Consider the following 57,671-nt stretch of genomic DNA (forward strand, 5'->3'; position numbering starts at 1 on the left):
CGTCCTTTCCGGCTGCGAGCGTATCGCGACGACGCCAGTGCCGTTTGCCTATACGCTGATTTTGCACCGCACGGTATATCTGTTCTGCATCATGCTGCCGTTCGCGCTGGTTGTGGACCTGCATTACATGACACCGTTTGTCTCCGCGCTGATCTCTTACACCTTTATCTCGCTGGATACCCTGGCAGAAGAGCTGGAAGATCCGTTTGGTACGGAAGATAACGATCTGCCGCTGGACGCCATCTGCAACAATATGGAACGCGATCTGCTGCAGATGAACGATGAAGAGAACATTCCTGAAAGGCTGATGCCAGATAAGCATTATCAGCTGACCTGACGGGCGTTCCACTCGTCGCGGGTGATCTCCCACAGTTCGGAGTCAAGCATACCGCTGACGTAGGCTTTCTTTTCCGTTCTGACAAGCCGCATGCCGCTGCTGTCTGAAATACGACGTGAGCGGCTGTTGGCGGCGGCCTTCGGCGCACGCAACACCGCTTTGTTCAGCGTATTGAACCAGTAATCCGTCGCCGCAATGCTAGCCTCCCGCATATAGCCTTTACCCTGAAACTCCGGTGCAAGCCAGAATCCGCGGTTGTTATCTTCAATATCGTACAGGCAGATAATACCCATGAGTTCATCCGGTACTTCGCGACGCCGGATGCTCCAGAACCAGGCAATCCCTTTTGCCATATCGGGCAGCGCCACGTTGTTAACATAATTTTCCGCACCGTTATCCGGGTAAGGCCAGGGCACCGAAGAGACCATATAACGCACGATCTCCCAGCGCGGATATAGCTTCTGTATCTGGACTGCATCTTCGGCAACCAGCGGTTTTAACAGTAAGCGTTCAGTCGTGAGCGTAGGTATTGTCATCCGCGGATCTCCGTATATAAGCGTTATGTTTTTGTTTGGGTTCTGGTATTTTCAGTTCTATCAGATTCTGGTTAGTTGCGCTGTAACTTATTTTCTACCAATATTTTGCACTACAGATCGTTTGATTTCCGTCAGATTAGCTGAAAGCAGCTTGCCCACACACATAAGGAGAAATGTATGGTTTTGCCTGGAATGAATCCTGAGACAAATTTACCCAGCTATGATTATGCGCGCGTGGCAGGGTTGGGGGCCGCAGATTTTGATTTCAAAGCGCTTGGCTCCGCTATGGACTGTAATCGCGAATTCGCGCAAGCGGGGATCATTTATTCTGATGGTGCTCAACGCTACCTGGTTCGCTCTGGCAAGCGTCATGCTAATGGGCAAAGTGGAATTGTTACCCACATTATTGTGTCCAAAGCAACATCACAACCATCCACATCTAGTGTGGGTAAATCCCTGACTGATGCTGTAACTTCCACATCTATGGGCACTGAGCTTGCATCGACGGTACTTTCATGCGGTGCAATGATCATTACTGGTGGCGTCATGCTTGCAGGTACGGCGGCAGCCCCTCTTACAGCAGGAGGGAGTGGTGTTTTAGTCGCTATTGGCTATGCAGGCACCATGGCGACCGGGTTGCAATGCGTTAACGGCCTATATCGTATCTATGATTTGGTTGAAAACGGTGGCGGAAATGTTGCCTGGCTCGATTCACAAGAATGGTACGTTGCTACCTCGACTTCCCTGGATCTCATTTCGTTGGCAAGTGCTGGCGGCGCTTTAAAAGAAGCCGTTACTACATGGCGAGCAATGAAATCTGTCTCCTCCTTAAAAGCCACTGAGTGGTTAAAAAGCTATCCCCGGCAGGATCGTGCGCGATTGACAGAGCTGATAATTCGAGCGCAGAACCCAGGAATAAGTAACAAAGAAATTAAGGCTCTCATTCGCGCGGGTCTTTACCCGAAACGCTTTCCAACCGGACCAGTACAGGTAGAACTTACACGTCAACTTGGACAAGTGGTTACAAGCGCCGCGGCGCTGGCAGGAAGTGCTGTAAGCGGTGTTGTTGCCGCGCCCGGTAACATACCACGTACGGGTAAATACATTATCGGTACCATTCAGTCGTTGGCGGTATTCTGATGAGATTTCTTACTTTTTTAACAGGGAAAGTTTTCCAGGATCTTCTGCAGCATGGAAGGGAGTTAGAAGAGGCTATTTCTCATCATGATATCCATCTATTGAACCATTTCACTCCCGAGCTTGAACGTTATTTTTCCCGGCCGCTCAATGAGCTTCCACGTCAAAACCCTTATCCGGTCGCGGTGCTGCTTCCTCTGTTTTTAGTGGCTTTTGCATTTAATCTTCTGCCTTTTCTCCATGCGTTTCCGGGCTTATCACCCTTACACCATGCACTGAGCTTTTTCTTACCGTCATTGGTCATGATTGGCGCGCTCATCATCACAAGCGTACTTCTGGCTCGGGGATTAACGTCAGGGTTAGCGGGATTTCTGGCGCTGTTCTTTATTTTGCTGATAATAACCGTCGTTCAGGCGGTATATCTCTTGCTTGCACATCACGGAAGTAGTTGGCCATTGGTCATTGCCTTCTTCGCGTTGGTACTTTGCAGATTGGTGATGAATGGAAAAGGGTTCGTGCTCTTTACGCTCTACTGCCGTACGCAGCGTCTTGCCCGTCTGGCCCGCAAAATGCGATTAAAAAGGTGATACGACCCTACGCTGTTTCACTATGGCAATTAACAGGTATTTCGAGGAACACATGGCAGTTACGGTAAGACCGCTACGCGAAGATGATTATTCTCAATGGCGACCGCTGTGGGATGGCTATACCCATTTCTATGAGTGCTATCTTGAGGAATCCGTTACCGCATCAACCTGGGAGAGGGCGCTCTCAGCGCAATCGTCGATGTTCTGTCGCGTGGTAGAGAAGGACGAAAAAGTGATCGGTTTCGCAATGTGTATTCTGCACGAAGGCACCTGGTCAACAGCGCCCATTTGCTACCTGGAAGATCTGTTTGTTGATGCTGCTGAACGCGGCGCGGGGGCGGGCAAAGCGCTTATAGATGCCCTGATTGCAGAAGGTAAGCGTGAAGGGTGGTCAAAACTGTACTGGGTCACCCGGGAGAATAACCCGGCGCGTAAACTCTACGATCAATACGGTGAGGCCGACGATTACGTTCGCTATCGCCTCTCCCTGTAAAGCTAAAACGCCTGTGTTTGTATCACACAGTATCTGATTTCCTGATACATACACAGGCTTGCAATAAACCCGCTTTCGCACATATCCGCTATACATAGAGGTGTTGTTATATCCCCGTGAATTGTACTCAATCGGAGATACCAATATGTTCAGCAAACTCGCTTACTCAACCCTTGCTCTGACCGTTTCTCTTGGCACCGTGATGTCCTGTCAGGCCGAAGTCACCGGCACCAGCTTCACGGCAGCCTTTGACCACCCGCAGCAAATTAACGCCGGCGACCTTAACGTCGGGTATGTCGACATCGGCCCGAAAGACGGTCAACCGGTCATTTTATTACACGGCTGGCCCTACGATATTCACAGCTATGCTGAAGTCGCTCCCGCACTCGCGGCAAAAGGTTACCGTGTCATTGTGCCTTCTCTGCGCGGCTACGGCACCACTCGCTTCCTGTCAGCTAAAACCCCGCGCAACGGCCAGCCGTCTGCGATGGCGAAAGATATTGTTAATCTGATGGACGCCCTGAATATTAAACAGGCCGTATTTGCAGGCTACGACTGGGGTGCCCGCACCGCGGATATCGTTGCGGCGCTGTGGCCAGAACGCGTTAAGTCGCTCGTTTCGGTGAGCGGGTATCTCATCAGCAGCCAGCAGATTGGCAAACAACCGTTGCCGCCAAAAGCAGAGCAGCAGTGGTGGTATCAGTTTTACTTCGCCACCGAGCGCGGTGCGGAAGGCTACGCTAAAAACACGCATGACTTCGCCCGTTTGATCTGGTCGCAGGCCTCACCGGACTGGAAATTTAGCGATGCAACCTTCAACGCCAGCGCCAAATCGCTCGATAATCCGGATCACGTCGCGGTGACGCTCAGCAATTACCGCTGGCGCTTAGGGCTAGAAAAAGGTGAGCGCAAATACGACAGCTACGAGCAAAAACTGGCCACGTTGCCGAATATCACCGTACCAACGATCACCATCGAAGGCGGAAACAACGGGGCACCGCATCCGGCACCACAGGCCTACGCGGGTAAATTTACCGGTAAGTATGAACACCGCACCTTTGGGGCGACTGTGGGTCACAATCCACCTCAGGAAGATCCGCAAGATTTCGTTAACGCTGTGGTCGACGCAGATAAACTCTGAAATGTGCTATTTTCAATACGTTACCCTTCAGTCTGGAGATTTCGGTGGAGCATATTGACCATATCCTTGTCGTCGATGACGACAGGGATATTCGTGAACTGATTGTCGACTATCTCGTTAAGTCCGGTTATCGCGCCTCCGGCGCGGCCAACGGCAAGGAGATGCGCGCCGTGCTGGATAAACAGCATATCGACCTGGTGGTGCTGGACGTCATGATGCCCGGCGATGACGGTCTTACGCTGTGTCGGCAACTGCGTGTCGGTAAACATAAAGATCTGCCTATCCTGATGCTGACGGCGCGTAATGAGGAGACGGACAGGATCCTGGGGCTGGAGATGGGGGCGGATGATTACGTTGTGAAGCCTTTTGTTGCGCGCGAATTGCTGGCGCGAATCAAAGCGATTTTACGCCGTTTTCGTACAATGCCGCCCAATTTACAGGTAACAGAAGCAGGGCGACTGGTGACGTTTGGTGAATGGGAGCTCGATACCGTTGCCCGCCACCTGATAGACCCGGAAGGGGTGATTGTGGCGCTCAGCGGGGCGGAGTATCGCCTGCTGCGCGTTTTCCTCGATCATCCTCAGCGCGTGTTGACTCGCGATCAGCTGCTCAACCTGACGCAGGGGCGCGACGCCGAACTGTTTGAACGTTCTATCGATCTGCTGGTCAGCCGGGTACGTCAGCGCCTGAATGAAGATGCGCGTACACCCGCCTATATTAAAACCGTGCGCAGCGAGGGCTATGTGTTTACCATGCCGGTCACGATCAAAGAGGCGAACGAATGAGGTTCTGGCCACGCTCACTGTTGGCCCGTTTGCTGATCATTGTGCTTCCCGGCCTGTTGCTGGCCAACGCCCTGAGCCTGACGCTGGTCATGATAGAACGAATGCACAGCGCCCGCACGGTGATGCTCGGTAACCTGGAATACGATGTCGCGACCAGCGTGGCCATTTTAGACCGCTTGCCGGCCACTGAACGGGCGGCCTGGCTGCCGCGCCTTGAGCGGGGTAACTATCGTTATATCCTCGGTCCGGGTGAGCCGGGCAACGCACCGACGGATAAGCGTTCCCAGGATGCCATCCGGACGTTAAAAGCGACACTGGCAGCACAATACCCGCTCAGCTTTACGGCTGTTCCTGGCACCATTTCACATATCCAGGCGCATCTTACGTTACACGACGGTGCGCCGTTGACCATTGATCTGATCCCGCGCATGCCACCGGTCGCTAGCTGGCTGCCCGTTGTTCTTATCCTGCAACTGTTGCTGCTCGCGGCCTGCTCCTGGTTTGCCGTGCGGCAGGTTGTGCGGCCTTTTTCACAGTTTACCCGCGCGGTTGACGCCCTGGATCCGGCGGCCAATACGCCAATGACCGAGAAAGGGCCGCTTGAGGTACAACGGGCTGCCCATGCCTTCAACGCCATGCAGGCACGTATTCAGTCTTATCTCCGGGAACGTGCGCAGATTCTGGCCTCCATTTCGCACGATCTCCAGACGCCGATTACCCGCATGAAGCTGCGGGTCGAAATGGCGGAACAACCTGAACTGCGCGACAAGCTAATGGATGACCTTGATAATATGTCGCGTCTGGTGCGCGAGGGGATTGCCTATGCCCGGTCATCAGAATCACTGGAAGAGACATCGCTGAAGCTGGAACTTAATGCCTGGATAAACAGCATCGCCTGTGATTATCAGGACATCGGTAAAAACGTGCAATTTCAGGCGGGCGAATCCCGTTTGCCGATTGCGACGCGTCCGCAGGCGCTTCGCCGGGTGATGACCAACCTGCTGGATAACGCCCTGAAATTTGGCGAGCGCGCCAACATTGTCATTGATGATTCATCCGCCAGTGAGGTGGTGATCCACATTATTGATGTCGGCCCGGGAATACCCGATGCCGAACTGGAGGCCGTATTGCAGCCGTTTTATCGGGTTGAAACATCGCGCAACCGTGATACCGGTGGAACCGGACTGGGTCTGGCAATTGCTGCGCAACTGACCGCACAGCTGGACGGCAAGCTGAAGCTGGCGAACCGCGCCGAGGGCGGGCTGGATGTCTCCGTTACGCTCCCACGACGTTAATTGTATGGCTTTGTATCTGCCTTCCGGGAAGATACAGAGCCAGACAAAACCCGCGCTTTTACACATATCCTGAACACATCCGCACGATGAAATAGCCTCACTGCAGCGTCGCAGGACTTGTATCGTGAGGTCTCTATGTTTTTGATAATTGCTTTTCTGGGCGGGATGATAAGCCTGCTCAGTCCATGTACGCTCCCGGTTATTCCCCTCCTGTTTGCCGGTTTTCAGGGGCAAAGACGACATATTATGGCACTGCTCGCGGGGATGATCGTGATGTTCACCCTGGTTGCGATGGTTGTCACCGTCGCCAGCGAGTGGATAGCTGAAGCCACCGTCGTTGGACGCTGGATCGCGCTTATCATTCTGGCTACGGCCGCGCTGGCGTTAATTTTTCCCTCCTTTGCCCAGCGAATTGCCGGGCCAGCAGTCAGCGCGGGAAACGTCCTGAACACCCGAAGCGGACAAACACGCGGTATGGCATCTGCTTTTCTGGCCGGGCTGGCGGTCGGGTTGCTCTGGTCCCCCTGCGCAGGTCCCATTCTGGGGGCGATATTCAGCCTTAATATTGCGGGACATTCAGCCATCGCGGCAGGGGCGTTACTTGCCGCCTACGGCAGTGGATGCGCGTTAATGCTGGGTTTACTCGTTCTCGGAGGCCGCACGCTGATGGCACCACTGAGAGCAAAATCGGCGCTGATGGCGAAGCTTCGCCAGGGGGCTGGCGTGGTGATGTTAGCGGCTGTCGTCTTTAACGCGACCGGAATGACGTCTGTTCTGAAAGGCGCAAATGGGGTGGCGGACCGTCTTGAAACCACGCTGCTGAATCTGGCAAAACCCGCTACACAAGCGGTGAAGCTCCAGCCGGTGGTGATGACCGAGCCGAGTAGCCAGCTGCCGTCGTTGAGCGGTGGAACAGGGTGGATAAACGGTGACACTGTCACGTCTGAATCACTGCGCGGGAAGGTGGTCCTGATTGATTTCTGGACCTGGGACTGCATTAATTGCCAGCATACGCTTCCCCATGTGCGCGACTGGGCCACAAAGTATCAGTCGCAAGGTCTGGTCGTGATTGGGGTTCATACCCCGGAATATCCGTGGGAGAAACCGATCTCGTCGGTAAAAAATGCGGTGAATAAATGGCAACTGCCGTATCGGGTTGTGACGGATAATAATTACCAAATCTGGAATGCTTTCGGCAACCAGTACTGGCCAGCGCATTATTACTTTGATGCTAAAGGGCAGCTGCGCTACACCTCCTTTGGGGAGGGAAATTACGATAAACAGGAACAGGTGATTCAACAGCTGCTGAAAGAAGCCCGTTCCTGATTACCGCCTCAGGGTTGACGCTGAGCAACCATAAACAATCGAGGAAAAGCCAGCAGTATCTGCCCGTTTTCCTGGAGCGGATACTGCTCTTCCAGTAGTTCATGGTAGCGTTTCAGGAAACGTTTCTGTTCGTGCTCGTTCAGTTCCTGGAGCCATGGGCGTAACCCGGTGGCGCTGACCCAGTCAATGATGGCCTGATGCGAGCGCATTTTATGGAAATAGGTCGTCCGCCAGATATCCACCTCACACCCGGCTTCGGACAAAATATCATAGTAGGCATGGACCCCAGGCAGCGGTTCTCTACCGCGGTCAGGATAGTCCTGCTCCAGGGCCACTTCGCGCATGGCTACGTGAGTAGGCTCAAGCCAGTTGTCCGGCATCTGGATCGCCAGGACGCCATTAAGCGCGAGGAGAGAAACAAGGTGAGGCAGAAGATCGTAATGGTCTGGAACCCATTGCAATGACGCATTGGCATAAATCAAATTCAGCGCCTGGTCCGGCTTATACTGGCGGATATCGGACTCAACAAATCGGCAGCCCGGCAGCGCACTGCGCGCCTCTTCCAGCATGGCGGGCGAGTTATCGACCCCGGTAATCTGTGCGTTCGGCCAGCGATGGCGCAACAGCGCCGTGCTGTTTCCCGGACCACAGCCCAAATCGGCGAGGGTGGCGACGTCATCCAGTGGGATTCTGGCGAGTAGCTCAGCGGCAGGACGCGTGCGTTCAGCACCGTATTGCAGATAAAGAGAAGGGTTCCAGTCGGCCATCTTTAGATCTCCTTTTTGCGTGTACCAGCAAGGATAGCACAGGCCGGCACCTGCACCGGGACAGGTGCCGCAACAAGGTCAGATTACAGAATGCCTTTCAGTGCAACATGATAGAGCAGCATGATGGTTTTCCCGTCAACAATCATGCCCGTTTCAATGCCCCGCAAAGCGTCCTCAAAGGGGAGCTCCAGCACGTCGATATCCTCACCCTCCGCTTTGATACCGCCGCCTGCGCTGGTTTTATCCTTTGGCTGATATTCGGCAAGGTAGAAGTAGAGTTTCTCCGTAACGGAACCCGGGCTCATATAGGCTTCAAAGATTTTCTGCACGCTCGACACCTTAAACCCGGTCTCTTCTTCCGCTTCTGCCTTTATTCGGCTCTCTGGATCCATATTGTCGAGCAGGCCCGCAGCAGCCTCGATCAGATCACCCTGATGACCATTGATAAAGACCGGGAAACGGAACTGGCGAGTCAGAATCACCGTTTTTTTATCACGGTTGTAGAGCAGAATAGTCGCGCCATTCCCCCGGTCATAGACTTCACGTGTTTGTCGCTGCCATTCGCCATCGCGTCGTTGATGGTCAAAGGTATATTTTTTGAGTAAGTACCAGTTATCTGACAATATTTCATCGTTAATGATGCGCACATCTGCACGTTTCGATTGCACGTTTTGTCCTCCTTACGTAGAGTAACGATCAATAACAGCATTAACGTGCAGTTTCAAGATTTATCATGCAATATCAGGAATCCAGAATGCTCACCAGTCAGCGAAAACAATTGATACTTGAGAAGCTCGGCGCCGAAGGCCAGGTCCAGTCTAAAGCGCTCAGCATTCTCTTTGATGTCTCTGAGGACACCATCCGGCGTGATTTACGCGAGCTGGCGGCAGAAGGGCGTTTACAGCGTGTTCACGGCGGTGCGCTGCCGTCGTCTTCCGCTATTGTGCCTTTTGCAGAGCGTCAGTCCGTTAAAATGGATGCCAAAAGAAAGGTAGCGCAGAAGGGCGCGCAGCTGATTTCTTCGGGCCAGGTAGTGATCATTGACGGTGGAACGACCACCTCTGAACTGATTACTTTCTTACCGCCTGATTTGCGTATTACCGTGGTGACGCACAGTCCGAGCATTGCTCTGGGGCTGGTTAATCATCCCGCTATTGAAGTGATTCTGATTGGCGGCCGTTTGTATAAACACTCGATTGTTGCAGTCGGCGCGGCGGCCATCGAAGGTATCGAAAACATTCATGCCGATCTGTTCTTTATGGGCGTGACCGGGATCCATCCGGAAGCAGGGCTGACCACGGGCGATTTCGAAGAGGCGTGCATCAAACGTGCATTTTCCGGCAGAGCGGCCGAGACGGTTGTTCTGGCTTCACCGGAAAAAATCAATACGGCGTCATCGTTTGTGATTGGGGACGTATCCTTAGCGAATACCCTTGTCGTCGAAGACGATACCGATCGTGGCTGGGTGCATACGCTATCCGAAAAAGGGGTATCGGTCGTACTGGCTTCCTCATGAGCCAGTCAGATGACTGACTGGCACGGTCATCGTTAAGCCTGAGGAATGCTCTCCAGCGTAGTATAAATCGTGAGGCCAAGTTCCCTGGCCACTTCAATGTCCATATCCGCCCCCTTAGACGCACCGGCAATCCGATAAATCGCATCGCATTTTGCGATGAGCCGGTGAGCTACGGGGTAAAGCATTGATTCTGCGATGTCATCTCCCAACGATGTCGAGCCCGCGGCCTTCGCCAGCGGCAGAGCCAGCCATTCGCCAATGACCGGAACGTGACCACGCTGGTATACGGCTAATGCGGCGTTTTCGAGACGCGCAAGATTCTCATCAATGCGCGCCTGAAGGCCATCGGTGCCGCTTCGATAGGGGCCGGCAATTAAAATAAGCTGTTGTGTCATAGATACCTCTGTCAGTGTAGTTGCATGAAGTTGCACGTTTGCAGACGATATCTTACGAGATTACCGCCGCGTTATGAAATGTTTTCGTGCATTTTCGTGTAAAAGCATGCATGACAGAGCATTTAATCACTTAGACAGAAGGGCTAATGCTATGAAGCCGAACGCCTCCGTCCAACGAACATCCAACGCAGGTAATCGTATAGCCAGTTAAACAGCATTGTGTATGGCAGGAAAAACAGCACCAGTCCAATCTCAACGAAAAATGCCTCAGTGATGGGTAAATCCAGCATAACCATCGCAACGGGGATTAAGGTGATGATCAGTCCTGTTTCAAAACCCACCGCATGGATAGCACGAACAAGGAAGGTTCGTTGAAAGCGGTATTTTTTCTGCAGCGAGTCAAAGAGTTTATTAAAAACAAAATTCCATGCCGTCGCGGTCAATGCAGATATCACGGACAGCGAGCCAGACTGGAGTATCGAAACGTTCATCAACCAGGCAAGCGACAGCGCGATGATAACGTTAGCTATGACTTCAAAAATGACAGCATGGAAGATTCGTTCTTTAACGCTTTTATTTAATTCAATTTCCATTTGCTCAGGGCTGCGTTTTCCAAAAGCCGAAGTATATCAGGCATCGTTCAACTTTTTCTAAACACGCAGGATTGAAACTCTGAGCAAAAGCGGAAGGCACTGTGAGATGGTCAACGGAGACGCTTTCAGAGACTATCAGCATTCAGGACAAATGACAGCCACGAAACGCCAGATTTCGCCTTACCTAATGCAAGTGCGCATAATGTATATTATGTTAAATAACCTCCATGGGTCTATTACTTCATGATTCACTGGTTCAGCTACAAAAATCAACATGTTGGGAATTTTGACATACCTCCCTTTTATTGCGTTAGGTCTATCGTACATTTACTTCACCTCATTCTGCATGTTGGGTGTATCTATGTACTCACTTTCCCAAATTGTAAGTTCAAATGGCCGACGGCGCTGGATTCTGATGGATGTAACCCTCTGTTTACCCGCACTTTATCCGTTAAGGTATGTAGTTGACCATCTGGAGTATCGCTCGCCCTCAACTCAATCAGCCTCCCTCCAGGCAATTAAGTTTTTTTATGATTTTTGGTTCATGAAGCATAGAACTACATTCTGCTATAGCTTTTATTTCTCCGGACATGACCCTGCAATCGCTATACATGAGATGGCTGACTTTTTTCAATATTTAGAAAATGGTCGGATAGTAAACTCCACACCACGATCACTGCCATTTAAACATTCTAGCAGCGTGACAAATGCCGCCAGAGTACGTGCAGTGATTAGATTCATAGGCTACCTAATCGCTACCTATATATCTCCTTACTATCGAAATGAAACACCTAAAGAATTGTCTCGTCATGCATCCCGCCTGAATACTCGTTTGCTGATATGTAAAGAGGAATTTAAAACTCTTGAAAGAAGTAATCATCGGTATTATCGCGTCATTCCGGGATTTCGCAGTATGACTGGTGATATGGTTGAAAACGTTTATCGTATAGTAGTACCAAATTCAAAACATAAAAATAACTTTCTAAACCCCTTCCCTTCTGGGTTTATCCAGTTTCGTAATTATTTGATTTTGCGGTTAATGCTCAACTATGGGCTGCGTGTCGCTGAGCTGTTATTATTAGAGTGCACATCGGTTAAAGCTAGTATAAAAGGTGATAAATTTAGCTTAATCATTAGCATGCCTAGCAACATAACTGATCCAAGAATACATGCCCCGTCATTAAAAAATGATTACTCACATCGAGTTTTGGAGCTTGACAAGCTTGATTATGAATTTCTTATGATTTATATGGGAAAAATTAGAAAATCCTCGCTGACTCACAACTTTATATTTGCATCGAGCCAAAACCCTGATAAACCGTTGTCCTATAATGCAGTGCATTTAATTTTTTCTGAGATAGATAAGGTTTTTTCACATTACTATCCTGAATGTAAGTCTATAGAACACTTTGATACTATAATAAAATTCACACCACATGTCACACGGCATACTTGGGCTTACTTAACTTTAAAAAAAATTTATCATTTGCAGAATAAAAAAATCAATAACTCTGATATTGCTTTCGTAAAAAACTCATTTTCTATGGGAGTGATGGACGAAGCGAAAGAGGCGCTTCGTTTACTTGGCGGTTGGAGTATAAAAAGTAAAATGCCTGACCTTTACGCAAAAAGGTTTATGTCTGAGCAAGCCAATGCAGTAAATATTAAGAGATTACTGCAACAAGATTCTGAACTCGATTACTTAATGAAGGGGTTGTTTGATGGGTATTAAATCTAAAATATTGTTCCATCAAAGTTCTGGGATGTATGAGCGGGATCTCTCTTCAAAAATAAAATCATTAGTTATTCCTAAAAGGATTTTTTTGAAATCCAGCAACGATTTTGATGATACGCATATTCATAATGAGGGAGATAGATGGGTTTTTTATTTTTCTGGAAGTCGGCGATATGTTAAGTTTAATCTTGATGAAATGTCAAATGCAATATTAAAATATTTTTGCTTCAAATATGCATCAACTATGTTCCCAACTTTCTTGCCAGTATTGTCACATCAGTGGGCTAAAGCGTTAAGTTACTGCCGGGAAAAAGGCGGCTTTACATTAATTATTTTGCGCAAGTATATAGAGGGCGATATTCTCGATGCCAGAGCTTTCTATTCTATATTATTTGGGTTGAAGATCCTTTGTTGTGAAGAGTTCCCTGGATTTACTTTGGAAGACTATGAGGATCTTGAGTTTATACCTAGACCAAATGCGTTTAACTGGGAGATTTATCAGGACATTGACAATATTCTCGAACCTTTGGAAAAAAGCATGATAACTAAAGGTTTATTTGAGATAGCAACTGGATTGGCCAGAGGTAAAACTTATGATATTAAAGAGTTAAAACATACCGCAGTACTGGCGTTAAGTTATGCCACTGGAGCGCGTCCCGTGCAGTTGGCAAAGTTATCTGTTCGAGACTTGAGAATTGATACATGTGATACACATACTGGGCTAATTAGATATAGCATTCTACTACCTTACGTCAAACAGAGACGCCTTACGACCGAGCGTTTGCTGCTTGCTATACCTCCGGAAATTGGTGCGTTAATCAAGCATTATGTGGACAAAGCTCAGTTATTATCCCATGACAGAATGTTCGAAATGGGAGTGTCTGCCCCTGCTTTTGTCTCCCAATCTATAAGCCAAGCCATTCTAAACTTCAGTCCCCCTGAATATCAAACTGCCGTTGGTCGCGGAGAGGCCGCTCCCCCGTCAATCACATCTACTGATCTACGTCACAACGTTGGTCACTCACTTGCAATGCAGGGCGCTAGTGCAGAGGAAATTGCTCACATTCTTGGCCATTCATCTCTGGTTGTAGCAAAGCACTACATCCGTGCGACCCCAGCCTTGGCATTGATCCGCGCTAAAGCACTCGGTTCTAACCCTGTGTGGCAAAACATGGTGGCTATGATGCTTACTGGGAAACTTGTCCCTTCAAAAGAATGGGAAGGTCGACGCGTGGTTGGTATGGTTGGTGATCGATTGCACTATGAGATTGGTGGCTGTGCGAGAACCGATGATGAATGCCCCTTCTGTGAAGTCCGTTGCTGCTATGGTTGCTTATATTACCGCCCTTTCCTTGATGGCCATCACCAGGGCGTATTGAATAGCGTCTCTAAAGAAGTCGATGAGCTGATAGCAGTATCAGATAGTGTTGGTAATGCTCTCAATCCACTAATTTCTGTCCACGAGACGACGCAAATAGAAATCAAGTCAGTGATTGCCCGTTGTCATTTGCATAACGTCAGAGGTTGTGGGAAATGAAAAAAAATATAGAGAACTTTGAGACTTTTATCATAGAACAGAAAGCTTGGTTCGAAGATAATCTGGCAGCAGATTTTGCAGAATCATGGGATAGCTTTGTCTGGATATGTGGGATCAAAGGCTCCGGCTGGTTACGTGGCAATGGGGCTAATTTATTACGTTTTGATGAGGTTAACCGGCTCAAAGGGATCGATGATCGCCATACTGTCTCCGAGCCTTATCAGTTGTTCATGAAAGCGATGCTGGTACTCGTCTATCGAGGGAGAAATCGCAGTATTTCCTCTGCGGTTGCTGTCGCAACGCTGATTATTTTGAAACGATGGTACTGCGCTCTCATTAAGTTAACTGGGCAAACACATCCCATCTATCTGACTACAGATGTCGTACGTAGCGCAATGGATACTCTGAGTGCAGCTTCCCGGCCAGGTGATACCAACCTAGCCAACTACAAGGGGCGTTGTGTTAAGATTCAGAAATTAGTAAACCATCACGCCTTCACATTAGTAACATTGCAATATGTTTCCGATGATTGTTATACCAATCAGACTAATTTGACCCGGAAAGCCCGGGAAACAATCTCACTAAAAGAAAAAGACAAGCTGGATGATACTTCCACTGATGGTGAAGATACACTGATTACCATTAAAGGTTTCCTCAATATCGTGTCGTTAATCCAGCGAGTTGAAAGCGGTACTGAAAAGATTGCCCTCAATTGTCTTCTGTTACTGATCGTCACTGGATTCCGTTCTGTTGAGGCATTCAATCTCAGACAGGATGCCTTGGTCAAACGACATATAGTTAACTCTGACTTCAGCAAACGTTTGCGGAATAAAGGATTGCCAGATTATTTTCTTGGCATACGCTATGTTGGTGTTAAGGGGGCTGGCGAACGAACGCATTGGGTCGAGCCTTTAGCTGTACCTCTGGTCGAAAATATATTTAAGTCGGTGAAGTTACTAACAGCTGAGTCTCGCAAACATATCGAATATTTACGATCAAAAAAATTTTCTGATTATTTACCAAAGCCAATCAGTGATATTACCGGTGAACTCGTTGAGCTTGATGATATTGTAAAATACATGGTCCAGTCCTCATCAGAGCTTCGGGGGCGTGCAGGCTTACGTGATAAAGCTTCGAAAGCATTAGAGAAACGTGGCTTTATACCGGCAAAAGTCATCCTTAAATCAGGTAATGAAAAAGAAAAATATTTTACAAAGTCTGATCTTAGTCATTTTCTTAAAAGTGAATTCGGTGATAACAGTGCAAATACTCCCTGTACTCATGCATGGGCAGAAAATGGCAAAAGATATGAGATTAAATATGAAGAGCTATTGTTCCTTTTCCCCAAAGGATCACTGACTCTAAAGAGAGTATTGCAACTAAAAGCCACGCCACTACCACTAAATAATAACGGTCTAAACAAATTTCTAGGTAACGTTGCTGGCTATGTATCTGTTTTCAGCAAATACAGGTTGCTTGAAGATGACGGCCGCCCTACTCAGCTCCGCACGCATATCCCTCGACACAACATTAATACTTTTCTCGCAATTGCAGAGATCTCAGACCACTTACAAGCGATGTTGATGGGGCGTGTTGATATTACTCAAAATCAGCATTATCAGCACCTGGCTCTCAAGGAACGGCGAAAAGCAGCTTCTCTAACCCCTTTAGTTCCAACCGTACCGGAGCAGTCAGCATTTACTGCTGTTGACGTTGATTCACCGCTCGATATGGTAAAGCAAAGCGGTTTAATGACGTTTAATAGTACCCAAAGTCTGGAAACCAACATAAAGGCAAACCTGCATACCTTTGATGATCGTAACGATGTTGCTAGTTTCATTGAAGCGTCGTCAGGGGATGGATTATTCGAAGACATAGCCGCTGCGTTCGAGGAAATCAGTAAAAATGAAGGGCCATTACAAGCGTCTGAGATGGTACAAAGGCATGCGGTATTGCATCCATTAAAACTGGGCTCCTGCATGAGAGACGTTAACTTGTGGGGATGCCCTTATCGAATGAAGTGCCAAGCATTGAAGCCCTGTGAGCATTTCACGTTGACAGGTCGTATTGATGAATACTCAACTATTGCAGTCAAAGGTCGGGCATTAAACGAGGCTTCGCTCGCTTATGAACAGTATATCGCGGCCCTTCCAGACAACCAGTTAATACAAGGCAATATCGAAGAAAATCTAACTCACCTGGATGCCTTAAGCGATCAATTACGCAGGCGCTCAAACTTGTTACAAGTTCTCTCTGCTCAAGAGATTCTGTCTGGAGAGATAAAGGTGGAAGGTGAAATTCGTACTTTAGCTCAATTATTTGCCCTTGAGCACCATAAAAACAAAGAGGAAGAAAACTAATGCGTGGTAAAGAATTGGATACTCAGATAGAGCATGAACTCCAGTTGATGTTGATTGAAGGGTTTGATAAATCGCCTATTTCAGCTAAAAACTTACATGCCAGACTTAAATCAAAAGGAATCATTAATGGTGGCTTAAGTACATTAAGTAACATTGAACGAAGGCGTCTTATTGCAGCCTATGTCGATCAACAACTATCGCCTCTGAATCTTCGTCCCAAAGAAAAACAGCAGTATGTGAACCGTAAGACTCGGCAGGCCTTGCTTGGTCGTAATCAGCAGTTACAGGAAGAGAATAAAGAGCTTCGCGAACAACTAGCACAGAATACCTTGTCATTGATTGAAATTGTCAAAGCGGTAAAAATCAATACGGTTATACCGGTAGAAAGCCTTCTTGCTCCGCATTTGATCATGGAATTACACAAAAGGAAAAAAGATCAATGATAGATATAGCGGTATATTCGCACTACGAACTCATGAATAAACACCTTGCTCTATTCGAAAGATGAGCATTGCAACTTTCAACGCCCACTCATTAGAGTCCATTTTCTCAGAGGGCGTCTACTACTGTAATGCCCTGCTTGGTTTATTGCACTGCACTTTTGTTACCTTCAAAAAGTTTAGCAGGCGTTTGTACAACATCATTTTTTGTCAGCAGTGTTGTCACCTGAAGACGTTTTGAGTGCTTCGATAAGTTTACTTCGCTCTTCCTCTGTCATTCGGGATATGAGTAATGCAAGTTCTGCTGTCGTCTGATCATCACAAAAAAAGTAGTTCAACGGCACGTTTAACTCTGCCGCCATCCGTCGAAGCGTATCAATGTCGGGGACATGGCGCCCTTTCTCATAGTGATTCATACGACTACTAGCCGATGCGGGATCAAAGCCAATAAGTAGCCCCAGAGAGCGCTGTGATAGTCCCGCCCTGCATCTCGCTTCTTTAAGTCGTTCTGGTATCGGGTTTTTTTCTGACACTGAATCATCTTCATCGGCCTCGGATGCTTAGATTGTCTAAGTATCTGTCATTGTTGTATACTTAGCAATCCTAAGTTAACAGCCTTTTTTTAGTGATATGAATAGTAGAGTAACCAACCCTGAGTCGTACATATTTTCTGCAATCATCTATATTGGCAAAGATAACTTCACCAGTAACGAAGTAGCGAAAATTCTTATCGAGCGATTTTCACTTCCGAAAAATTATTTAAAGGCAAAAGCTTTTGCTTATAACCAAATTCAAGGTCTGGTTAGAAAGGGATTGTTAAATAAAGTAAGAAAATTAGGTGCGTATCAATATTTATACTCAGCCACATCTGAATTCAATGTCGTAAAGGAAAACGTAGAGTTAATTGAGGTACCCAAAAAAAGCCCCTGTCAACTTATTTCAAGTGCCACCAGTTATGAACATAGCAATGTAAACATTCAAATAAGAACTCTTATTGAAAAATACAGCAGCGAGTTGGAAAAAGTATCAGGAGCAAAGGAGATTTATGAAGAATTGATAATTGCCGTGCCGAGCAGGGAAAATGAATTCAGGAAACTTTCTCTCGAACAAGAGAAAAAGCAAATTAAGATAAATGAAAAAATAAACACATTGATTGGGATTTTTAATAAAACCATTGCAATAAAGCAATGACTTTTAAAAAACATTTAAAGTTAAATAAGTTCATGAAAAAGAGAGGGCGAAGCAGAGTCCGCCCTCTCCCTTCATACCCTGATCAGCCTCATTACAATGAGGTTAACAGCGTACACCACTATATGCTAGTCCTTAATAAATATAATCCCAGCCAGAGCGAGATGCAACCTTTAAAATTCAAGCAGTACTAGTTAAACAACGAGTTCATCCTTACACCTTTTAAACTGTAAAGTAATAAAACACCTTACAGGCTGTTTTTTATGAGGATTGAATTTATTATGAAGAAATCGACATGGCCACGTACTTATGGATACTATTTTTCCCGTTAGACTTCTAAGCCAGTTACGTCCACTTTTAATTGGTTTTCGTAAATCAAAAGGATTAACTCAAAGAGAATTATCTGCCATGTTGGGTGTAACTCAGCAGACTTATGCTCGCCTTGAGGCAAATCCTTCAAAAGCAAGTTTTGAGCGTCTATACAAAGTGTTAAATATTTTAGGGGTGGAGATTTCGCTCAGTTCTGCACCTCTTTCAACTTATACAAAGCCTACGAATTTTGTAGAAAAGGAGTTTGATTCACCGGCAAGGCGTGAGGAATGGTGATAGGAGCAAGCCTATTTGATAGGTCTGGACATCAGGCACCGCCTCTAAGCATTTGATCTGTTTCCCCATTGATCAACTCAGACTGTTTAGCCACGCCCGATTCTGGCTCGGTGCGGATAAATTGACCAATTTAAATGTCCGCTGTGAGCGATGAGCGGACGTTAATCTGGGGTTGTACGCCGGAACCGCCGAAATTTCCGTGACGCATAATTTATGCGGTTGTCTGCCTGTACGTAAGACCGCCGTCAACCGGACAGTAAAGAAATGGCCGTTTGGAACGAAAAATCACTGACCGCAGCGTCTCACATAGCTGGTACGGATAAATTCTCACTCACGGCACCATAAACGTACAACGTACAACGTACACGTCAGCACATGCCAAACATGCTTCAAAATTCGACTAATTCACTGCGCCAGAAATTTCGGCGGTTCCGGCACAGAACCCCTATATTATGCGAATTGTTAATTAACACTGAGCAGCATTATTTTTCCTGTGTATCATCATTCAAATCTGGTGCAGTCCGAAGTACATTCGTGAAGTTGAGAAGCATTTTTTTTGTGCCAAAAGTGAACATCTCAGAGATTTCAGATGAAATGCTATCCCAAATAAAAATAATATGCCTCAAATACTCAACAACTCCAGGCCGGTTCAATGTACCTTCGATAAGGTAATGTTCAGGAATACCCTCCATTATTCCAGTCTTTCTTATCCAGAACAGTCCAACCCTGTTGGCCGATTCACCACCTGCAAGCACATAACTACGACGTTGATCTGTGTTTGTAATAGAAAGTAATTCAAAAATTAAAGGTACGATCATTTCAAGCCTTACGAATGGCCTAGGATGTGTACCAACTGGTTCTGTTTGAACCTCATAAAATTTTTCGCCTTGAAAACGATGTAACATTAATGATATACCACATGTCAAAAAGCAAATTGCCAATTCGCAATTTTCATTAATGGCAAGTTGTCGAACAATTTCTACTACACACATGCATGTGGAAAAATAATCGGCTGCAAGTTCCGTTGCGTGCCAAATGGCAGATGCATCGTTATTGTCTGATGATAAATTATTTAAGTGAATTTCAGACATTACATTAATATCGGAACTATACCTGTTCCTTATAAATAAATGGCCCTGAGTTAAGTGTCCTAACTCATGAAAAAAAACCCATGTCAAACCTGCTAGAAAAATGTTTTTAGTAAAATTAGTTTTATCCCACTCATCTCTTAAAGTGGTAAAGTTGGTTTGCCCGTTAAACCACATATCATAAGCTTCATCATCTTTACCCGAGTGAACATAATCTACAAAAGCAGCAGCATCATCATATAATGATCGGATTAATTTATATGTGATTGATATAGCATGCCTTGGTGGTTCATCACGCTCTGAGTAAACTAAAGCTCTAGCGTTCACAATATCTGTAGTTTCAAATTGTAAAGCGAGACTGCCATTAATTTCTTTATAGTAATGATCATTCAAATCTTCTGTAATAGAAGACAAAACACTTGTAGCCCAGTTGTATAGCGCGATACTTTCCATTTGGCACCATTAGAAAATTTGTTATGTATTTCTATTTTTTGAAAAATCACTTCTTAAAAAGTAGTCATATTTATAACTGAAAGCTGCGTTGTCACTGTCAAAATCATTTTCCGTTATGGCTTCCCATCCCCTCAACCACTTGTGCCTAATGCGCCACTTATGGGGTCCGCTTGGAAAACGGAATCTATGGTCACTCCCGTTTTTGCAACACCGATTTTGACGACAAGTTGGCTTGCTTGAATCTATCCGGCGTCTGAATGGGATTTTATTCCCGCGCCTTGATGAGTTCCGCGCCTGATGAACCTCCAGAAAATATACGGCTTCAATGAGCCTTTCCGTTTTACAGGTTCCTCAACAGGCCGGTGGGCCGTTAGTATCATCAATATCAGTATTCGCAAAACCAGATCAGTAATTCTTTAAACCGGTGTATTTCTGCCGTTATGCTACATAAGTTTGCTGTCGTGCCGTTAGGGCCCAGGCTATTCTGGCCAGCTTGTTTGCCAGAGCACAAGTGACGACAAAGTTGCTTTTCCGGCACAGTAAATCCCTGACCCAATCGGCCAATTTGCCAGACTGGTGTTCCAGTTTTTGTATGAATACCCTGGCACATTGAACCAACAAAGTTCGGATCTTTTTATTACCTCGCTTACTAATTCCCAGCAATGTCGTCCTACCTCCCGTGCTGTACTGCCGAGGTACAAGCCCTGTTGCCGCCGCAAAGTCACGGCTGCTGGCGTACTGCTTCCCGTCGCCAATCTCAGTTGAAATAGTACTCGCTGTCAGTGTTCCGACGCAGGGAATGCTCAGCAAGCGCTGTCCAACCTCATCTTCGTCCAACTTTCGTTTCAACTGGGATTCCAAATCTTTAATCTGCTCAACAAGATAGTGATAATGCTGTTGTAATTTCAGCAATAACTGGCTGAGGTAAAGAGGCAAACTATTATCCTCAAGAATGGTACTCAGTCGGCTAATAACGGCAGCTCCTCGGGGAACGCTAATGCCAAATTCCAGCAGAAAAGCATGCATTTGATTGGTTGTTTTTACCTTATCCTGAACCAGGGATTCACGGACACGATGCAGAGCCCGCATTGCCTGCTGAGATTCCGTTCTGGGCTGCACAAAACGCATAGACGGACGCGATGCAGCTTCACAAATAGCTTCGGCGTCGACAAAGTCGTTTTTATTGCTTTTAACGAACGGGCGGACAAATTGTGGTGATATCAGCTTTGGGGAATGCCCCAACTCTTCCAACTTGCGTGCCATAAAGTGAGAACCGCCACAGGCTTCCATTGCGATGGTTGTAGCGGGGCATGTCGCCAAAAATTCGATCAACTTTGGCCGGGTAAATTTTTTACGGTAAACAGCCTTCCCGCGACGATCCTGGCAATGAATATGGAAAGAGTTTTTACCCAGATCGATACCAATGAGCGCAATGTTTTCCATGATAGTTCTCCGAATGAAAGCCTGTCCTCAGCATAGTACCGGGAAGGAGGGAGTGACCATCTCATTAAATATCCTACGTTAAGCCTGTTTTTTAAGCAAGCATGACAGGCAGCTTTGAGCGAGGAGCGGACATTTTCCTGCTGACGGAGGCTGATAAATGAATGGTATTTTCATTCATTTCATAGTTTTTTATAATGTTTTGTTATAATTAAAACCTGCCATAAACGTTCTCTTTCCGCTAGTATCAAAGGACAGCATTGCTACTAGGATATCGAGAATGTTTAATTTAACCATCGATGAATCAGCGTCGCCAGTTTCCCGCGAAACCGTTGAGCGGACAGCCTATTCTTTGGGAGTTAGTAGTTTTACGTTCACTCCATTACCTTATAATGAGCTATCAAAAAAACTAGGATATAAAGCAAGTTTGCTAATGCTATGCCTTTCAAAAAACCCTAATGTCAGCCTTCCTGCATTAAAAGGGACTGTAGAATTAATTTCTACACTAACTGAATATCCAGCGTTCAAAGTTAACTCGTTAACAACATCTAATAATGCCTATCCAGTTTTCACATTGGAGACATTGGCTGCTAACGGTATATTTTCAAACGATTTGGAATTTTCTACAAATATCTCTCATTGCTTTCGAATTAGTCCAGAATTAAAAGTACCAAAGATATCTCTAGGTTTGAATGCAAGAGGATCGTATGAATTAGACTTATCCTTGGAATTGGTGATTATTAAAGAATTGATTGAATACTCTGTAGCAAAAGTGATCGTTGAATTTGATGGCCCGATGCATCTTAATTCAGATAATGTTCGTAATGATAAACTAAGAGATTCTTATGTCCAAAGTCAAGGGGCTACGGTTTTTCGTATTCAGAGCGTGAACACACATGATCTGACCAAAATCCAGCAAACCGAGAAATCACATGAACAATTGATGGCACACATTGGAAATATTAAAGAACACTTCCGCAGGAGACTATTCGAATTTTTAAAAACGTTTCATAATAGTTGATTAGCGACTATAAGTGAGTACCCCTCAATCAGAAATTATCACTTATAGCAATTCAGCATCAATCCAAATTAATGGCAATACCCCAGAGATTAGCTAATACACTAGCAACGTCCGCTACTGGCACAGGGCTGCTGTTGCAGCCCTGACAACCTTAGACTTCAACCGATTCAGAGATCACTAACGCATCATCGACTTCGATGCCCAGATAACGGACTGTGCTTTCCAGTTTCTTATGGCCCAACAGAAGTTGGATCACCCGGAGATTCTTGGTTTTCTTGTATATCAGGTAAGGTTTTGTTCTTCTCATGGAATGTGTGCTGTAAAGCGAAGCTTCGAGACCAAGCTTTTCTACCCACCCATGAAAAATTCGGCTGTATTGTCGGGTTGATATGTGCCGGTTAGTTCCGATCCGAGACCGAAACAAGAAGTCTTTACTGTGCAAATTGCCAAGCTTTATCAATGCAGCAACAGCTTCTCTTGTCCCTTTGGTTATCTCAAATTGCACAGGGCTACCGGTTTTCTGTTGCAGCACCGTTGCTCTGCTTGAAACCGAGCTACCATATGCAACATCAGTGACCTGCCCCCAGTATTAGCTACAACCATCAGTTAGTAATGGACTGACCCCACCCCGGTAGACGATCCTGGACTGACCCCACCCCGGTAGACGATCCTGCCCTATAGTTTGAGCATAGGAGGAGCGTATGGGCACACCACGATTTAAACCTGAATTTAAGGAATAAGCCGTCCGTCAGATAACGGAACGCGGTTATTCCGTGGCCGAAGTTTCTGACCGGCTGGGCGTTTCCGCACACAGTCTCTATAAGTGGTTACGGGCAATTAAACCCGATAACAGCGAACAGCATGCCCGTGATTTACTGGAAGCGAAAAGCGAGATCCTGAAGCTCAGGGCCCAACTGAAGCGCACTGAGGAAGAACGGGATATTCTGAAAAAGGCCGCGCGGTACTTTGCAAGGGAGCCCGACTGAAGTACCGCTTTATCAATGAGCACCGCACTGTATGGGGTGTCATGACGATGTGTCGGGTTTTGTGCGTTGCCCGGGCCGGGTTTTATGCGTGGCTGCATAATCCGGTCTCTGCGCGGGATAAAGATAACCAGCGTCTGCTGACGCTCATCCGCGATTCATATTCCCTGAGCGGTGGCGTCTATGGCTATCGTCGGGTTCATGGCGATCTGAATGAAATCGGTGAAACCTGCGGCAAAAACCGGGTGGGCCGTATCATGCAACTGAACCGGATCAAAGCCGTGCGCGGCTATAAAGCGCCACGTCGTATCGCTGGAAGGCCTTCAGTCGTTGCTCCTAATCGCGTGCAGCGGCAGTTCACCGTTGTCCGGGCCAACCAGGTCTGGGTCACCGATATTACTTATATCCGTACCTGGCAGGGATGGTTGTATCTGGCGGTGGTTATCGATCTCTTCGCCCGTAACGTGGTCGGCTGGTCGATGAAACCCACTCTCTCACGCGAACTGGCGCTGGATGCGCTGATGATGGCGGTCTGGCGACGTAAACCCGACGACGAGGTTATCGTTCACTCAGACCAGGGCAGCCAGTACGGCAGTGACGACTGGCAGCGCTTCTGCCGGGCCAATAACCTGACCCCGAGTATGAGCCGGCGTGGCAACTGCTGGGATAATGCGGTGGCCGAATCGTTCTTCAGTTCACTGAAAAAAGAGCGGATCAGAAAACGTATCTATAAAACCCGGGATCTGGCCCGGGCGGATATCTTCGATTACATTGAAGTGTTCTACAATCGGGCCCGGCGCCACAGCCACCTCGGTGGCGTCAGCCCGGAGGCCTTCGAAAAGGCCTCGCCGTGAGGACAGAAACTGTCTACAGGAGCGTGGTCAGTCCAGTACCGGATGCAACTCTTTAATAAAGTTCAGCACTCTCTTTTTTTTAGTTGTCGAAACTTTATGGCTATGCGAACTCTTGGTTGGAAGTCCATGCATGTTTTAGCGCCGTTTTGAATTCATCAGACTCTATCTTTTCGAGCTCATCTCTGAGCATTTCATTCCAGTCATCTTCTTCAAACTCTTCGAGCAGAGAATACAAATATTCGACATTAGGCATGATTGCTTGCACTGCAGTTCTGCGACTACCAAGCAACTTTATGTCACCGTTCAGGTTAAAAACACGGATAGTTTCTTGCGCTTTTTTAAGCCCTCTCCCCGTGAGTCCGATAGCTGGTACAACCTCTCCGGTAGTGAGAAATAGCAGGTAGTCGTCAGGGTTTTCTTCATCAGGTTTTATTAGATCATCAGCATTGTAGGCGCCAGCACCATTGTCCTTATATATACCGCAACGTGACCACCCGCCACTTTTTTTGGAATCGCCACAAGAACCAAACAGGTTACTCCAGATAAACGTCAGAGCAGGAAATTTTCCCCTTGGCCTGAAATGCTCAATATGACGTCTATTCAACCGGCACTCACAATAAGCACAAAACTCACCCTGCATTTCAGTTAATTTCGGCCATACCGCAGACTGATCAATCTCCATCCAGTCATTTTGACCGGCTGTATACTGGTCCAGAATCTCCGGACTCTCCAGCCGAGCTAACTCTTTCATTCCTATTTTCCCTTCTCGGCCCTTATCTTGTTTATTTTATTCTTCATCTTATTAATGCGAATAAGGCTGTCTGCTTTCTTCAACTCAGCACTATCGATGCCAAAGTGCGTCTTTATTTGGTCGTAAAGCTCTTGAGACTGGTTATCGAGTTCTCCCGAATTATCTAAAAGCAATAGTTCAAAGTCACCTAACCAATGAGATTCCGCAATACCAGGCGGTGTAGGATGTACGTTCATTACCTGCTCAAGAATTTGAGCATTCTCACTTCCCTTTGTTTGCATATCGGGAGAATCAAGGAATGATTGGTTGCCATCATCGTTGGGATCAAACTCACGAATACAGCGTTTCTCAATAGTAGAAAGAACAATGGGACTGTGTGTTGTAATAATAAATTGAATGTTAGGGAATGCACTGCGCAGGTTCAGGATAACTTCCTGCTGCCACTTAGGATGAAGGTGAAGTTCTATTTCATCAATTAAAACAATGCCACGTCCCTCTAATGGATTTTCCAGTAGGGGATTAAGCATGACCATTCTTCGCGCAAGATCAGCCACCAACGACAGAAATACACGCTGCCCGTCAGACAATTGGTCAATAGTAACATCATGCCCATCATTGGTAACTTTGACTAAATCAGAACCCGTTGTCATTTCAACCCATATCTTACTGATACTAGGTACAACCGAGCAGATTGATTTCTCAACAACACTTTTTTGAACAGACTCAGTTATCATTTTCGAGGAAACCGCAGCATCGTTTCTTTCTGAAGCTTCACTAAGCTTTAGCTTCATCTGTTCCAGAAGTGATTTTACCGAAACCATACCGCCATCAACGGAACGCTGTAAGTCATTAACTTGTTGTTCAAGTTCTTTAATTGAACTTGAGATATCTGATATGGTACGCTTATGCAGGTAAATGTACCACTCAACGAAATGATCGAAACGACCTGCGCCACCCAGTGCTTGACTATAGGCATCAAAACGCTCTTCTCTGCGTCCGGCATTATCTTTTGTATTGCGGTTAAAGGGTTGCGATCGCTCAACGTTGTAAAGAGCAAACGTCGGCAAGTTGATCGTCTTCGCCTCATTGATGACTCGCCATATATCAGCTAAATCCCTTGCAGGCTTAACCTCGCTGTCCCGCCTTTCTGCTGTACCAAGGGCTGAGCGTGACAATCTGATCGGCACACTCTTAAGTCCTTTGCCAAAGAAGAAAGTGCTGCTGACATCGGCATACCTGTTTTCAGCGTCATTTTTTATGTCAGTCAGTTCGCTTAACCTTTGTCCACTACCACCTTCCTTCAGGATGTTCGCGACGAACCAACTCAGCGTTTTTGCGATCGCATATAAGATGCTTGTCTTACCTTTACCATTGTTGCCAATAATGACTGTCAGATCTTCTTCGAATTTGATTTCAAGAAGAGAGAAACGGCGAAAGTCCTTTAGCGTCAGGCGGCGAAGATAGAACGCATTATCTGGACGAAACGTTCCTGACTCATCAACGTGTCCATCCTGAATGTAATCCCTACAGGTTTCGAACCACTCATCCACCAACATTTCACCCAGACCAGGCACATTATCATTATTACGTTGGTAAAGTTCGAACGCTGACAGTAAATTTCCACCCTTTGCTTTTCTTTCGTATTGTTTGGTCATCTCTGTCCTCTCAGGCGCTCCATGAGTTCTAATGAGTATTTTTCGTTCATCCGTGTGATGAACCCAGGTTCGATATGGCTGGCAAATGCTAACAGCCCGGTCAGATAAGCTTTATCCTCATTATCAAGGAGCCCATACTTGTACTGGTTAATCAGGTGTTTGATAAATCTTTTTCTATCGCGCCCTAGTGACAATTTCTCTTCATTATTTATTGTTACGCCAGTCACATGCCGGTTATGTGCTTTTGATGAGAAAACCGTTTTGCTGTGATTAAGTCTGAGCTCGCTTCCGAATAAATCCTTCAGTAACGCCTCAAGTGTTGAAGGAACAGCTTTCAGTACATTAGGGATATTACACGAGAATGTGAGGTCATCTGCATAACGTGTGTATGTTATCTCCAGCTTATTGCAAGCCGCATGAATTCGATTATCGAACTCATACATACAGAAATTGGATATGATTGGTGAAGAAGGGGCACCAACACTCAATATCAATTTGGTTTTGCGATGCTTTATCGGTTGCCAGAAAAGGATCTTTTCAATAAAAAACTTATCTTGGGGTTCAAATTGAGGTGTCAGCGCAGATGACATTTCAATGCACCGCCAAAAAATTGCTGGTGTAATTGAGTTAAAAAAATCCTCCAGATCCGCCTTCAGGAGATACTGGTTGCCAGCGTGTGCTGCAGCATTATCACGAATTCCCTTCCCTTTCATATAGGCCATTGAAGCATCATGAACAGGGAAGTTATAGAGCTGAACAAAGGCTCGCTGGATATCTTTTAGCCCTTTGGCAGGCTGGGCAATGACTCTAAACCCCGTCGTACGCTTAGGGATTTTGTAAACTTTGTACTTTCTCGGGGCGGTCACAAGAAAGGCGCTGATACCAGAGTCACTTTGACGTAAAACCGCAGCTAATCTACGAATAACAGACATAACAGTACCTGAAAATGGCCCGGCGCATTTACGCCGGGCTTCACTCTTTACTTGAGGAAGCGAAAGTGTCGCAACCCGAGAGAGGAACGATCTCGGGTTGCGACACTTTCGCAACCCTTAATACGTTCAATAAGTTAGAGTCTGGCTAATCACCCGACTAGACGTAACCGTCCAACGCTAAAGAGTATCTAAAGCTTATCGCAAACAGCCATGCTTAACAACTCTCCATGACTGGCCCATGAAGGAAGCTAACAGACTGTTACTCCAGAATTTATAGTCTTGAAGTGTAGTGGGCAACTAATTTTGTCCACACCATCTGACTGTTCATGGAACAGCTGTTCCGATTCGTTTGGGGGACGGTGAGGCGACGGTTGGAGTGAGGAAAATTAAACACTCGGCACTGAGGCCGGGTCTAGTGTGTATCATGAAACACTTATGATTCTGTCGAACATGTCATTGCCGGGCCCACGCTGTGCTATCACCCATAGCCTTATTTGTTCTAATCGTTGCTCTTCCTCTCTAACATATCCTTGAGGGTCAAAAATAAGACGGCCAATTGTCCTAGTTTTAAATATCTCGCTGTAGGTGCTAATTTGTCTCATTAACTCGGTAAGAAATTCACTTACGTCATTACCAAAAAATATACCCGCATCACGGAAGGTGATTTTTGATTGAATAATATAGTTATCTGCTGGCCCGTATCTCTGCGCCTCGAACTCATCCATAATTAACGTGAACGCATTCCGTATATTCATACGATAATCAACTAAATCAATACGCAAGCCTCGCTCTGATACCTGATTTGCTCTGCGGTTTGCTTTTGCTGATTGACATAATGCTATTCCTGAAAATAGCGCGGCGACCCCTGATATGGCACATGCCACGGTCGCTATAATATCTGTTTGTGTTACATTTCATTACCTATCCAACGCGCAGCTTAGCTACTTAAAATTCCTTTGACTGAAGTGATAACTTCGTCCATAAACGACCATTGTGCGCAGCAACAACTGCACGACATTGTGCATTGTGTTTCCATTCAAACCATCCACCTAATCAAAGCAACCCGAAACGGCCAACCCTAGGATTACCAGTGAATACCGTCATAGTAATCTGTTTATTCATGCTTTGCGGTGGATGCGGATTTTCTATAATAATGATCTGACTATCTTCATTATGGTGCTTCACAAGATAATCATAGAATTTCTCTTTCAAGTCAGTACCTTGCAAAGCCACATCATCTTCACCTTCTGGTTTGTAGTAAGCCAGTAGAGGGGAATCCAGAACTAGGAATCCCGGATGCGATAGCCCATTTTCCTGGCAAAACTCAAGTAGTCCGACACTGACTGCCGCATGGGTAATTGCTCGTAGCCCCTTTCCCCGGCTACCGCGAGGTTTTCCATCAATTACAAAATCCGAAGTATTTTTGTCAAAAAATACCTGGCATGCTCCGGGAAAATGCCAGTCTTTTAATATAGAGGAGATTTTTAACGACAGACTATGGGCAACAGACTCTGGAATGCCGTTTTGCACCGCACTTTTTTCTTTTTTTACCGGAGTATCACTTTGTAATTTCACTTTCCTGCTTTCCAGCCGGTCCAATCTTGAGAACAAATCAATAGATTGCTGGACAATGGCCCGTTCGTCGATCAGTTCAGCATACGAATGCCTGAAACTGTCAACTTCAGGAGCAATAGTTTCCCGAATGGCTTTATCCAGACGCAAATAATCCTCTTCATGGACAATGCATTGCTTCTCAAGGCGTTGCTTTTCGCTGACAAGATCTCTGACTGTACAATTCAGCTCAGCCAAAAGTCGTTCGGTCTTTTGCATCTCGGCAGTTGCTGAAGTAATGATTGAATCTACATCTCCATCACATATTTGTTCCAGGTGTTGGTGAGCAGGACTCGCTCCACAATGAGGGCAAGGAACCACGTTAATATGCATGAAGATTAACCCACTCTCCTGAATGGATTTCAGACGGTTGATATCTATAACATAATGCTCATTCAGAAGTGTAAATCTGGCAAGTAGTTCGGATATCTCATCCAGTCGTCCCTGGATTTTGTTTCGCTCATCAAAGGCCAGTCCCCTTTGCTGTAATAACCGCTCTAGTTGCTGCTGTGCGGCAGTAAGCGATTCACGTTGACTCTCAATAGATTGTTCAAGGCGAGTCAGTTGGGAGGCCAGATCATCACGCTCTTCTCCCATATCCTTAATTTCAATGGCTAACTCCGCAATTAACTCATCAATCAACATAATCTGAGACGTATTGCTTACACCATCGCCACTTACTGCAACGACCGCAGAATCATCAACCCCTGTCAGCAGAAGTTTGACCGTTGCCAGTTCAGCGGTTTTGGTTGTGAACTGCCCACTCCAAAAGGGAGAGCCTTTATGCTGAATTTCATCTTCCTGAACCAGAGCAAGCCTCGCCAGATTGCGGAAGCTCAGTCCCTGAGTCGTAGCTTTGGTACTACTTTTCAAAATCTCCTTATTCGGCAAGCCAATCTGTTCAAGTAAAAAACTGGAGATATTATCCGTTTTACCCCGGACGTACTTCTGTTTTAGCACGATAGGTTTCGAGTCTGGCTCATCCAAATCAGTTAACTTGAAATTCCCGCCAGTAACTGCACGTTGTAGACGCCAACTTCGACCATCACTGGTGACAAAATCGAGAGTTATTTCTGCATAAGCAGCTAATTCTGTAATTACCCTGAGCTCCGTTCCACCCAGCATAAAATCCAGAGTTTCTGCTAGGAATGATTTGCCGGTATCGGAAGCCCCACAAATCACATTAATACCGGATGAAAAAGATAAAACGGATTCTTTGGTTTGGCCACGGAACAAAATTTTTCTAAGCTGCAAATAATTATCGCTCATCATCATCCTCCAGATGACTGAATACTTTGGAACTGACTCGACCACTGCTGAAACAAGCGATGTGTAATGTTCCGTATTTCCTGCGTAGGCAGGTCTTTAAATTCACCAATTACCCATTCAGCACAAACTTTTAGTCGACATGAATATTCAGTCGTAAGAGAAGAGATAAAAGGTGCCGCGAGCTCGCCAGCAAGATAGTTGAACCCATCACTAGTTGAAACACGTTGCACGAGCCCCCTGCTCATCATGAGCATCAATCCCTTTTCAATCAAACCATGCCTGACTAGTAGTTCGCCCGCACGCATCGGTAGTGGGGCATGCAAACTGTCAGGACCATCAGCATCACCGGAATGCACAACGAGATAATCCATTTCAACCAGCCGTTGCAAATCATAAGACTCAGGGAAGGCTGCAACCAGAATCGCAAGCGAACGTATTCCGGTTTCGAAAGGACTATTGAAGGGCTCTGGATGTTTTTTATGATTCATTATCTGGCACCCAAATCAGGCGATCGTCATTAGCCAACTGATGGCATATGCCTTGGCGATCTTGTGTTTTAATTGAAGTGACCAACGGATTCGATGTGACCGCGATAGTGGTAGCGTGCTTCATAGTTTCTTTCATTCTCGCAAACCCACTCAAGTGATAATCTTCGCAGACATCAATTACACCATGGTAGATTTCATCCTGTAAGGCATCAAATGTCCCCGCAGGAACAGTATCTCGCGCAAAATTCTTTAGCGATTCTGCGTGATAAAAACGTTCGCGCTGGCGAAGATAGTCACTACGAAATTGATTGTGTGACGCCAACGAAGCAGCGTCTGGTAAATTTGTGCCTAAATGGTCTCCATAGGCATCAAGCAACTGGCGAATGTATCGGCTTTCATTTTCCGTCGGTATGGTTGGTGGAGAAGATGGGTTAGGCCGATACGGCAACCCGCCACCAAAGCGAACCGAGTGAAAACCCGTTCTGGCATGACTTTCGATAAGCTCAACTATCGATTTTGATGAAAAAATAGTGAAATCAAATGCGTCAAGGTAAGCTCTTAATGCACCAGTCAACGGAATTTCAGCAGTAGAAGTAATACCCTTTAGACAGTAATTATCCCAGTTTTCAATCGATTTTTCTTTCAACTCAGTAGGCTTGTTCAACAACTGTTCAAGACTGGTTCCGATTCCCTGAGAGCAAACAAAAAAATGCTTTCGTGGAGGGGTATATTTGCCAAGATATGAGTAATAAATAATCTTGCCAATTTCAACCCAAATATCACCAGGCCGAAGAGGATGTCCATACCGCTTGCATTGATAGTTATCCCATACCGCCTCGAATCCCTTGTCAGAACAGAAACCAGCAATATCTATCCCAAGATCACCAGAACCCCCAAAGCGTCTGGCTGCAACATATTCATTTTTGAGATAACTTGCCCATTCCTCTGTAAACGACTCCCATTCGTCAGGGCTAAAGAACTGAACCCGCACTGTTTTTGGAATCGGTAATCCAGTCTGGATGTGCGAAGACGACGGGACATCACTGTTTCCCTTTGGCTGAATATCTCTAAGTTCAATATCAGGAATCATATGACATACCTATGCGACTATTCAGGTCAGTTTGCTTCGTCACAAATGAAAGGTCAATGAAAAATATGGCTAACTTACTGTTATCTATAAAACATTTATCAATATTTTGACATTTAACAAGTATGGAATAACCCCTAACTATCAACGCTGTAATTAAGATACCAGCGTTTGACTGACCCTGGCCCAAAATCAGTGCAGTGCTAAATCAGAGATCTTCGTCTTTCTGGAGACTTCGGATAAATTCAGCCGGAGTCATGTCATTTAATGATGAATGCGTTCTTTCATGATTGTATTCCCTGCGCCAATTGTCGAGTTTGTCCTGCGCATCTTCCAGTGACAAAAACCAGTGAATGTTCAGACATTCGTCCCGCAGACTACCGTTAAATGATTCAATAAACGGATTATCTGTCGGTTTTCCGGAGCGGGAGAAGTCTATCGTGACACCGTGTTCATACGCCCATTTATCCAGACTTTTCGAGATAAACTCGCTGCCGTTATCCGTCTGAATACGTACCGGCAGGCGCTTACCCAGTACCCGAAGCGCTTCCATTACGCTGACCACATCGTCACCTTTCAGCGATTTTCCGGCATGGATCGCCAGACATTCCCGACTAAAATTATCCACTACAGTCAGTGCCCGAAAACGTCGCCCGTTAAACAGATTATCCGACACAAAATCCATACTCCAGCACTGATCGACATGCGTCAGCGTCGGGCGCTGCTGACGGCGTGCTGCACTGAAATGTCTGCGGGGCCGCTTTCTGCGCAGATTCAGTCCTTCCAGGCAATAAATCCGGTGGGTTTTCTTGTTGCTAACAAGCCAGCCCTCCCGACGTAACTGGATATGAATGCGTGGACAACCGTAGCGTATCCGGGTTTCTGCTATCTCCCTGATGCGCAGGGTTATCGCCCGATCATCACGCCGGCTCAGCCAGTGGTAAACAGTTCTGCTCTGCATCAGCAGCCCGCAACCCCGCCGGACGCTGATACGGTAAGCTTCCAGCAGGAAATGCACCGCCTGGCGTTTCTGAGCCGGCCTCAGAACTTTTGCTTCAGCACCTCCTGAAGCATCTCTTTGTCCAGACTCAGATCAGCCACCAGTTTCTTCAGCCGCTGATTTTCATCCTCCAGTTGCCTCAGACGTCGCAGTTCAGTCACGCCCAGACCGGCAAATTTCTTTTTCCAGTTGTAAAAGGTAGCCTCAGAAATGCCCATCTTTCTGCAGACTTCCCCGACGCGGGTCCCGGTTTCTGCCTGTTTCAGCGCAAACGCAATCTGTTCTTCGGTATAACGGGTCTTTTTCATGGCGATGTGCCTCCCAGCGAGATGGAAGAAAGACCGGATACTTCAGTTTAGACTGGCACTGTTTTCAGGGAGGAGATCAGCACGATTATGCGGGATACTTACATCCCTAATAATCCTCATTTCGTTTTTCTATTGTGTTTACAGTAGGATTTCTGTAAAGACACAAGTAATCTCCTTAGGATTAGCCTTCCAAAGATGGTGAAAACCGCTTGATAGCATAACTTCTATTTTGCTTCCAGGTGACTCAATTAACAGATATCGGTCGTGACAATTTGAGTATTTTTGAAGTGCTGATACGCTTGATGTCCAATCTGTGCATATGGTATGCAGAAATGTATTAGTTATTTCTGAGCTATTTGCTCTTGCACTAATTCCAGATGCAACTTCGGCATATTCAATGTGCAACCTCCTTCTGGGAAGAACTTGATAGAATAACTTGTTGTTTTCCATCCAGTTTTCAGAAAAATAGTTATCGCAAATTGTTATTTTTGTGGCGTTGCTGCACATCATTCCAAAATAACTGATCAAGTCTTGTCTGCTATCAGTACTAGATAATGAAAAAACAATATTTTTATTAACCATGTCATTCTTGAAATGTACATATGGAAAGGCTTTGGAACTGTCCTCAGTTAAAATTATTTTGAATATGGTTTTTGAGGCCAACGTAATTAGATCATCGTTACTCTCTGGCAACTGTGCCATTTGAGACAATATTTGAACATGGTTAGGTAGTTCAAGCCCTTCTTTTAATGCAGCTTTAATCTGTTTCCAGTTAGTCGCGTAAGGATGTGTGAACTTCCTCATTAGTAGTTTAAATGTTTTTGATTCTTTTTTATTTTCATAAGCGATTAACAAGGAATTGTCTAAAACCATCTTCCCTAACATAGTTACCTCATACTCAAAAGATCATTAAGAGTTGCATCAAAGAATCCTGATGGAAAGCTAGTTGGTTGACCATTCAAATCTGTATAACTTCCATTCTCATCTATTAAAAGTGTTGTAAAGTTGTTTTCAACATTTGATTTATAGTGTATAACTAAATCGTTATTAGAAAATTTATCATCAAAAATTTGATACGCTATTTTATTTAATAAATGTTCGCAATGAGTTTCTACTATAAGTTGAACGCCACCATTTGCAACAAAGGTAAGGAATTCGCCTAGGTGAGCTTGAGCTTTAGGATGTAATTGTACTTCTGGATTTTCCAAAATAACTAAATCGCCTTTTTTGGCCATTAGGCAAATTATAATAACCTTACTTATATAGCTCATGCCTGCGCCAAGATTGAAAGGGGATACATCACCCTCTAAATCCTTGATGCTAAAGTAAATATTAACCTGCTCACCAACCTTCTCTGTTTTGAGTTCTGAGGTGGTTCCGGTTATATAGCTTAACCACTCAGCAACTTGAAATGATATAGTTTTAGAATCCTCGAATTTTATCAAGGACTCTTCTGCTATTTCAGTTTTTATTTTTTCAAAAGTAGAAAATAAAAATTCACCTTGTTCTCCTACTCTACGATTAGAAGTAGGAACAAAGTCTTGTGCACCAAGCCTATTTGCATTTAGATAAAGAAGTTCAGGGAATTGTTTATATTTTGCCTGCTCATAATAATATAATTCCGCGCTTTTTTTTGTAATGCCATCATTGTTAAAAATAACAGTATGGACTTCATTATTTTTGTCATGCAATGATATTTCGATTGTTTTTGCATTGGTTCTCTTGTTTCTTATAGTTTTGAATTCGCCAACATATCTAAGCAAACTTTCCATACTAAATTGGTTGCTTTCAGTACTATTCATGATCATCAACATGATTGCTTGAATTACACTCGACTTTCCTGAAGAGTTAGTTCCAGTTAGTATCGTTAAAGGTGTTAGCTTTAATTTTTCATCATTAATACTTTTAAAATTTTTAATGTTAACCTGAGTAAGCATTTTTTAAGCCCTTTGTAATTTCAGCTGCAAAATCAAATCTAATCTTTACATATTCATTTGTGTCAATTGAACCTGAAAATATGCCAAGCTCTTCAAAATTACTTTTATAATCATTTATATAATCTTCAATATCATAATCATCTAGCTTATCTGCATCGACAAAACTAAATGCAAACACAAACATTTCGAAAAGCCCCATATTTACTGGCCTTCTGTTACCACCTGCTTTTGGTTTAAATCTAAATGCCTCATCGCCCATTAGACGATAGATGTTTCTCATCCCCTTTAAGCAAGCTTCTTTGACTTTTTCAATTATGTGATCACTAGCCTTTGAATTTATAAATTTCATTGTTGAGGCCAGAAAAGTATCAATATCTGAACGATATTGAATAAAAGCTTTTTTTTCGGTCATCAATAAATAAAAACTGATGAACCGCAGAACTAGATATCTGTCTCTCATTCTTTCAGGCTTCACTCCACCACCAGTAGAGAGTTTAAACTCATCACTTTCTGCAAGTTCTTGTATTAATTTCGTGGATTTCCCTTGATATAGTGCATGCCTCATCTCTTGCTTATTAAGATTTATACCACCACGGTTGACCCTCTCAAAAATATTGAACTTCACATGTTCTGGAGTAGGCGGTTGGATTATGTAGCAATGCAATTGATAGTCTTCGAGTTTTGATTGAAGTAATTGCGGGATATCTGAAAATTTCATCCCTTTCAAATTAGGAAACATTGACAGGTCTGTCAAACGGAATCTATTGTTTAAAAATTCTTTTAAAGCCGATACACGTTGTTTTCCATCAATAATTTGACGAATTCCATTTTCATTTTCAAAAAGATAAATTAATGGTATCGGGATGCCCATTAATATTGATTCAATCAACTCAGATTGGTGCTTTCTATCCCATACATCTTTTCTTTGAAAGTCAGGTGCTAAGACTAGCTTTCCGTTGCCTTCTTTTCTCAATAACTCAAAGACGCTTGATTGTTCTTTAGCAATCCGAACTTCCGTATCAGTGTCCATCTGATGCGGATGAGAGTTCAATTCAAGTTCATCTTGATTCTCAAGCTCAATAGCATCTTCGTAATTATCTTTCTTGTGCATTTATTGAACTCCTTAATCTTCAAAAACTGTGTTCTGCCAATTTTGATAAGTCCTTATTGTAACCTATTGGTTCATTGAGTACTAACGTCTTTGTGGATAGGTGGATGCAGAGTCATCGGTCGGAAACGTCGATTACTACGGTAGATGCGGCCAGCCTACCCCTGTTTGTAGTTTTAGAGCTTACTCTTGAAATTCGCTCAAATTCTGCATAAGCGGCATCTTGAAGGTCGACGTTATCATGTGAGCCTCCCTAATCGAGGGTTTACTCACTTAGCCCTGCCTCCACTTATCACCTTTTCCTCATAAAAACCTAGGTAACGTTGGTAACGCTACCGCCCTCAGGATAGTATGACCAGATGTGAGATAGGATCCTACCAACTTTTACAAATTGTTCAACAGAACAAATAGTTAACTCACGGCATTTGAAGGTTTTTTCCTAGAGAGTTTCGAGCTTAGGTGGTTCAAAAAAAATGAACATGCAGCGGATTCGAGTATCGGTGAAGGCCACTCACTTTCGGATGGCCTTGTAACTTTATTACCATGATATCTGAACTAGTATTTGTACACGTTGGGTTGATGCGCCTATGCACTAGCCTTACGCTTCGTCCAGATACCTTGGTTTCACACTGAACGCCGTGTTAACGAGTTGAAGGGCGAGTGGAAATGCGGACGTTAGTCTTCCTCATCGTCCCTGTCGTCGTCATCACCTACCTCTTCCTCTTCATATTCGTCGTCATCATCGTCTACTTCGCCCACACCTCCGCAGCGGGGACAGACTGACGTTTCAATCGTACCATCACCATAGCAAGTGTGGCATTGTGCAAAGGGTTTGTCCTCTTCCGGGCTGTAACCCGCTCCATCGCACTCCGGGCAGGTAACTTCGAACAGGCCGTCTCTGCCACGGCATACTGGGCAATTTTGAATTGTCATTCTCTCTTCCTCTTATTTTGGGGATGCACAAATGAGACCGGCCAGCGATTGACCGGGGTATTGAGTCAACGCGATTTAGTAAAATCGCGCCTGAAGGGATTTAATTTGGGGGGTCGTTGCCAGCTCACGGCACCAGGCTTCAGTATCTGGGAAGGCAGAAATTTTATGGCGTAGCGCGTGCAGGCGCTCGTTTTCGGGATCAACACCGTGCAGCGGCAAAAAATCCGGGGTCAGGATGCACAGTGCGCAGGCTGCAAAGCCTTCCATGCGCTTTTCAGCGCCCTCAAGCTGTATGGTTACCAAATTACGCGTTAGTCGATCCACTTCCACCGGATCATCACTGTTACGAATAGCCTCTCCCAGGATAGTGTTGTAATTGCGATAGAGATCGGTTTCGGAATCACCATGCGCAAATACTGGCCCCTGGGTCCGACGCTGTCGATATTGTTCAAAGGTCATCTCAATCACCTCTAACGCCAGCTGCTTATCAATCCGGGTCGTATCAGCCTTATCAAAAAGTGATTGTGCTAGCTGATGGCCAGCGTATATCTCGCCAAGCTGAAACATTCCCGACAGTGCCATGATGCCACGCCAGGTTTTAATGGGCTCTCCGGTGTTAATCCAGCATGTAGCAATGGTGCCAACCTCAAGAATGAGCAACTCCCAGGCAGGCGAAGAACGAACTTTGGCCATAAGGTTGTCCTCTTGGGCTAGGAAGTGTAAAGCGATAGCTCGGTACACATGTTTTTGCTCAGGATTCTCAGACCCAACCAAATGATCAAACACATGGTGGAATTCCTCAATCAGGCGGCCTTCATCTTTTGCCTGAACCATCTCCTGATAATTTGATTCATACTTGTCTTCTACAATCGCAAGGGGCTGCACTAACTCGATGAGGTTCACACACTGAGCATAAAGATTATCCGGCACCCGGAAATGTGCTTTCGCCGCATGGTGATTGATAAATGCAGACAGGCGGTCAGCCATAGCCTTACGGCGATCAATAACCTGGTTCCAGGACAAACCTTCATCGACGACAAGGGCAAGTGCCGGGATATCATTGAGCTTTTCGACGCCCAGCATGGCAGTCAACAAATCCGTTTCACCCGACTGTTGCCCTTGGACATGGTACGCATCATGGTAACCTTGCCGAAATGTGTTGATGTCGGCTACAGAGTCAAATTTTTTGAGGCTTGATTTAATGCGGTCGATGGCCGTGCGAGCAAGTTTACGGTCGAATTTCTGGGACGCGAATGAAGATGATGAGTTCATGCTTTTTCCTCAAGTAGACAAAGTCCTGACACATAAAAAGTGCCATGTATTGGACCCGGAGTCGTCTGACCCCCTTGAGGTTGGGTAGTAGCCTAGCCCTTTTACCGTATCGCGCTTGCTCTGTGATGTCAATACACCCTACCCCAATGACGCTATAACGCATTTACAACCTTTTGTTACGTCGGGAAAAGTTCCATAAACTGAAGCAGAGTAAGCTGTCAGGAAATATTCAAAAGACGCACATTTCCTGTTAGTTCATGAAGTTCTCTTAAAGTGATTTCAGCTTTCTGTTAAAAATATCTTTTATAACAAATAGATATGTGCTATGTGGTTTATGAACTGGATTCTCACACAACATAAGTTAAATTGAATGTGAGACCCGTAATGATACCAACAAAACCTTCATAGTTGCCTTCCCTTCTACTATCTCTTATCGAGATACTTATTAAAAAATGCCGTGATGCTCTTGAACGGAATCTTTTCCATACGATCATATAAATCAACATGTGTGCCTAATCGCTGAGTATTCAAATGTTTAATGTTTTATCCCGTCGACTGCAACACTGTAACGAGGTGGCCGTCAACATAAACAATGCCGCCCCGACGCAGCTGCAACAGATCAAGACGCAGCTGGCCGAAGAAATGGGTAAGCCTGTAGGCCTACATACCATGGGTATTCCGGCGGCGGTCAGTACGCTCGGGGTGATTGTCAGTTTCGCCATTCCGCAGCTGTGGCTGGGTTACGGCATACTCACCGCACTCGACCAGCCAGCCGAGCGCGTATTCGTGTGGGTTGTGCTGGTCGCCCTGCTGTTCGCTGGCCTTAACGGTGTGACGATGTTTATGATTGGCAAAGGCAGCATGCGCGCTGTGCGGTTACATTTTACGCTGGCGGTGATAAGCCTTTTGTTAACAGCAGCTTATCTGCTTGCCGCGCTGAGCGTGAGTACTTCTCCGGGCGTCAGTCTGACCGCGGCGCTAGTGAGTATCGTCATGTTACTGCTTAGCGGCAGCTGTATTCTTTCCACCGCCTTTTATAAGATGCTGCTGTTTACTCTGCATAACAGAGCCTGGCGCAAGCTTATCAGCCAGGCGCGTTAAGCATTCATCTCGCAAAAATCCCGCCATTACAGCGGGATTTTTTTATGGCTTTTTATGCCTGCGCAACCAAATCAACTTGTAAGCCGCAGGAATGATAAACAGCGATAACAGCGGCGCTGTGATCATCCCGCCGATCATGGGTGCCGCTATCCGGCTCATAACTTCCGAACCGGCACCAGTCCCCCAGAGTATTGGCAGCAGGCCCGCAATGATCACCGCGACGGTCATGGCCTTTGGCCGCACACGGAGCACGGCACCATGATAAAGTGCTTCATCAAGCCCTTGTTCTGTGAACGTTTCCCGATGGGACAGTTCCGGTTGCGCTTCAATGGCATGACGTAAATACATCAGCATAACGACCCCAAATTCCGCTGCGACCCCGGCCAGGGCGATAAATCCGGTTCCGGTTGCGACTGACATATGGAAACCCTGCCAGTAGAGAAACCATATTCCACCGACCAGGGCGAACGGCAGACTCATCAGGATCAGCATTGCTTCATCCACGCGACGGAACGCCAGGTACAGTAAAATGAAGATGATCATCACCGTCATCGGTACCATCAGTTTCAGCTTCTTATTGGCATGTTCGAGAAGCTCAAATTGTCCGGAGAAAGACACGCTGGTACCTGGCATCAGCTTCACGTTCTGACTGATGGCCGTCTTAATGTCGTTCACCACCGATACCATATCCCTGCCCCGTGCATCGATGTAAATCCAGCTGGCTGGCCGGGCATTCTCCGTTTTCAACATCGTGGGGCCGGAAACAACCTTAATATCAGCCACATCACCCAGCGTGATCTGCTGTTTCATCGGCGTCAGAATAGGCATCTGTTTTAACGCATTCGGGCTGTTCCGGTAGTCCTGAGGATAACGAATATTGATCGGGTAGCGGGCGACGCCTTCCACCGTTTCACCTACCGTTGCGCCGCCAATGGCCGAAGAGACAAACAGCTGCACATCGCCCACCGTCATTCCGTAGCGGGCGGCTTTTTCCCGGTTAATATCCACATCAATGTAACGCCCGCCCTCCAGACGTTCCGCCAGAGCAGACACCACGCCGGGCACCGTTTTGGCGACCGCCTCGATGCGCTGCGCCGTGGCGTCGATATCAGACAGAACGGTACCGGACACTTTGATACCTATCGGGCTTTTGATCCCGGTGGAGAGCATATCAATGCGGTTACGAATAGGCGGAACCCACAGGTTAGCCAGGCCTGGCAAACGAACGGTGTTATCCAGTTCGTCAATAATCTTGTCAATCGTCATGCCGGGCCGCCACTGATCCTCTGGTTTGAGCTGAATCGTGGTTTCCACCATTTCAAGCGGTGCGGAATCCGTTGCCGTTTCTGCCTTACCTGTCTTGCCGAAAACAGACGCCACTTCAGGCACCGTTTTGATGAGTTTGTCCGTGGTTTGCAGGAGCGCCGCCGCTTCTGCCGGAGACACACCGGGCAAGGTCGAGGGCATATACAGCAGGTCGCCTTCGTTGATCTTCGGTAAAAACTCACCGCCAACCTGGCTCAGCGGCCAGATAACCGTGAAGATAGATAAGGCTGCAACCAACAGGGTGGCTTTTGGCCAGTGGAGAACCCTGATCAGCAGCGGATGATAGGCGTTAATCAGCAGTCGGTTCAGCGGGTTACTGTTCTCTGCGGGGATTTTTCCGCGGATCCATAAGCCCATCAGGATGGGGATAACGATGATGGCGAGCATGGCCGCCCCCGCCATGGAGTACGTTTTCGTGAAGGCCAGTGGACCAAACAGTCGCCCTTCCTGTCCCTCAAGGGTAAAGATGGGAATAAACGATAAGGTGATGATCAGCAGGCTGATAAACAGTGCGGGCCCCACTTCCACAGAGGCATTGGTGATCACCTTCCAGCGGGTGGCGTTGTCGATCTGCTCTTCCGGATGCTGATGATCCCACTCTTCCAGCCGTTTGTGCGCGTTTTCAATCATCACAATGGCCGCATCCACCATCGCACCGACGGCAATGGCAATGCCCCCCAGCGACATGATGTTGGCGTTCAGTCCCTGAAAATGCATCACAATAAAGGCAATACACAGGCCGAGCGGCAGAGAGACAATCGCCACCAGCGCAGAGCGGACATGCCAGAGGAACAGCGCACAGACGATGGCCACCACGATAAATTCTTCAATCAGCTTGCCGCTCAGGTTATCGATAGCTCTGTCGATTAACTGGCTGCGATCGTAGGTCGTCACAATCTCGACGCCTTCCGGCAGGCTGGCCTTCAACGTTTCCAGCTTATCCTTCACCGCCGTAATGACTTCACGCGCATTTTTGCCCGAGCGCAGGATCACCACGCCACCCGCCACTTCCCCCTGCCCGTTCAGCTCAGCAATACCGCGGCGCATTTCCGGCCCCGTTTGTACGCGAGCAACATCGCGCAGGTAAATCGGGACACCGTTCTCACTGGTTTTCAGCACGATATTATTGAAATCGTCTATCGTCTGTAGGTAGCCGCTGGCCCGGACCATATACTCTGCTTCCGCCATTTCAACCGACGATCCCCCTGCTTCCTGGTTCGACGACGCAAGAGCCTGCTTAACCTCCGGCAGGCTTATGCCGTACTGGGCCAGTTTTAACGGATTGACCTGGATCTGATACTGCTTAACCACACCGCCAACCGATGCCACTTCAGCCACGTTGGGGATGGTTTTTAACTCAAATTTCAGGAACCAGTCCTGCAATGAGCGCAATTCTGCGAGATCGTGCTTACCGGAACGATCGACCAGCGCATATTCAAATATCCAGCCCACCCCCGTGGCATCCGGGCCAATTTCTGAACTCACGCCAGCAGGCAGTTTGCCCTGAACCTGGTTCAGGTACTCCAGTACGCGCGACCGGGCCCAGTACAAATCAGTACCGTCTTCAAAAATGACATACACATACGAATCACCAAACTGAGAAAAACCGCGCACGGTTTTGGCACCGGGTACCGACAGCATGGTGGTAGTGAGCGGATAGGTCACCTGATTTTCAACTATCTGCGGGGCCTGGCCAGGATAGCTGGTTTTGATAATCACCTGAACGTCAGACAGGTCGGGCAAGGCATCGACCGGTGTGTTGATGATGGTCCATGCGCCCCAGATGCTAAGAAACAGCGCCCCCATCATCACCAGGAAACGGTTGGCGACGGACCGCCGGATAATCCATTCAATCATCATCGTCCCCTTAATGACCTGAATGCGTGTTGTCTGCTGTTTCAGCGTGACGCATGCGCTCCAGCGCGCCGGTAATATTGGCCTCGGAGTCAATCAGGAACAGGCCGCTAACCACCACCGTCTCCCCTTCGTTGAGGCCTGAACCAATACCGGACTGCTGCTGAGATTCATGCAGAACGTGGATCGGTTTCGGCACAAAATGCCCCTCTTCATCGACGGTAATCACGCGCTGTTCCTTGCCGGTATCAATAACGGCCTGGGACGGGATCAACAGCATCTCCGGACTTTGCGTATTCAGTTTGAGATACGCATTCATGCCCGGTTTCAGACGCTCGTCTTTGTTGGAGACCTGCAGGCGCACCTGCAGCGTACGGGTGCTGGGATCCACGCTCGGCAGAAGGTTCCATTTTTCAACCGGGAAGGATTTATCAGGGTAAGCGGGTACTGAAATCTCAAACTGCGACGTGTCTTTCAGCAGATAAGCAATAGACTCAGGGACCGCCGCGCCGATCCAGACCGGATCCATCCCCTGAATTTGAGCGACCACCTTATCTTTTGAAATATTCATGCCGGTGCGCAGGTCAAACGCCGTGATAACCCCGTCAATGGGAGCCTCGATGGTAAATCGGGTCTGGATAGTTCGGGTCGCCCGTAGCTTCTGAATATCTTCATCCGGCATCCCGGCCAGCCGAAGACGTTCAAGTACGCCTTTGATTTGCACAGGCGTTCCACCGGTACCGGATAACAGCAAAAACTCACTCTGCGCCTCTACCCAGTCCGGAATGGTGATATCAATCAGCGGCGTGCCTTTCCTGACATGGTCGCCGATCGTCAACGGGTATACTTTCTCAACGAAACCTTCCGCGCGCGCCTGCACAATAACAAACTGATAGTCGTTATAACTGACATTGGCAGGGATCGTCTGGCTATAATTCAGCGTTCCGCGAGTGACTTTTTGCGTTTTTAACCCCAGGTTCTGGACCTGCGTGGGGTCAATGCGTATTCCGGCACCGCTTTTATCATCATTTTCATCTGCATATTTTGGCACCAGATCCATATCCATAAACGGTGATTTGCCAGGTTTATCGAATTTAACGTCTGGCTTCATCGGGTCATACCAGAAAAGTACCTTTCTTTCAGAAACCTGATTTTCAGGTTTTGCAGAGGCGTGAATATGCTGCCATGCCGTGACGGATATCAGCCCTCCTGCAATAAGGCTGCTGACTATCATGGCAGCGTATTTTATTTTTAAAGATGCCATGCTACTTCTCGCTATTTAATGCTCTTCAGTAAAGAGATATTGCCCAGCTGGACAAACGAAAAATCAACGTGGCTACCGACTTTCAGGGCCGAAATACTCTCGTCAGCCTGAAGAAAGGTGAAGCGCATCGTCATCGCGGGCCAGCCCACCGCCGGGATAGCATCATGGGCAATAGTGACTTTTTTACTCGTGAGATCAATATCCTTGATAATGCCGGTCCCCTTAATAATCTGCTCTGAGGTTCCGTCACTGGCAACATTCATTCCTGCGTGCTGATGAACCTCGGCCTGAAGGCTGGCAGAAAACATTACGGCGATCGCACCGAGGACAACGGTTTTAAGTGAATTACGCATTTTTACTTTCCTGTTTAATTAAATGAATTTATTCGACCCAACCGCCACCCAGTGCGGTGAAGAGCGTTATTTCATTCACCTGACGGGCATAAATAAGGTCGAGAAGAGTTTGCTGCGTGGAGAACAGAGAACGTTCTGCATCAAGCACTTCGATATAGCTCACCGCACCGCTGGAATATAACCCTCTGGCACGTTGCAGGGTGATATTTAGCGAATCAAGATACCGCTGCTGGGCATTAATTTGCTGGTTAATACTTTCCCGCAGCGCGAGCGCGTCAGCAACCTGTTTAAAGGCGGACTGAATTTTTTGTTCGTAATTCACAACCGACTGCTGCTGGCGAATTTCAGCCAGCTTCAGGTTGGCTTTATTTCTGCCTGCATTAAACAGTGGGATATCAATTTTAGGGATAAAATTCCACATCCCACTGCCCGTCGTGAAAAGGCTGGAGAGTTCCGTGCTGCCCGTTGAAAGTCCGCTGGTCAGTGAAATGGACGGGAAAAAGGCAGCACGTGCCGCACCGATATTCGCATCGGCCGCTTTAAGCTGATACTCCGCCTCCATAATATCCGGGCGCTGCAGCAGTATCGCTGATGAAAGATGAGGCGGCAGCCTGACCGGCGCAATATCGCTGGCGTTCATGCCGCTGTTGCCCGGCAGTGCGCGATACGTTCCGAGGACCAGCTGCAGGGCATTATTGGCCTGCGCCAGCTCCCCCTCTCTTTTGGCTATCTCTGCCTGAGTGCTTTCAATCTGCCCCCGGGCCTGCTCCAGCGCCAGGACGTTTGTGCTGCCGGTCACCAGCTGTTGCTCAACGAACGCGTAAGACTGCTGGTAATTCTTCAGCGTCTCCTGCGCAATACGGCGTTGTTTATAGGCCAGCTGCTGGTTGAAATAGCTCTGCGACACGTTAGAGATGAGCAGAATATGCACCGCTCGATGGGCTTCTTCGCTGGCAAAAAAGTTTTGTCGGTCCGCCTCGCTCATGTTCCTGAGCTTGCCGAAGAAATCGAGTTCATAGCTTACTGCAAGACCTGCGTCGTACTGCTGCGAGGCAGGTTTGTCACTTTTCAGACCGCCGCTATAGGTGATACCCGAGGAGGCATTCAGCTGAGGATAACGATCCGCATCCGTCACCGTGAACTGCGCCCGGGCTTCTTCAACCTTCAGGGCAGCCATTTTTAAATCGCGGTTGTTTTCCAGGGCTTCGCTGATCAACCCAACGACCTGGGGGTCGACAAAAAAGTGACGCCAGCCGGTATCCTGATACCCCACCACCGCAGGTGTCAGGCCATTTCGGGATAACGAAAACTGCTGGGGCACCGGTGACACGGGTCGCTGGTACTCAGGCGCCAGCGAGACGCAGCCTGTCAGGAAAAATACCGTACTGATGCTAAGTCGTTTTAACAGGAACATAATGGTTCAAATGAAGTCCAGAGTATTTTTAGGGTCACTCTACTGAACGCATCCTGTTTGACGGGTGACAGGATAATGACAATGTTGTCATTTTTAACGTAAGTCATTGTTAACGGCCGCGAGCACAATAGAATGTCGTCAGCAGCCAGTCAGGGGAGCAAGATGAAAATACTGATCGTCGAAGACGAAATGAAAACCGGTGAATACCTCAGCAAGGGGCTGACTGAAGCGGGGTTTATCGTCGACCACGCTGACAATGGCCTCAACGGTTACCATCTCGCCATGACTGCGGAATACGATCTGCTGGTTCTGGATATTATGCTTCCCGACGTGAACGGCTGGGATATTGTCCGCATGCTGCGTTCGGCCGGGAAAGGAATGCCCATACTGCTCCTCACGGCGCTCGGCACCATTGAACACCGGGTCAAAGGGCTTGAGCTGGGTGCGGATGATTATCTGATTAAGCCTTTTGCCTTTGCTGAACTTCTCGCCCGGGTAAGAACGCTGCTGAGGCGCGGAAATACGGTGATTGCGGAAAGCCAGCTTCAGGTGGCTGACCTGACGGTTGACCTCGTGTCGAGAAAAGTGAGCCGGGCGGGGAATCGCATCCTGTTAACCAGTAAGGAGTTCAGCCTGCTGGAGTTTTTCCTTCGTCATCAGGGAGAAGTGCTGCCCCGCTCCCTGATTGCCTCTCAGGTGTGGGACATGAACTTTGACAGCGATACGAACGCCATTGATGTGGCGGTAAAACGGCTTCGGGCAAAAATCGATAACGATTATGAACACAAGCTGATCCAGACGGTGCGCGGTGTGGGCTATATGCTGGAGGCGCCGGATGCGCATTAAGCCTTTCAGGCGCCCTTTTTCGCTGGCTCTTCGGCTGACCTTTTTTATCAGTCTCTCCACGATCCTGGCGTTTTTCGCCTTCACGTGGTTTATGGTGCATTCCGTTGAAAAGCATTTTGCTGAGCAGGACATCAGCGATCTGCAGCAAATCAGCATCGCGATGCACCGTATCCTACAGTCACCTGCCGAACCCGAGCGGAAGAAAATCAGTAAACTCAACGAGTCGATCGCCAGTTACCGCAACGTTGCCGTTCTGCTTGTGGATCCGCAGGGAAATACCCTGTTCAGCTCGGCACACGGGGCAGCATTACGCCCTGCGATGAATACACCGGATTTTAACGTGCACCGTCGCACCCAGGATGTCTTTCTGTGGACGGTGGAGGACTCTTCTGCTTCCATGCACGCGGGGCCCGACATGAAAATGGACACGTACCGGATTATCGCCTCGTCAGGCACGGCGACATTGCAGGGCAAATCGCAGGACTACGTGATGCTGATTGGCCTCTCCATTAATTTTCATCTGCACTACCTGGATGCCCTGAAGAAGAATCTCTTCGCGATTGCCGCGGCAATCAGTCTGCTGATTATTGTTGTCATTCGTATTGCGGTACGCCAGGGCCATCTGCCTCTGCGTAACGTCAGCACCGCCATTAAAAATATCACCTCAGAGAATCTCGACGCGCGACTTGAACCGTCCCGCGTGCCCGTTGAGCTGGAACAGCTGGTGATCTCTTTCAACCATATGATTGAAAAAATAGAAGATGTCTTTACCCGCCAGGCCAATTTTTCCGCCGATATCGCGCATGAGATCAGAACACCTGTTACCAATCTGGTGACGCAAACGGAAATTGCGCTGAGCCAGAACCGTTCTCAGAAGGAGCTGGAAGATGTGCTGTATTCCAGTCTCGAAGAGTACAACCGAATGACCCGGATGGTCAGCGACATGCTGTTCCTGGCGCAGGCGGATAATAATCAGCTCATCCCGGACCGGGCGATCTTTGATTTGCGCGCTGAAGTCATGAAAGTGTTCGATTTCTTCGAAGCCTGGGCGGAAGAACGTAACGTCACGCTGAAATTTAACGGAATGCCCTGCCTGACAGAAGGCGATCCGCAGATGTTCAGAAGGGCGATTAACAATCTGTTATCCAATGCCCTGCGCTATACGCCTGAAGGAAAAGCGGTGACCGTCTCACTCCGAGAGCAGGAAAACAATGTTGAACTGGTGGTTGCCAACCCCGGCGCGCCGATCCCGGAAGAACATCTGCCAAGGCTGTTTGACCGCTTTTACCGGGTGGATCCATCAAGACAGCGTAAAGGCGAAGGCAGCGGCATCGGCCTTGCCATCGTGAAATCCATCGTCAGCGCCCATCACGGAAAAATCCGTGTGGAATCCGATGCGGTATCGACGCGCTTTATACTTTCCGTGCCGAAGAAAACCGTTTAAGCAGTCAGCGAACCGGCCGACATACTTCCAGCACCTTCTCCCTGAGCCACCGGTGCGCGGGATCCTTTTCCATGCGCGGATGCCACATCTGTGAGACGGTAATGCTCCGGGTTTTAAACGGCAGTTCAAAGACGTGTACGCGTTCTGACATGGGCTGATTGAGCAAATACAGCGCCGGGACCATGGCAATCAGATCGGAAGCCAGCGCCACGGATAACGCCGTCGGGAAACCGGGCACAACGCTGGCGACGTTACGTTTCATCCCGCGTTCCGCCAGCGCGTCATCGACAAAACCGTGTAACGAGCCGTCGGGCGAGGCCACCACATGCCCCCAGGAGATATAATCCTGCAGGCTAACTGACGGGCGCGAAGCCAGTGGATGCCCCTGGCGCACTGCGCCAACAAACCTGTCCTGAAACAGCCGTTGCAGACGTATTTCAGGCCCCATATTGCTCTGCACGCCGATTTCCAGATCGACAAGCCCCTCTCGCAGATAGCGCGATGTTTTTTCAGGTTTCGGGGAGAAACGGATACAAACGTCGGGGGCAACACTCGCGACTGCGGCAATAAGCAGTGGCCCAAACGCCACCACAAAACCGTCGTTGGCTCTGATGGTGAACAGGCGCGCCAGATTCTCGACCTTCAGCGTATCGCTGGAGGGCTGGAGCACCGCCCTCGCCTCGTGTACGGCGTTGCGGGCGCGATCCCGTGTGGCTTCCGCCCAGGGGGTCAGCACCATCTGACGACCCGCCCGAACCAGAATAGGATCGCCGGTGACCTCCCGCAGCCTGCTCAGGGTTCGGCTCATGGCGGAGGTGCTCAGGTTTAAGCGTCGCGCCGCGCCCGCCACGCTGGCTTCGGCCAGCAGGACATCGAGCGCGACAAGCAGATTAAAGTCAGGATCGGTCACGAGGAATCCTCAGATAAGGCGTTATATGCAACGATTAAGTGCAAATGCTGCGTCTTCCGCCCTGTATACCTGATGATTATAGTTTCGTCATTACTATTCTTTTCTGGAGTAACGACGATGACGCTATTTTCAAACCTGCCCGGCGATGAAGGTTTATCCGGGCATGAGCGCGCCCGGGTCCTGGCCGCCGTGATGACCACCACGCTGATGGGGGTCTTTGACGGAACGATGATCAACATCGCGCTCCCCTCCATGGCAAGCGCAATGCAGGTTCCTGCCAATGTTGCTGTCTGGTTCGCCAACGGTTATCTGCTGTCAGCGGCCATGACCCTCGCCATCTTTGCCGCGATGGCGGCGCGCGTGGGCTATCGCCCGGTGTTTCTGGCCGGGCTTGCCACCTTTACGCTTACCTCTCTTGGCTGCGCGCTGGCGAAGACCCCGGATGTGCTGATCGGAATGCGTATTCTGCAGGGCATCGGCGGCGCGGCCACCCTGAGCATCGCCCCGGCAATCCTGCGATCCGTTTTCCCCGGCAGACTGCTTGGCCGCGTTCTGGGGCTGCACGCCCTGCTTATCGCCTCCAGCACGGCGATAGCCCCGGTGCTGGGTGGAACGATACTGAACGCGCTGAGCTGGCAATGGCTGTTCGCCATTAACCTTATTCCAGGCTGCATCGCCCTGCTGCTGGCATGGCGCGCTTTACCGAAGGAATCAGCGGGTGATAAATCCTCCTTTGATGCGCCAGGCGCGGTGCTCTCCGCAACATTTCTGGGAGCCACGATCATGACGGCCAACAGTCTTCAGCGCGTCACGCAGCACATTCATCACGAAGCCATCGGCTGGGGACTTCTCGCGCTGATGAGCTCCCTCGCCTTTATCTGGCGGATTCGGCGGGCAAGTCACCCTTTATTGCCGCCCGTCATATTCAAAAACGGACGCTTTACCCTCGCTGCGCTAACCTCGCTGGCCTCGTTTGTGAGCCAGGGCATCACCTTTGTCGCGCTGCCGTTCCTGTTTCAGAGCGTGTATGGCTACAGTCCCGTGGTTTCTGCGCTGCTCTTTACCCCGTGGCCGATAGGTATTGTGCTGATTGCGCCGCACGCGGGGCGTTGGGCTGATACGATTTCCGCGCCGCTGATTTCGACCCTCGGGCTGATGATATTTATCGGTGGGTTGGTTCTGCTGGCGACCCTGCCTGAAAGCCCATCCGTATGGAACATCTGCCTGCGCAGCCTGGTTTGCGGGATAGGGTTTGGCTGCTTCCAGAGCCCCAATAACCGGGAAATGCTCGCTAACGTGACGCGGGACTATGCCAGCTATGCCTCCGGCGTGTTGTCTATCGTCAGGACATTCGGCCAGTGTCTCGGCGCCGCTACGGTGGGCGTGCTGCTGGCGGCAACACCCGGCCAAAACCTTGATGACCGGATCGTGCATGTTGCGCTGTGGATCGCCGTCATAGCCTCCACAGGATCGGTTTTGTTTAGCCTGAGCAGGCTGCGCCCGGCGGCGCTACGCTTGCACGGGCCTACAAGATAATATGCAATATTGATTTTAATGAACAATGTAGGCCGGGTAAGCGCAGCGCCACCCGGCAAGAAAGGCGTATCGTTTATTTACTCCAGCGCCAGCAGCGCAAAGCTCGCCAGCCAGTGCCCGCCGCTGTAGTGGCTGCCGACAACATGCTCTACGCTTGCCATCAGGTGTTTCGCCACCGAATCACGCAGCGCCTGCTGTGCCGGATGGTTTGCGGGAAGCGCTTTTGCGATATGCTTCATACACCAGGCGCGGCTCAGGTTTAACCCGTCCAGATGGGCAATTTTCGGGTCGGTACGGTCACTCACTTGCGCCGGGCTCATCAGGGCTGCAACGGCGCCCACCTCCGGCAAAAACGCGTCGAACCAGGCCGGGAAGTCCTCTGCCACCTTGCTCATCAGCAACGCTTCTGTCAGCGCACCGGAAATATACTCATCACCGCCGGGCTCGTAGTGCGCCGGGTAGCGCGTGTCGGCGAGATAAAACCGTTCCGCTGATGCCAGAATAGCCTGCTCAAGCCCGCTGTCACTCACTGTACGCGCATAGTCGAGCGCCAGCGCCAGAGCAAACGCCGTGTTGTAATGCGTCCCGACGCGGATCGGATAGGTGAGCTTGCCGAGGTAATCCACCAGACGATTGCGAATATCCTGCGTTAACGGTTCAAGCGTCTGATACCAGCCTGTGGCCTGCGGCAGTGAAGACTGTTTCAGTTCCTGGGCCAGCGCCAGCAGCCAGCCGTAGCCATACGGGCGCTCAAACGAGGCGCGGAACGGCGCAGTAAAATAGGCCAGTTCCTTAGCCACGTTCTCTTCGGTCAGGTGCTCGTCGAATAGCGCGACGATTTCATTCCGGCACGGCAATTCGGGATAGAGACGCACGCAGCGCAGCAGCAACCAGTAGCCGTGCACGGCCGAGTGCCAGTCAAAACAGCCGTAGAAAATCGGGTGCAGTTCGCGAGGCGGCAGAACATCACCATCATCATTCAGCAGGTGCATGATGTGGTTCGGGTATTCCTGGCGCAAATAGGTTAAAGGCATTCGGGCAAACGCGTCAGCCTGTTGTTGCGTTAATTCCATAACCGCTCCTTAGCGAAAAACGAGGAAATACATTAAGAACACGTTCACCACCAGCAAGGTTAACGCGGTCGGGATCTGGATCTTGATCACCTGATATTTGTCTTTCAGCTCCAGCAGCGCGGCGGGCACGATATTGAAGTTCGCGGCCATCGGCGTCATCAGCGTGCCGCAATACCCTGCGTACATACCAATCGCCAGCAGCGGTGCCGGGTTACCGTGATGCACGTTAATCAGGAACGGCAAGGCGATACCGGCACTCAATACCGGGAAAGCGGCAAAGGCGTTACCCATGATCATGGTAAACAGCGCCATCCCCACGCAGTAAATCACCACCAGCATGAAGCGGTTATCCGGGTTCACAAACAGGCTCACTACCTTTTGCACGGAGTCACCGGTATTGGCCGCCACGAATACCCCACCCAGCATGGCCAGCATCTGCGGCAGGATCACCGCCCAGCCGATGGTATCGACAAGGCGGCGAGACTGGCGAATCGCGTGCAGCGGCGTGCCCTTCGTCAGCCACCAGCCGGTGAGGATCGCCGCGACGCAGGCCACGCACAGCGCCGCAAGGGTGAGCTGTTTCTGGTCGAGAAGATAAACGCCGCCAATCGACACGCCCTTCAGGAACAGCGTCCCGATAACCGTCACCACGGGGATCATCAGCGCAGGCAGGAACAGCCAGTTTTTGAGCCGGTTTGACGAGGCAACCCGTTCCTCATCGGAGGCCATTTTGTAGTGCCCCTTTCCGACAAGACCAAAGCCCGCCAGCAGCGCGATAACGATAACGCTGCCGCCGATGATCCGGTACGCCAGCGATTTGCCGAGCTCCTGAACCATCAGATCACCGAACAGGAAAATCCCGCCGAATAAAAACCAGAAAAGCGCGGTGGTGAAACGCTTCGGATTCGCGCGATCGCGCAGGGTCATGACCACCAGCAACATCACGACGAAGCCAATCAGGTAGTACACGCGGTTAATGGTGATAAGCGTCATCATTGCGCGGCCCCCTGCGTTGCCTGCTCTGCACGCCAGGCCATCACGTCACGACGGATACTGGCATCCAGGCGCAGCAGGCGTGTCATATGAATAATCAATGCCGCAATGGCCGTCGGAATGGCCCACAGGCCGATATGCAGCGGTTCAATCCCCTGAATGCCGTTCTCTTTCAGGAACGCGTCAATCAGCAGCACTGCACCAAAGGCGATAAAGATGTCTTCCCCAAAGAAGACCGCGATATTGTCACACGCGGCGGCATGGGCTTTGATTTTGTCGCGGATATGCTGCGGCAGTTCACCATACTCGTTCAGAGCGGCCCCTTCAGCCATCGGCGCCAGCAGCGGGCGTACCGTCTGGGCATGCCCGCCCAGCGACATCAGCCCTAACGCGGCCGTGCCTTCACGGGCGACAAAGTAGAGCATCAAAATACGCGCCGAGGTGGCGCTGGCGATCTTCGCGACCCAGGCCTGGGCGCGCTCTTTTAGCCCGTAATATTCCAGCAGACCAATGACCGGCAGGATCAGAATGAAGGTCGCGAGCGATCGGCTATTGACGAACTTCTCGCCAAAGGTCTCGAGCAGCATGCCGAAATCCATACCGACCAGCAGACCCGTCGCCAGCCCCGCCACCACGACCACCAGTAGCGGGTTGAAGCGCAAAGCAAAACCAATAACCACGATCGGTATCCCGATCAGCGGCAACAGCGTAGAACCGTCCATAACGTTTACCCTATCGAAAGTGAGCGTTGCGCGCCGACGGCTATTTTTTTAATTTGCGGCGAGCGATGTTGTGTTTTCGTCAGGCTTTGTAAAACCTGCGCTAAAAAGCTATATCTGAACCTCAAAAACATGTAAACAATTTATCAATAAAATGTTCTTATTTTATCGATGAGTTTACATTTCTGACTAAGGAACGTTATGACCTCAGAAAAGCGTGCTTCACCCCATCACGACGACATCAACGATGGCCGGATCGTCTCGTCCCGCCATCTGGTGTCCGAGCGCTGCGCGGAACTGTCAGAGCTGGAATACGCGCTGATCATGACCAGCAACGCGTTCAACAAATGGATGGTGCGCTGCATGACGGCTGCCGGCGAACCCGATATGGGCGCCTTTGATGTCTCACTTCTGCACCATGTGAACCACCGCGAGCGCAAGAAAAAGCTGGCTGATATCTGTTTTGTTCTCAACGTGGAAGATACGCATGTGGTGACTTATGCCCTGAAAAAGCTGGTTAAAGCAGGCTACGTGACAAGTGAGAAAGCGGGTAAAGAGCTCTTTTTCTCCACCACGGAGGAAGGGAAAGCGTTATGCATGAAATACCGCGACGTGCGGGAGGCGTGTCTGATCGCGATACATGCGGAGAGCGGCATTGCCGGAAAATCCATTGGCGAAACCGCGCAGCTGTTACGCACGATTTCCTCTCTGTACGACACCGCCGCCAGGGCGGCGGCATCACTGTAAACTCAGGGCCGTCGGAAAAGAGTAATGCTGCGTCCGGCCAGCTCGAATTCTACCGCTTCGGTGATCGCCTTCCCGGTCACGGCGTCATCGGCTGTAGACAGCTCCAGCACCCATCCCCCTTCACCAAACTGTGGGATCTGGAATGCCACGCTGCCTTCAAACGGGTTGAACAGCATGAGCACATCGTGCCAGATGCCCTCTTCCTGTTTGAGATCGGGCCTGCTGATGGACACCCCGAGCGTCGAGCCCTCATCCCACTGCTCTGCCTGCTGCGGACCGCCGCCGGCGTTAAACCAGCGGATCTCCAGCCCGTCGCGCCAGCTTTCACGACGCAATAACGGTTGCGCGGCACGAAGCGCAATCAAACGTCGGGTAAACTCGCGCAGCGCAGCGTCGTTCTCGGAGAGTCCTTTCCAGTCGATCCACGAGATCTCACTGTCCTGGCAGTAGCCGTTGTTGTTGCCCTTCTGCGTGCGGCCAAACTCATCGCCGGCCAGCAGCATTGGCGTACCATGGGAAAACAGCAGCGTGGTCAGGAAATTACGCTTCTGCCTTTCGCGGGTAGCAATAATATCCGGGTTCTCCGTCGGCCCTTCTTCGCCATAGTTGTATGAACGGTTATCGTTATGGCCATCATTATTGTCTTCCCCGTTGTCGGCGTTATGCTTCTCGTTGTACGACACCAGGTCATTCAGCGTAAAGCCGTCATGGGCGGTGATGAAATTAACGCTGGCCCAGGGGCGACGCCCGCGCAGATCGTACAAGTCACCGGATCCCAGCAGACGGGCGGCAAAGTCGTTAGAGACGTTGTCCCCCTTCCAGTACTCGCGTACGGTGTCTCGGTATTTGTCGTTCCATTCACCCCAGCCAGGCGGAAAACCGCCCACCTGATAGCCGCCGGGGCCGATATCCCAGGGTTCACCAATCAGCTTCAGTCGGGATAAAACCGGATCCTGGGTCATGGCGTCGAAAAAGCCGCCGCGCGGATCAAACCCTTCCGGCTCGCGGCCCAGTATTGTTCCCAGGTCGAAACGGAAACCGTCAATATGCATCGACTCCGCCCAGTAGCGCAGCGAATCCATCACCATCTGCAGCACACGCGGGTGAGAGGTATTGACCGTGTTCCCCGTTCCGGTGTCGTTGATGTAATACCGGTGCTGGTCAGGCAGTGTGCGATAATAGCTGTAGTTATCAATGCCTTTAAACGAGAGCGTGGGGCCAAGCTCATTGCCTTCCGCCGTGTGGTTATACACCACGTCGAGAATCACTTCGATGCCAGCATCATGATAAGCGCGCACCATATCGCGAAAGCCCTGGATCCCCGCCGGGCCGAAGTAGCGCGACGCCGGCGCAAAAAAGCCCAGCGTGTTATAGCCCCAGAAGTTTTTCAGACCGCGGTCGAGAAGATGTTGATCGTCCGGGAACCAGTGAACAGGGAGCAGCTCCACCGAGGTGATGCCGAGGCTTTTGATGTAGTCCACGGAGGCTTTATGCCCCATCCCCTCAAAGGTGCCCCGCAGTTCGGGAGGAATTGCCGGGTTCATCTGGGTAAACCCTTTTACGTGGCTTTCATACACCACGGTGTTCGGCCAGGGGATAGTGGGTCGGTTAGTGTCCTGCCAGTCACAGGCGTTCGGGTCGATAACCTTACATTTTGGCGTGAACGGCGCGCTGTCACGGGTATCAAAACTCAAGTCTAATTCGTCATGCCCCAGCGCATAGCCGAAATGGGCCTCGTTCCAGTCGATATCACCCACCAGTTCGCGGGCATAGGGGTCGATAAGCAGTTTATGCGGGTTGAAGCGATGACCGTTTTCCGGGTCATAGGGGCCGTAGACGCGATAGCCGTAAAGCGTACCGGGCTTCAGATCCGGCACATAGCCGTGCCAGACTTCGTGGGTATATTCAGGAAGCTCGAGCCGGGCGATTTCCGTTTTCCCGGAGGGGTCAAACAGACAGAGCTCCACCCGCTCAGCGTGAGCGGAGAACAGCGCGAAGTTGACCCCCTTCCCGTCATAATTTGCACCCAACTGCTGGCCATGACCGGCCCGAATTTCAAACGTTGTATCCTTTGCCATTTTCGTTCTCCACGATTATTCGCAGGTAAGCAGAACCAGTACACATCCCTTTTCCGACGTTAAATCCAGCGTCTCTTGCAGCATGCGGCTTTCACCGCTGAACAGATCCCGATAGCGTTTTCCTGCCAGCGCCTCGGGTATCGCCACCGTGGTATTGCCCCACAGCGTGCGGTTATCGGTGACGCCAAAAACCAGTCGCGGCACGGCAACAATCAGCACCTCGCCGTCTTTCACCCGCGCATAGACAATCAGATGCTCCTCCCGATCGCCGGACACTTTAAGCGGCAGCCAGTCGCCATAGCGAAACAGCCCGGGATAGTGTGGACGCAGACGCAGGAGCGTAGCGGTGACAAACTGCTTCACCCTTCCGTCCTGCCAGCACGCCGGGTTTTCAAACATACCGGCATTCGCCACGCTGAGGTTTTGCACCAGCGTCGGAAAGTCCGGCTCGCGGCGGTTATCCGGATCGACAAGGCTAACGTTAAGCGCCTCGCTGCCCTGATAGATATCCGGCACGCCGGGCGCCGTCAGCTTAATCACCGTCTGGCTGAGGCTGTTCATCAGTCCGGCGCGGATAAAGGGCCGCATGGACTCGCTGAAATCATGCAGAAACAGCGTGTTGTCAGGTGAAAGCAGGTGCCGGGCATAGCGCAGCACCACGCTCTCATAGCTCTCGTTGCTGTCGATCCAGTCTGTGCGCTGTTTCGCCTCGCGCAGCGCTTTTTCGAGGAAAGCGATAAAACGCGCCTCCAGCGAGGCAAGCCCGTCGGCGTCGTCCGGCGACAGCGTGGCCGGCCAGACGCCTGCCAGCGCCTGATAGATCATCCAGGTGTCGGCGGCGTTTGGCGCGGTACCGTCATTGAGAAACCGCACCTGGGTCTGGTTCATCTGGCGCCAGCGGGCCAGATTTTCGCCCCACTGTTCCGGGGCCTCCGTCAGGGTGTAAAGCCGGGCCCGGGCATCTTCCCCGCGCTTGGTATCGTGCGTGGAGGTGCCCAGCAGCGCATCGGGCTGACGGGCCAGACGAATGCGCATCTCCTGATGAAAGC

General features: G+C 48.7%; 53 protein-coding genes and 2 pseudogenes (2 of these 55 running past the window's edge). 22 read left to right on the forward strand and 33 right to left on the reverse strand.

The genetic code is table 11. The features are described 5' to 3' along the window. Positions 1-337 carry the 3' portion of a bestrophin family protein gene (locus ABFI50_RS19940; RefSeq protein ID WP_014883840.1) on the forward strand. Its footprint begins 578 nt before the window's first position, so the window shows 337 of its 915 coding nt (coding positions 579-915); its start codon lies beyond the left edge, outside the window; its stop codon occupies positions 335-337. On the opposite strand, the gene ABFI50_RS19945 is transcribed toward ABFI50_RS19940, so the two are convergent. Next, positions 325-873, reverse strand: a complete 549-nt coding sequence (locus ABFI50_RS19945; RefSeq protein ID WP_014883841.1) for a GNAT family N-acetyltransferase — start codon at positions 871-873, stop codon at positions 325-327. The genes ABFI50_RS19940 and ABFI50_RS19945 overlap by 13 nt on opposite strands. 177 nt (positions 874-1,050) lie before the next feature. On the opposite strand from ABFI50_RS19945, the gene ABFI50_RS19950 reads away from it, so the two are divergent. From ABFI50_RS19950 to ABFI50_RS19980, 7 genes are all read left to right on the forward strand, one after another. Next, positions 1,051-2,013, forward strand: coding sequence for a hypothetical protein (locus ABFI50_RS19950; protein ID WP_047027965.1), 963 nt, complete (start codon positions 1,051-1,053; stop codon positions 2,011-2,013). Beyond that, positions 2,013-2,597 carry a hypothetical protein gene (locus tag ABFI50_RS19955; RefSeq protein ID WP_047027966.1) on the forward strand — a complete coding sequence of 195 codons (585 nt, stop codon included), beginning with the start codon at positions 2,013-2,015 and terminating at the stop codon, positions 2,595-2,597. The genes ABFI50_RS19950 and ABFI50_RS19955 overlap by 1 nt, the downstream gene beginning before the upstream one ends. A 52-nt stretch (positions 2,598-2,649) precedes the next feature. Beyond that, on the forward strand, positions 2,650-3,090 hold the full coding sequence (locus ABFI50_RS19960; protein ID WP_014883843.1) for a GNAT family N-acetyltransferase: 441 nt from the start codon (positions 2,650-2,652) through the stop codon (positions 3,088-3,090). A gap of 145 nt (positions 3,091-3,235) precedes the next feature. After that, a complete protein-coding gene (locus ABFI50_RS19965) occupies positions 3,236-4,231 on the forward strand; it encodes an alpha/beta hydrolase (protein WP_023337301.1) in 996 nt (331 codons plus the stop codon). Between the two features lie 44 nt (positions 4,232-4,275). Then, positions 4,276-5,016, forward strand: coding sequence for a response regulator (locus tag ABFI50_RS19970; RefSeq protein ID WP_014883845.1), 741 nt, complete (start codon positions 4,276-4,278; stop codon positions 5,014-5,016). Then, positions 5,013-6,311: an ATP-binding protein gene (locus ABFI50_RS19975; protein ID WP_232932481.1), complete on the forward strand. Its 1,299-nt coding sequence runs from the start codon at positions 5,013-5,015 to the stop codon at positions 6,309-6,311. Before ABFI50_RS19970 ends, ABFI50_RS19975 begins: the two co-directional genes overlap by 4 nt. Positions 6,312-6,446: 135 nt before the next feature. Next, positions 6,447-7,637 (forward strand): cytochrome c biogenesis protein/redoxin, encoded by a 1,191-nt coding sequence (locus ABFI50_RS19980; protein ID WP_347484895.1) that lies wholly within the window; start codon positions 6,447-6,449, stop codon positions 7,635-7,637. 8 nt (positions 7,638-7,645) lie between these two features. Here ABFI50_RS19980 and tam read toward each other — a convergent pair whose 3' ends face one another. Both tam and ABFI50_RS19990 read right to left on the reverse strand, forming a co-directional pair. Then, positions 7,646-8,404 carry a trans-aconitate 2-methyltransferase gene (tam, locus tag ABFI50_RS19985; protein WP_014883848.1) on the reverse strand — a complete coding sequence of 253 codons (759 nt, stop codon included), beginning with the start codon at positions 8,402-8,404 and terminating at the stop codon, positions 7,646-7,648. 83 nt (positions 8,405-8,487) lie between these two features. Beyond that, entirely contained in the window at positions 8,488-9,072 is a 585-nt protein-coding gene (locus tag ABFI50_RS19990) for a GDP-mannose pyrophosphatase nudK (protein ID WP_014883849.1), read from the reverse strand. An 86-nt stretch (positions 9,073-9,158) separates the two neighbouring features. On the opposite strand from ABFI50_RS19990, the gene ABFI50_RS19995 reads away from it, so the two are divergent. Then, positions 9,159-9,920, forward strand: a complete 762-nt coding sequence (locus tag ABFI50_RS19995; RefSeq protein WP_014883850.1) for a DeoR/GlpR family DNA-binding transcription regulator — start codon at positions 9,159-9,161, stop codon at positions 9,918-9,920. A gap of 32 nt (positions 9,921-9,952) precedes the next feature. On the opposite strand, the gene ABFI50_RS20000 is transcribed toward ABFI50_RS19995, so the two are convergent. Both ABFI50_RS20000 and ABFI50_RS20005 read right to left on the reverse strand, forming a co-directional pair. Beyond that, on the reverse strand, positions 9,953-10,315 hold the full coding sequence (locus ABFI50_RS20000; protein ID WP_023330429.1) for a DUF4406 domain-containing protein: 363 nt from the start codon (positions 10,313-10,315) through the stop codon (positions 9,953-9,955). Positions 10,316-10,464: 149 nt separating this feature from the next. Then, on the reverse strand, positions 10,465-10,908 hold the full coding sequence (locus tag ABFI50_RS20005) for a PACE efflux transporter (RefSeq protein WP_014883852.1): 444 nt from the start codon (positions 10,906-10,908) through the stop codon (positions 10,465-10,467). A gap of 415 nt (positions 10,909-11,323) precedes the next feature. Between ABFI50_RS20005 and ABFI50_RS20010 the strand changes: the two genes are divergently transcribed. From ABFI50_RS20010 to ABFI50_RS20025, 4 genes are read left to right on the forward strand one after another with little or no spacing between them, the layout of a single operon-like run. Next, positions 11,324-12,640, forward strand: coding sequence for a site-specific integrase (locus ABFI50_RS20010; protein ID WP_109949141.1), 1,317 nt, complete (start codon positions 11,324-11,326; stop codon positions 12,638-12,640). 31 nt (positions 12,641-12,671) lie between these two features. Next, positions 12,672-14,180, forward strand: coding sequence for a site-specific integrase (locus ABFI50_RS20015; RefSeq protein ID WP_227643223.1), 1,509 nt, complete (start codon positions 12,672-12,674; stop codon positions 14,178-14,180). Continuing rightward, positions 14,177-16,540, forward strand: coding sequence for a hypothetical protein (locus ABFI50_RS20020; RefSeq protein ID WP_332269119.1), 2,364 nt, complete (start codon positions 14,177-14,179; stop codon positions 16,538-16,540). Before ABFI50_RS20015 ends, ABFI50_RS20020 begins: the two co-directional genes overlap by 4 nt. Further along, positions 16,540-16,983 carry a hypothetical protein gene (locus tag ABFI50_RS20025; RefSeq protein WP_048978174.1) on the forward strand — a complete coding sequence of 148 codons (444 nt, stop codon included), beginning with the start codon at positions 16,540-16,542 and terminating at the stop codon, positions 16,981-16,983. The genes ABFI50_RS20020 and ABFI50_RS20025 overlap by 1 nt, the downstream gene beginning before the upstream one ends. Positions 16,984-17,180: 197 nt before the next feature. Here the strand turns inward: ABFI50_RS20025 and ABFI50_RS20030 are convergent, their stop codons facing one another. Continuing rightward, positions 17,181-17,513 (reverse strand): helix-turn-helix transcriptional regulator, encoded by a 333-nt coding sequence (locus ABFI50_RS20030; RefSeq protein WP_042718067.1) that lies wholly within the window; start codon positions 17,511-17,513, stop codon positions 17,181-17,183. Positions 17,514-17,610: 97 nt separating this feature from the next. On the opposite strand from ABFI50_RS20030, the gene ABFI50_RS20035 reads away from it, so the two are divergent. Continuing rightward, complete coding sequence (locus ABFI50_RS20035) at positions 17,611-18,171, forward strand: hypothetical protein (RefSeq protein WP_048978175.1); 561 nt, start codon at positions 17,611-17,613, stop codon at positions 18,169-18,171. Between the two features lie 306 nt (positions 18,172-18,477). After that, positions 18,478-18,774, forward strand: a complete 297-nt coding sequence (locus tag ABFI50_RS20040; protein ID WP_047668715.1) for a helix-turn-helix transcriptional regulator — start codon at positions 18,478-18,480, stop codon at positions 18,772-18,774. Positions 18,775-19,256: 482 nt separating this feature from the next. Here ABFI50_RS20040 and ABFI50_RS20045 read toward each other — a convergent pair whose 3' ends face one another. Together ABFI50_RS20045 and ABFI50_RS20050 are read right to left on the reverse strand one after the other, a co-directional pair. Continuing rightward, positions 19,257-20,315, reverse strand: a complete 1,059-nt coding sequence (locus ABFI50_RS20045) for a hypothetical protein (RefSeq protein WP_095526146.1) — start codon at positions 20,313-20,315, stop codon at positions 19,257-19,259. 438 nt (positions 20,316-20,753) lie between these two features. After that, positions 20,754-21,758 carry an IS110-like element IS4321 family transposase gene (locus ABFI50_RS20050; protein WP_000427623.1) on the reverse strand — a complete coding sequence of 335 codons (1,005 nt, stop codon included), beginning with the start codon at positions 21,756-21,758 and terminating at the stop codon, positions 20,754-20,756. A gap of 277 nt (positions 21,759-22,035) precedes the next feature. Here ABFI50_RS20050 and ABFI50_RS20055 point away from each other — a divergent pair, with 277 nt between their 5' ends. Beyond that, positions 22,036-22,776, forward strand: coding sequence for a DUF559 domain-containing protein (locus ABFI50_RS20055; protein WP_115509560.1), 741 nt, complete (start codon positions 22,036-22,038; stop codon positions 22,774-22,776). A gap of 151 nt (positions 22,777-22,927) precedes the next feature. Here the strand turns inward: ABFI50_RS20055 and ABFI50_RS20060 are convergent. Continuing rightward, positions 22,928-23,356 (reverse strand): annotated as a pseudogene (locus ABFI50_RS20060) (tyrosine-type recombinase/integrase); the annotation flags it as partial. 172 nt (positions 23,357-23,528) lie between these two features. Here ABFI50_RS20060 and ABFI50_RS20065 point away from each other — a divergent pair. Beyond that, positions 23,529-24,613, forward strand: a protein-coding gene (locus ABFI50_RS20065; protein WP_232683310.1) for an IS3 family transposase whose coding sequence is annotated in 2 segments (ribosomal slippage) — positions 23,529-23,724 and positions 23,724-24,613 — 1,086 coding nt in all. Because the reading frame shifts where the segments join, the coding sequence is not laid out codon by codon here. 100 nt (positions 24,614-24,713) lie between these two features. On the opposite strand, the gene ptuB is transcribed toward ABFI50_RS20065, so the two are convergent. From ptuB to ABFI50_RS20135, 14 genes and pseudogenes are all read right to left on the reverse strand, one after another. Then, positions 24,714-25,364 carry a retron Ec78 anti-phage system effector HNH endonuclease PtuB gene (ptuB, locus tag ABFI50_RS20070; RefSeq protein ID WP_048977947.1) on the reverse strand — a complete coding sequence of 217 codons (651 nt, stop codon included), beginning with the start codon at positions 25,362-25,364 and terminating at the stop codon, positions 24,714-24,716. A 2-nt stretch (positions 25,365-25,366) separates the two neighbouring features. Then, positions 25,367-27,019, reverse strand: a complete 1,653-nt coding sequence (gene ptuA, locus ABFI50_RS20075; protein ID WP_063444466.1) for a retron Ec78 anti-phage system effector ATPase PtuA — start codon at positions 27,017-27,019, stop codon at positions 25,367-25,369. Further along, positions 27,016-27,951 (reverse strand): retron St85 family RNA-directed DNA polymerase, encoded by a 936-nt coding sequence (locus ABFI50_RS20080; RefSeq protein ID WP_063860790.1) that lies wholly within the window; start codon positions 27,949-27,951, stop codon positions 27,016-27,018. Before ABFI50_RS20080 ends, ptuA begins: the two co-directional genes overlap by 4 nt. A 422-nt stretch (positions 27,952-28,373) precedes the next feature. Next, positions 28,374-28,835: a hypothetical protein gene (locus ABFI50_RS20085; RefSeq protein WP_233176679.1), complete on the reverse strand. Its 462-nt coding sequence runs from the start codon at positions 28,833-28,835 to the stop codon at positions 28,374-28,376. A gap of 169 nt (positions 28,836-29,004) precedes the next feature. Beyond that, positions 29,005-30,831: an AAA family ATPase gene (locus tag ABFI50_RS20090; RefSeq protein ID WP_095526227.1), complete on the reverse strand. Its 1,827-nt coding sequence runs from the start codon at positions 30,829-30,831 to the stop codon at positions 29,005-29,007. Between the two features lie 2 nt (positions 30,832-30,833). Continuing rightward, positions 30,834-31,319, reverse strand: coding sequence for an ABC-three component system middle component 2 (locus tag ABFI50_RS20095; protein WP_063444465.1), 486 nt, complete (start codon positions 31,317-31,319; stop codon positions 30,834-30,836). Continuing rightward, entirely contained in the window at positions 31,309-32,409 is a 1,101-nt protein-coding gene (locus tag ABFI50_RS20100) for an ABC-three component system protein (protein WP_048977954.1), read from the reverse strand. Before ABFI50_RS20100 ends, ABFI50_RS20095 begins: the two co-directional genes overlap by 11 nt. A 205-nt stretch (positions 32,410-32,614) precedes the next feature. Then, a protein-coding gene (locus ABFI50_RS20105) for an IS3 family transposase (RefSeq protein ID WP_347484906.1) occupies positions 32,615-33,714 on the reverse strand; the annotation gives its coding sequence in 2 pieces (ribosomal slippage) (positions 32,615-33,459 and positions 33,459-33,714; 1,101 coding nt in all). A 138-nt stretch (positions 33,715-33,852) separates the two neighbouring features. Next, positions 33,853-34,599, reverse strand: a complete 747-nt coding sequence (locus tag ABFI50_RS20110; protein ID WP_048977979.1) for a hypothetical protein — start codon at positions 34,597-34,599, stop codon at positions 33,853-33,855. 2 nt (positions 34,600-34,601) lie between these two features. Continuing rightward, positions 34,602-35,651: an AAA family ATPase gene (locus ABFI50_RS20115; protein ID WP_332269127.1), complete on the reverse strand. Its 1,050-nt coding sequence runs from the start codon at positions 35,649-35,651 to the stop codon at positions 34,602-34,604. After that, entirely contained in the window at positions 35,635-36,762 is a 1,128-nt protein-coding gene (locus ABFI50_RS20120; protein WP_048977976.1) for a DUF262 domain-containing protein, read from the reverse strand. The genes ABFI50_RS20115 and ABFI50_RS20120 overlap by 17 nt, the downstream gene beginning before the upstream one ends. A gap of 672 nt (positions 36,763-37,434) precedes the next feature. Then, on the reverse strand, positions 37,435-37,692 hold the full coding sequence (locus ABFI50_RS20125; RefSeq protein ID WP_048977974.1) for a hypothetical protein: 258 nt from the start codon (positions 37,690-37,692) through the stop codon (positions 37,435-37,437). A 75-nt stretch (positions 37,693-37,767) separates the two neighbouring features. Continuing rightward, positions 37,768-38,964, reverse strand: coding sequence for a hypothetical protein (locus ABFI50_RS20130; protein ID WP_186848266.1), 1,197 nt, complete (start codon positions 38,962-38,964; stop codon positions 37,768-37,770). Positions 38,965-39,387: 423 nt separating this feature from the next. After that, positions 39,388-39,474 (reverse strand): annotated as a pseudogene (locus tag ABFI50_RS20135) (alpha/beta hydrolase); the annotation flags it as partial. Positions 39,475-39,495: 21 nt separating this feature from the next. Between ABFI50_RS20135 and ABFI50_RS20140 the strand changes: the two are divergent. After that, positions 39,496-40,065, forward strand: coding sequence for a hypothetical protein (locus tag ABFI50_RS20140; protein WP_332971694.1), 570 nt, complete (start codon positions 39,496-39,498; stop codon positions 40,063-40,065). Between the two features lie 42 nt (positions 40,066-40,107). On the opposite strand, the gene silA is transcribed toward ABFI50_RS20140, so the two are convergent. The 4 genes from silA to ABFI50_RS20160 are packed head-to-tail and all read right to left on the reverse strand — an operon-like array spanning position 40,108 to position 46,276. After that, positions 40,108-43,248, reverse strand: a complete 3,141-nt coding sequence (silA, locus tag ABFI50_RS20145) for a Cu(+)/Ag(+) efflux RND transporter permease subunit SilA (protein WP_347486143.1) — start codon at positions 43,246-43,248, stop codon at positions 40,108-40,110. 10 nt (positions 43,249-43,258) lie between these two features. Next, on the reverse strand, positions 43,259-44,509 hold the full coding sequence (locus tag ABFI50_RS20150; RefSeq protein ID WP_014883857.1) for an efflux RND transporter periplasmic adaptor subunit: 1,251 nt from the start codon (positions 44,507-44,509) through the stop codon (positions 43,259-43,261). 11 nt (positions 44,510-44,520) lie between these two features. Further along, complete coding sequence (cusF, locus tag ABFI50_RS20155) at positions 44,521-44,862, reverse strand: cation efflux system protein CusF (RefSeq protein ID WP_014883858.1); 342 nt, start codon at positions 44,860-44,862, stop codon at positions 44,521-44,523. 28 nt (positions 44,863-44,890) lie between these two features. Next, positions 44,891-46,276 (reverse strand): efflux transporter outer membrane subunit, encoded by a 1,386-nt coding sequence (locus ABFI50_RS20160; protein WP_071922228.1) that lies wholly within the window; start codon positions 46,274-46,276, stop codon positions 44,891-44,893. A gap of 162 nt (positions 46,277-46,438) precedes the next feature. On the opposite strand from ABFI50_RS20160, the gene ABFI50_RS20165 reads away from it, so the two are divergent. Together ABFI50_RS20165 and ABFI50_RS20170 are read left to right on the forward strand one after the other, a co-directional pair. Further along, positions 46,439-47,122 (forward strand): copper/silver response regulator transcription factor, encoded by a 684-nt coding sequence (locus tag ABFI50_RS20165; protein ID WP_045134020.1) that lies wholly within the window; start codon positions 46,439-46,441, stop codon positions 47,120-47,122. Continuing rightward, a complete protein-coding gene (locus ABFI50_RS20170) occupies positions 47,112-48,566 on the forward strand; it encodes a Cu(+)/Ag(+) sensor histidine kinase (protein ID WP_347484910.1) in 1,455 nt (484 codons plus the stop codon). The genes ABFI50_RS20165 and ABFI50_RS20170 overlap by 11 nt, the downstream gene beginning before the upstream one ends. A 4-nt stretch (positions 48,567-48,570) precedes the next feature. Here ABFI50_RS20170 and ABFI50_RS20175 read toward each other — a convergent pair whose 3' ends face one another. Beyond that, positions 48,571-49,476 carry a LysR family transcriptional regulator gene (locus ABFI50_RS20175; RefSeq protein WP_014883862.1) on the reverse strand — a complete coding sequence of 302 codons (906 nt, stop codon included), beginning with the start codon at positions 49,474-49,476 and terminating at the stop codon, positions 48,571-48,573. Between the two features lie 117 nt (positions 49,477-49,593). Here ABFI50_RS20175 and ABFI50_RS20180 point away from each other — a divergent pair, with 117 nt between their 5' ends. Beyond that, complete coding sequence (locus tag ABFI50_RS20180) at positions 49,594-51,012, forward strand: MFS transporter (protein ID WP_048996780.1); 1,419 nt, start codon at positions 49,594-49,596, stop codon at positions 51,010-51,012. A gap of 77 nt (positions 51,013-51,089) precedes the next feature. On the opposite strand, the gene ABFI50_RS20185 is transcribed toward ABFI50_RS20180, so the two are convergent. From ABFI50_RS20185 to ABFI50_RS20195, 3 genes are read right to left on the reverse strand one after another with little or no spacing between them, the layout of a single operon-like run. After that, positions 51,090-52,085: a DUF2891 domain-containing protein gene (locus tag ABFI50_RS20185; RefSeq protein WP_047027008.1), complete on the reverse strand. Its 996-nt coding sequence runs from the start codon at positions 52,083-52,085 to the stop codon at positions 51,090-51,092. A 9-nt stretch (positions 52,086-52,094) separates the two neighbouring features. Further along, complete coding sequence (locus ABFI50_RS20190) at positions 52,095-53,081, reverse strand: DUF979 domain-containing protein (protein WP_023330441.1); 987 nt, start codon at positions 53,079-53,081, stop codon at positions 52,095-52,097. Then, positions 53,078-53,800, reverse strand: a complete 723-nt coding sequence (locus ABFI50_RS20195) for a DUF969 domain-containing protein (protein WP_014883866.1) — start codon at positions 53,798-53,800, stop codon at positions 53,078-53,080. The genes ABFI50_RS20190 and ABFI50_RS20195 overlap by 4 nt, the downstream gene beginning before the upstream one ends. Before the next feature lie 198 nt (positions 53,801-53,998). Here ABFI50_RS20195 and ABFI50_RS20200 point away from each other — a divergent pair, with 198 nt between their 5' ends. After that, complete coding sequence (locus tag ABFI50_RS20200; RefSeq protein WP_250127992.1) at positions 53,999-54,544, forward strand: winged helix DNA-binding protein; 546 nt, start codon at positions 53,999-54,001, stop codon at positions 54,542-54,544. Positions 54,545-54,546: 2 nt separating this feature from the next. Here ABFI50_RS20200 and glgX read toward each other — a convergent pair whose 3' ends face one another. Together glgX and treY are read right to left on the reverse strand one after the other, a co-directional pair. Further along, a complete protein-coding gene (glgX, locus tag ABFI50_RS20205) occupies positions 54,547-56,622 on the reverse strand; it encodes a glycogen debranching protein GlgX (protein WP_023330442.1) in 2,076 nt (691 codons plus the stop codon). A gap of 15 nt (positions 56,623-56,637) precedes the next feature. Then, a protein-coding gene (gene treY, locus ABFI50_RS20210; protein ID WP_347484916.1) for a malto-oligosyltrehalose synthase crosses the window boundary here: on the reverse strand, positions 56,638-57,671 show its end. Its footprint extends 1,435 nt past the window's final position; only the last 1,034 of its 2,469 coding nucleotides appear in the window; the start codon falls outside the window, past its right edge; it ends in the stop codon at positions 56,638-56,640.

Origin of the sequence: Enterobacter sp. HNDS-6, from assembly GCF_039850505.1 — a bacterium.
Taxonomy (GTDB): Bacteria; Pseudomonadota; Gammaproteobacteria; order Enterobacterales; family Enterobacteriaceae; genus Enterobacter; species Enterobacter kobei.

Bases quoted from the DNA above. Each gene is read 5' to 3' on its own strand.
- ABFI50_RS19980 (WP_347484895.1), top strand. From the start codon at position 6,447: ATGTTTTTGATAATTGCTTTTCTGGGCGGGATGATAAGCCTGCTCAGT.
- ABFI50_RS20010 (WP_109949141.1), top strand. From the start codon at position 11,324: ATGGATGTAACCCTCTGTTTACCCGCACTTTATCCGTTAAGGTATGTA.
- ABFI50_RS20100 (WP_048977954.1), bottom strand. From the start codon at position 32,409: ATGATTCCTGATATTGAACTTAGAGATATTCAGCCAAAGGGAAACAGT.
- ABFI50_RS20000 (WP_023330429.1), bottom strand. From the start codon at position 10,315: ATGACACAACAGCTTATTTTAATTGCCGGCCCCTATCGAAGCGGCACC.
- ABFI50_RS20095 (WP_063444465.1), bottom strand. From the start codon at position 31,319: ATGAATCATAAAAAACATCCAGAGCCCTTCAATAGTCCTTTCGAAACC.
- ptuB (WP_048977947.1), bottom strand. From the start codon at position 25,364: ATGAAAGAGTTAGCTCGGCTGGAGAGTCCGGAGATTCTGGACCAGTAT.
- tam (WP_014883848.1), bottom strand. From the start codon at position 8,404: ATGGCCGACTGGAACCCTTCTCTTTATCTGCAATACGGTGCTGAACGC.
- ABFI50_RS20055 (WP_115509560.1), top strand. From the start codon at position 22,036: ATGTTTAATTTAACCATCGATGAATCAGCGTCGCCAGTTTCCCGCGAA.
- ABFI50_RS20165 (WP_045134020.1), top strand. From the start codon at position 46,439: ATGAAAATACTGATCGTCGAAGACGAAATGAAAACCGGTGAATACCTC.
- ABFI50_RS20140 (WP_332971694.1), top strand. From the start codon at position 39,496: ATGTTTAATGTTTTATCCCGTCGACTGCAACACTGTAACGAGGTGGCC.
- cusF (WP_014883858.1), bottom strand. From the start codon at position 44,862: ATGCGTAATTCACTTAAAACCGTTGTCCTCGGTGCGATCGCCGTAATG.
- ABFI50_RS20050 (WP_000427623.1), bottom strand. From the start codon at position 21,758: ATGGAAAACATTGCGCTCATTGGTATCGATCTGGGTAAAAACTCTTTC.
- ABFI50_RS20115 (WP_332269127.1), bottom strand. From the start codon at position 35,651: ATGCTTACTCAGGTTAACATTAAAAATTTTAAAAGTATTAATGATGAA.
- ABFI50_RS20025 (WP_048978174.1), top strand. From the start codon at position 16,540: ATGCGTGGTAAAGAATTGGATACTCAGATAGAGCATGAACTCCAGTTG.
- ABFI50_RS20195 (WP_014883866.1), bottom strand. From the start codon at position 53,800: ATGGACGGTTCTACGCTGTTGCCGCTGATCGGGATACCGATCGTGGTT.
- ABFI50_RS20080 (WP_063860790.1), bottom strand. From the start codon at position 27,951: ATGTCTGTTATTCGTAGATTAGCTGCGGTTTTACGTCAAAGTGACTCT.
- ABFI50_RS20130 (WP_186848266.1), bottom strand. From the start codon at position 38,964: ATGAACTCATCATCTTCATTCGCGTCCCAGAAATTCGACCGTAAACTT.
- silA (WP_347486143.1), bottom strand. From the start codon at position 43,248: ATGATTGAATGGATTATCCGGCGGTCCGTCGCCAACCGTTTCCTGGTG.
- ABFI50_RS20015 (WP_227643223.1), top strand. From the start codon at position 12,672: ATGTATGAGCGGGATCTCTCTTCAAAAATAAAATCATTAGTTATTCCT.
- ABFI50_RS20110 (WP_048977979.1), bottom strand. From the start codon at position 34,599: ATGTTAGGGAAGATGGTTTTAGACAATTCCTTGTTAATCGCTTATGAA.
- ABFI50_RS20020 (WP_332269119.1), top strand. From the start codon at position 14,177: ATGAAAAAAAATATAGAGAACTTTGAGACTTTTATCATAGAACAGAAA.
- glgX (WP_023330442.1), bottom strand. From the start codon at position 56,622: ATGGCAAAGGATACAACGTTTGAAATTCGGGCCGGTCATGGCCAGCAG.
- ABFI50_RS20180 (WP_048996780.1), top strand. From the start codon at position 49,594: ATGACGCTATTTTCAAACCTGCCCGGCGATGAAGGTTTATCCGGGCAT.
- ABFI50_RS20150 (WP_014883857.1), bottom strand. From the start codon at position 44,509: ATGGCATCTTTAAAAATAAAATACGCTGCCATGATAGTCAGCAGCCTT.
- ABFI50_RS19995 (WP_014883850.1), top strand. From the start codon at position 9,159: ATGCTCACCAGTCAGCGAAAACAATTGATACTTGAGAAGCTCGGCGCC.
- ABFI50_RS20045 (WP_095526146.1), bottom strand. From the start codon at position 20,315: ATGGAAAGTATCGCGCTATACAACTGGGCTACAAGTGTTTTGTCTTCT.
- ABFI50_RS19965 (WP_023337301.1), top strand. From the start codon at position 3,236: ATGTTCAGCAAACTCGCTTACTCAACCCTTGCTCTGACCGTTTCTCTT.
- ABFI50_RS20185 (WP_047027008.1), bottom strand. From the start codon at position 52,085: ATGGAATTAACGCAACAACAGGCTGACGCGTTTGCCCGAATGCCTTTA.
- ABFI50_RS20170 (WP_347484910.1), top strand. From the start codon at position 47,112: ATGCGCATTAAGCCTTTCAGGCGCCCTTTTTCGCTGGCTCTTCGGCTG.
- ABFI50_RS20005 (WP_014883852.1), bottom strand. From the start codon at position 10,908: ATGGAAATTGAATTAAATAAAAGCGTTAAAGAACGAATCTTCCATGCT.
- ABFI50_RS20035 (WP_048978175.1), top strand. From the start codon at position 17,611: ATGAATAGTAGAGTAACCAACCCTGAGTCGTACATATTTTCTGCAATC.
- ABFI50_RS19950 (WP_047027965.1), top strand. From the start codon at position 1,051: ATGGTTTTGCCTGGAATGAATCCTGAGACAAATTTACCCAGCTATGAT.
- ABFI50_RS19960 (WP_014883843.1), top strand. From the start codon at position 2,650: ATGGCAGTTACGGTAAGACCGCTACGCGAAGATGATTATTCTCAATGG.
- ABFI50_RS20120 (WP_048977976.1), bottom strand. From the start codon at position 36,762: ATGCACAAGAAAGATAATTACGAAGATGCTATTGAGCTTGAGAATCAA.
- ABFI50_RS20160 (WP_071922228.1), bottom strand. From the start codon at position 46,276: ATGTTCCTGTTAAAACGACTTAGCATCAGTACGGTATTTTTCCTGACA.
- ABFI50_RS20200 (WP_250127992.1), top strand. From the start codon at position 53,999: ATGACCTCAGAAAAGCGTGCTTCACCCCATCACGACGACATCAACGAT.
- ptuA (WP_063444466.1), bottom strand. From the start codon at position 27,019: ATGACCAAACAATACGAAAGAAAAGCAAAGGGTGGAAATTTACTGTCA.
- ABFI50_RS19975 (WP_232932481.1), top strand. From the start codon at position 5,013: ATGAGGTTCTGGCCACGCTCACTGTTGGCCCGTTTGCTGATCATTGTG.
- ABFI50_RS19945 (WP_014883841.1), bottom strand. From the start codon at position 873: ATGACAATACCTACGCTCACGACTGAACGCTTACTGTTAAAACCGCTG.
- ABFI50_RS19955 (WP_047027966.1), top strand. From the start codon at position 2,013: ATGAGATTTCTTACTTTTTTAACAGGGAAAGTTTTCCAGGATCTTCTG.
- ABFI50_RS20125 (WP_048977974.1), bottom strand. From the start codon at position 37,692: ATGACAATTCAAAATTGCCCAGTATGCCGTGGCAGAGACGGCCTGTTC.
- ABFI50_RS20040 (WP_047668715.1), top strand. From the start codon at position 18,478: ATGGATACTATTTTTCCCGTTAGACTTCTAAGCCAGTTACGTCCACTT.
- ABFI50_RS20190 (WP_023330441.1), bottom strand. From the start codon at position 53,081: ATGATGACGCTTATCACCATTAACCGCGTGTACTACCTGATTGGCTTC.
- ABFI50_RS20090 (WP_095526227.1), bottom strand. From the start codon at position 30,831: ATGAGCGATAATTATTTGCAGCTTAGAAAAATTTTGTTCCGTGGCCAA.